Below are 57671 nucleotides of genomic sequence, written 5' to 3'. Positions count from 1 at the left end.
CATTACTCATTCCGTTAGCGATGAAAGGTATTGCATATAAACCGATGAGTTCTAATGCATTGCTTAGCCGAAACTTACTTATTTATGGGCTTGGTGGAGTTATCGTTCCGTTCATTGGAATTAAGGTAATTGATATGATTGTCGGCTTGTTTATATAAGGAAGAGGGGAAAAAGATGGAGAAGAAACAAAGTATACTATCACCAATTATCCGTATTACTTTTACATTTCTAGTATTGTGTGGACTTGTATACCCACTTATTGTTACTGGTATTGCACAAGCAGTGATGAAGGATAATGCGGATGGAAGTCTAATATATAATGATAAAAATGAAGTGATTGGTTCTAAATTAATTGGTCAAAACTTCACGGATCCACGTTATTTTCAAGGGCGTGTTTCTAGTATTGAATATAAGGCTGAAGCATCTGGTTCAAATAACTATGCACCATCTAATCCAGATTTAGCAAAGCGAGTAGAGAAAAGTATTGCGGACTGGAAGGAAAAAAATCCAGCTGTTCCAGTTACAGAAGTACCGATAGATTTAGTGACAAATTCAGGTTCAGGGCTTGATCCTGATATTAGTCCAAAGGCGGCCTCGGTGCAGGTGAATCGCATCTCAAAATTAACGAATATTCCGAAAGAAAAACTTAATCAATTGATTAAAGATCAAACAGAAGGTGCTGCGCTTGGTTTATTTGGAGAGACCCGCGTAAACGTCTTAAAGCTAAATTTGGCATTACAGAAATTAATGAAATAGTAACAGTGCTACCTCAATCTAATGGATTGAGGTAGCGTTGTTTCGAATGAAAGGTAGTGTTTATTTTGTATGCAGATGATTATGAACCGAAGTTTCAAAGGCGAACGCCAGAGGAATATTTAGAATATATTCGTCAGCAAAATCGCGGAAAGTTAAAGCTATATGTCGGAGCAGCTCCAGGCGTAGGAAAAAGTTATAAAATGCTCTTTGATGCAAGAGAAATGAAAAAAGATGGAATTGATATTGTAATTGGTTTAATTGAAACGCATGGAAGAAAAGAGACGGAAGAAGCAATTGCTGATTTAGAAAAAGTTCCTTTAAAAGAAATACAGTATAAAGGAAAGGTATTTTATGAGCTTGATGTGGAAGGAATAAAAAAACGCGCGCCGCAAGTAGTCGTAGTGGATGAACTTGCTCATAGTAATGTTCCTGGTTCTAAATATAAGAAACGTTATATGGATGTGCAGGAATTGTTAGAGGCTGGTATATCGGTATTATCAGCTTTTAATATTCAACATTTAGAAAGTGTTCATGATATTGTAGCTCAAATTACGAATGTAAAAGTAAGAGAACGAATTCCAGATTTTATTTTACAAAAAGCAAATGAAATTCAGCTCGTTGATGCAACGCCTGAGGTATTAAGGAAGAGACTAATAGACGGAAAGATATATAAAGAAGAAAAAATTCAGCAAAGCTTACAAAACTTCTTTACACTTAATAATTTAGGAGCACTTAGGGAATTATCACTTCGAGAAGTTGCTGATGATATGGACGAGAAAATTAGCCAAACAGTAATAGAACCAATTGGCGTAAAAGAAAAAATTCTCGTTTGTGTACAATACAGTTCAACAGCGGAGAAATTAATAAGACGGGGATGGCGCATGGCTGATCGGTTAAATGCTGAATTGTACGTATTAAACGTTGAGAGGGAAAATATAGATTCTATTTCAGCTGGAAAAAAGCAGACGATTGAAGAGTGGAAATCGTTAACCAATCAATTTGATGCGAGTTTTGTATTAGAAGAGGCGAAAGGGAGAAAACCAGCGGATGTTATTATTGAAGTCGCAAGAAGATTACAAGTGACGCAAATTTTACTTGGACAATCTGCAAGAACAAGGTGGGAAGAAATACGAAAAGGCTCTATTGTAAATGAAATTATGAGACAAACAAAGTATATTGATATTCATATTGTTGCGGATCAAAGAGGGTAAAATAGAGCCGACATTTTGGGGGCTCTATTTTAATTTTTGTACAGCATGAAAACTTAGCATTTTCATTGCATATAAGATTACAAGTAAAAACATAATTGCGCCTAGGAAGAAAATCCAAAAGTAATTTTGGTTAAATAAAAGAAATCCACCTATAAGTGGCCCTGTACCCATACCAAGATAGCGGATGAAGTTGTATATACCGATAGCTGTTGCACGTTCTTGTACGAATTCTTCTGTTAATAAAGTAGTGTGAGTTGGCATAGAAAGTCCCATACTAAAACCGTACAAAGATGTAACGATAATGATGAAGGGGATATTGATGCTATATGTGAAAGAGAATAAAACGACACATATAATATTGAAGAAACTCGTAATAAATAAAGCTTGCTTTGTTGTGAGGCGTTTTTGCAAAAACTTGTAGCAAAAACTTCCTAGCATGATAGAAAGAGACATTGGTACAAACATAAGACCAATTTTATTTACAGTTAAATGAAATGAATTTGTTAAAATACTCGGTAAAAAAACGAGAAAGCAAAAGTAAATACAAAATTGAATGAAGCCAATAAGAGTAATAGAAAATCCAGTTTTATTTTTTAAGATAAGAGAGTAATTCTTTTGTGCTTTAGACTGCTTAATTACATTTGGCTTTGTTTCTGGAAGTAGTGAAATGTTTATCATTAATAAGATAATGCCAAGTGTAGATAAAAAGAGAAATACAGATAAGTGACCATTTATACTGCCAAGATAACCACCTATGAGAGGAGCCATTGCAGGTGCGAGGGCAAGTAACATTTGGTATAGGCTCATCGCTTCTCCGCGTTCTTTTCCTTCAAATAAATCGCCGATAATCGTTGCTGAAACTACAGGTATAGCCGCTATTCCTATAGCTTGAACAGCTCTAAAAAAGAGAAATAAATAAATGTTTGCCGAAAAAGCACATCCGATTGAAGCAATCGTACTAATAATTAAACTAGGAATAAGGACAGATTTTCTCCCTTTTGTATCAATTAAAGGGCCATATATGAGCTGCATAATCGCAAGAACGAATGTAAAAAGTGAAACTGTTACATTTACAAGATAAAGAGAAGTATGAAAAGAATTTTGAATCATCGGTAAGATAGGTGTGTAAATATTTTGAGCGAAGGAACCGAATAAGGCACTAATACAGATAACATATAAAATGAAATTTAGTTTAGATTTTTTCATCTTGTTAACCCCCTTGTAATTTAGTTTCCTAGGAAACTAAATTTATTTTAACATGATTTTCTCACTTGTAAAGATGAAAAAATAATTTTAAAATGGTATATAGTTAAATTGTTTCTTCGGAAACTTAGGAGGCGAACGGATTGAAGCATGCAACGAAGCAAATGGAAATACTGTCGGACATTCGTACACTTTTGCATAAAAAAGAAGAACATTTAAAACGACAAAACGAGAAGTTTCTTCGTGAGACAGGTGTAAGTAGTATGTCTTTATCTGAGTTACATGTAATCGAATGTATCGGAAAAAATGGTTTGATGAATGTAACGGCAATTACGACAGAAATGGGCATGACGAAGGGAGCAATCTCTAAAATTTGTACAAAGTTGTTTCAAAAGCAATTCGTTGAGAAGATGCAAATGTTAGATAATCAAAAAGAAATCTTCTTCCGCTTAACGGAAAGTGGGAATGAAATATATAAAGCTCATGAAAAATTGCATAAGCAAGCTGAAGAAAAGTGGTTGTTACTTTTAGATGGATATACGAAAGAAGAGCAAGACTTTATTCAAAGGTTTATAAAGGATGTCTCCAATCATTTGGAAATATAATTGGAAGAAAAAACTCCTTCTTCTCAAGTCTTTTAAATATAATTTCTGAAAGAACTCATATATAATAGAAAAAGATACTTAACATGGTGAATAATTAAAGAGTCAATATATATAGAGGAGAGAGTAACATGCTTGAAAATACGGGGTTAGTATTAGAAGGCGGCGGTATGCGTGGTGTGTACACGGGCGGGATATTAGAATACTTTATGGAACAAGATTTATATTTTCCATATGTAATCGGTGTATCAGCTGGTGCTTGTCATGCAGCGTCGTATCTTTCCAGACAAAGAAATAGAAATAAAACGGTCAATATTGATTATGCATCACATCCGAAATATTTATCGTATAAAAACTTATGGAGAAAACGTCAGCTATTTGATATGGATTTCATTTTTCATGAAATTCCAGAAAAGTATGTGCCGTTTGATTTTGAAACATACTTTAATAGCCCGGAACGTTTCCTTGTAGGAACGACGGATTGTGAAACAGGGCAATCTGTTTATTTTGAAAAAGAAGGAACGAATGATGATGCGCTAAATTTATTACAAGCGTCTAGTTCATTGCCTTTCATTGCACCGGTAGTAAATTACCGCGGTAAACAACTGTTAGATGGCGGGATTTCTGATCCAATTCCAGTTCGTAAAGCGCAAGAGGATGGATTTAAAAAATCAGTCGTTATTTTAACGAGAAATCATGGCTACGCGAAGAAAAAATCAAGGTTTGGATGGGTTGCAGCGAAAGCTTATAAAAAATATCCGAACCTTGTTAACACGATGCTGAATCGTTATGAAGTGTATAATGAAACACTTCACTATATTGAAAAAGAAGAACAAGCTGGCAATTTATTTGTTATTCGCCCAGAAGTGCCGCTTCAAGTAGATCGTATGGAAAAAGATACAGCAAAACTACAAAATTTATACGAGCAAGGCTATGAAGATGCAAAGAGACAGTTTGCAGATTTAAAGGCGTTCTTGCAAAAATAAGTATTAGGCTGCGGAGAAGAGTTTCTCCGCAGCTTTTTTATATTGCTACTTATACGTTACTTTTTAAAAATGTATGAATGTTTAAGTGTTTAAAGAGTTTGTAAAACACCGGGGTTTCTTGTTGAGGAGAATTTATTTGAAGGATATTATGATGATGTAGCGCTACTAAACTATTAAATTTATGAGGTGATTGTTAATGAAAGGAAAAGTTTTTTCAATTACGACTTTAGTATTATTAGCAACATCAACCTCAACAAGTGCATTCTATCCAACTCTAAGCGGTAACCTACTATATTAGATGATTATACAGTTGTTGACAATGTAATGCTTCCGCTTATATATAGAAGAATTTCTCATAAGAAACGTATGCAAATATCAAAAAAAATGCTGAAAATGGTAGGGCTTGAGAGGCATATTAACAAATATCCTTACGAGTTATCAGGAGGAGAACAGCAAAGAACAGCAATAGCAAGGGCTTTAGCACAAGATACAAAAATTATACTTGCTGATGAACCGACTGGTGCTCTTGATCAAGAAAATGGGGAGAAAATTATGAGTATTTTACAAGAGATTAATAAAGAAGGAAAAACAGTGCTAGTTGTTACACATGATCAAAAGGTAGCTGCATATTGTCAGAGGACGATACGGTTACTTGATGGTTGTATGGTATAATATGGATAATGTTATGTGAAGAGGTGATACATATGGAAAATGTCTATAAAGGACTTAGGCATATTGGGTTTATTATGATGTTTATTTTTGGTAGCGTATTTTTACTTCGCTGGTTTATTCATGATGAAATGTTAATAGATCAACTTATTGGTTTTAGTGTGGGCATAGTAATGGTTATTTCATCAGTTTTCATTCAAAAGTATAGTAAAGAATTAAAGGTAGAAGAGAAGTATTAAAAGGTTATAACCTTCTTCATATTTTGAATGATTGTTGTAAAAGAAAAGTAGAGCATCGGATTTCGATGCTCTACTTTTTTAATGTGGTAAGAATATCAATTGATAAGCAAACAAAATTCCAAATACATATACAAGTGGGTGAACAGCACGGAATTTACCTTTTGCCACTTTCATAAGTGGATATGAAATAAATCCAAGTGCGATACCTGTTGCGATACTTGATGTAAGAGGCATGCTTAAGATTACTAAAAATGCTGGGAATGCTTCATCAAATGCGTCCCAATCGATGTGGCGAACTGAACCCATCATAAGACTACCAACGATAATTAATGATGGAGCAGTAATAGCTGATACACCAGAGACAGCACTTACTAATGGTCCGAAGAATGCTGCTAGTGCGAATAGAACAGCTACTGTAACAGTTGTTAAACCAGTACGACCACCAGCTGCAACACCAGCAGATGATTCAATGTAAGCTGTTGATGGTGTCGTTCCGAACATAGAACCAATAGTTGCTGAGAATGAGTCAGATAGAAGAGCTCGTCCAGCTTTTGGGAGTTTTCCGTCTTTCATAAATCCACCTTGTTGAGCTACCCCAAGTAATGTACCTGTTGTATCAAATAATGTAACAAGGAAGAATGAAAATACAACGCCGTATAATCCATAGTTAATTACGTCAGATACAGCAGTAATTGGATTTGAAACGATAATTCCTTCTGGTAATCCAGGCATTGATGTAACACCGTTTGAGAATGTTAATTGTCCTGTGAGGAAAGCGATAATACCAGTTAATAGCATACCGATAAATAGTGCGCCATTTACATTTAAAGACATAAGGATAATAGTAATTCCAAGTCCAGCTAATGCTAGTAGAACTGGAGCAGAGTGAAGATCACCAAGTCCAACTAAGTTTGCATCATTTTTTGTAACGATACCAGTTAATCGTAAACCGATAAAGGCGATAAATAACCCGATACCAGCAGTAATTGCATGTTTTAAGTTTTCAGGAATTGCTTCCATTAATTTTGTACGGAAAGATGTAAATGATAGCAAAATTAAAATCATACCTGCTACGAATACAGCAGAGAATGCAATTGCGAAAGTCATGCCTTCATGCGCTTTTACAACAGAGTAAGAGAAGTAAGCATTTAATCCCATACCTGGCGCGATTGCGATTGGTAAGTTTGTAAAGATTGCCATAAATAATGTTCCGACAACAGCAGCAATAATTGTTGCTGTAAATGCTTGTTCAAATGGAACACCTGCATCTCCAAGGATAACAGGGTTTACGACAATGATATATGCCATTGTTAAGAAGGTAATAATACCTGCCATAATTTCAGTTTTAATAGAAGTTTTATGTTTTGAAAGGTTAAACATATAAACATCCTTTCTGTTTACGAATAATTTTCACAACAGTTATATATAATATTCGTTTTTTATCTATTTTGCAATAGTTTTGCATAAAAAGTTTATAACAATTCATATTTTGTGTCTTAAATTCGAATATTAATCGTAAACCGATGTGTGAATTTCAGCTTTTTATTGTGCACATGCTAAGGAAAAGGAGTTGAAAGCAGCTATGCCACAGCAAAAAAACTTTATAACAATGCCTGCGCAACATCAAAATAAGCAGCCTGGTATTGAATCATTAATGAATCCTCTACCACAGTTTGAAGATCCCAATTATAAAGGTAGCGAAAAGTTAAAAGGAAAGAATGTATTAATTACAGGGGGAGATAGCGGAATTGGACGAGCAGTTTCCATCGCTTTTGCAAAAGAAGGAGCAAATGTTGCGATTGCTTATTTAGATGAGGAAGAAGATGCTAATGAGACGAAGCAATATGTTGAGAAAGAAGGTGTAAAGTGTGTATTGTTGCCGGGTGATTTAAGTGATGAACAGCATTGTAAAGATGTTGTTCAAGAGACCGTCCAGCAGCTAGGTAGTTTACAGGTTTTAGTAAATAATGTCGCGCAGCAATATCCGCAGCAAGGACTAGAGTATATTACAGCAGAACAGCTAGAAAAGACTTTTCGTATTAATATTTTTTCTTATTTTCACGTTGCGAAAGCAGCCCTTTCTCATTTGAAGAAAGGGGATGTCATTATAAATACGGCATCTATCGTTGCATATGAAGGAAATGAAACGTTAATTGATTATTCCGCGACGAAAGGAGCAATCGTAGCTTTTACAAGATCACTTTCTCAATCGTTAGTGCAAAAAGGGATTCGGGTAAATGGTGTTGCACCAGGACCGATTTGGACACCGCTTATTCCATCGAGCTTTGATGAGAAGAAAGTCTCTCAGTTTGGGAGCAATGTCCCAATGCAAAGGCCTGGTCAACCATATGAGTTAGCGCCGGCATACGTATATTTAGCGTCTGGTGATTCTTCTTATGTTACTGGACAAATGATACATGTAAATGGGGGCGTTATTGTAAATGGATAGTTTTCATTTATAAGAGCAAAGTAATGTTAATTCCACTTATTATAGTGAGCGCTAGGGGGGATATAGCTGAAAAAGTTATGTTTCGTCATACTATTATTTTTCATCCTACCGGTTAGTGCTTTTGCTAATACAGATCATTTAATATTAGTGAATCTTACGACAAATCAGTTGTCTTTTTTTGAGAATGGAAATTATACAAAAACATTTCCAGTAACGACTGGAAGAGATCGTACACCTACGCCTGAAGGTAACTTTTGTATTATAACTAAATTTAAAAATAAAGAATACCATCGAAAAAAAATACCTGGGGGTGCACCGAATAATCCTCTCGGTACGAGGTGGCTTGGACTAGATAAGAATGAATATGCGATTCACGGGACAAATCGGGAATGGACGATTGGAAGTAGGGAATCAAATGGTTGTATTCGCATGCATGACAGGGATATACAATGGTTATATGACAGAGTACAATTACAAACAAAAGTAATCATTTCTCGTTTTCATACGAGCCCCGAATATGAAGCGAATAAGCTTGGTTATCGCGTTGTGAGCTGGAATAGTCGGAAAATAGAAGAAGAACAAATTGGAGTACTTACGCTAGTAGACCGCGCGGATATATATTGGCAAGAACCAAATGGACAGTTAACAAAAGTGAAAACGGTATTGCCAAATGAAAGATATCCAGTGTACTCAAAACGAAAAGATGGAATATATTATATAGGAAACAATTTGTATATTATAGATGAAACAGGAGAGAAAATTCGTTACGAGCAAATTCCTTCTTCGATTTTAAGTAATATATATAAACGAGAATACAATGTTCCGTAATGGCTACCGTTTTATAGACGGTAGCTTATTTATACTTGGAGTTTAACTGCAACTATTATATTTTGCTGAATATAATACAGTACAGATAGGGGGCGGTTATATTATGAAAAGTGAATTTGCGTTTAAAGTTTTTTTAGTAACGACCTGTTTATTTATCGTGTATTTATATGCGTTTCTCGTCTTTTCTTTTTATGTTCCATATGTTGATTTAATATTGTTCTTCGGATTTATTTGGGCGTTTGTGAAAGCGAGGGAAGGAGAGAAGAGTATATATCGGCGCATTACCTTATGCGGGACGGCCGTTCTCGTTATTTTGTACTTTTTTATTATGCATGATTTTTGGAGGGGAATGTAAAAAAGCATACGATTAATCGTATGCTTTTATATCTGTTAATGATGGAAGAGAGGCAATTGCACCGTAATTTGTACATGTGATAGCACCTACTTTATTTGCAAAGGAGATAAACGCTGTTAAGTCTTTGAAATGATATGAAAGTGTATGTTCACTTTGGGCAATCTGATATAACATTGCTCCAACGAAAGCATCACCAGCACCAGTTGTATCGACTTGTTGAATGGAAATAGAAGAGACAATGGTTTGACCTTCATTTGTCGCAAGAAGTGTACCGTCTTTTCCAAGTGTAATAGCTACTACTTTTGCGCCATAATTTAATAATTTGAGTGCAGCTTGTTGTAAATCACTCTCTTTAGAGAGCATAGTAGCTTCCTCTTGACTTACTTTTACGAAGTGTGCATGTTTTATAAAGGTTAGACAATCTTGAGAGAATTGTTCTGTATTTGTAATGAGTGCACTTCGATAATTTGGATCAAAAGAAATAAAATGGCCGTTATCTTTCGCATATTGTAACAACTGAAAATACGTTTCTTTTAATGGGCTTGATAGTAAAGCTGTCGCTGAACCGAAATGTATTAAATCATTCGTTTGTATTTTTGATAAATCAATGCTATTGAATTGATATTCACCATCTGCACCACGCATAAAAGTAAAATCACGTTCCCCATCTTGATTGATGGATACGAATGCAAGTGTTGTTTGTTTATCTTTTATGAGCATGGATGTATCGACTTGCGCACGCTGTAAAGTTTGTTCAAGAAACTCACCAAATGGGTCATTTCCTACTTGCCCCATAAATGTAGCGTGTCCACCTAATTTTGTAATCGCAGCAGCAACGTTAGCGGGTGCTCCACCAGCTTTTTTTTCGAAATCTGAACCGTTTACTAAAGAAACGTTAGTATTTCGGCACACAAAATCAATTAATAGTTCACCTATACAAAAGACATTTCTCATACAATCCCTCTTTTCAGCTTATATTGTGTGATGATAAAGTTTAGTTTTGCATCTGAAAAGATTGCGATATGATGTTTCATGTCTTTTCGAGGAAAAACTCGGGACGTAAAGACTGTTGAACCATCGTATAAGAAAATTTCCACGATGCTTTTATCTACAAATATTTGTAGTTCTATCGTATCTTGAATATCGATTTTTTTACAGCGTTCAAATCCATATTCTCCGCCAAATTGATGGTAGAAGTTGCCCCTGTCTATAGAAATAGTACCTTGTGCCCGATTAAATGTAATGGGGAAACATTCCTCCTCATTGTGGAAGAGAGAAAGCCCAAAACGCTTTGCATCTTCTGTTTTAAGTGTAACAATTAATTCATAGGAGCCTTTATCATCAAGCGTTGATAATACATTTAATCCAGCTGTTATATCTCCTGAAATTTCTTTTTTTGTTGTTCGTAGTTTTGTTAATTCTGAAACTGGTTTTTGTTTTAAGATGTTATCTTCTAATGTTAATTCACGTGGAAGTGTTAGGCAATGAGCCCACATATAATCATCAGAAGGATATGTGATTTCACTTGATCCTGCCCAAGCAAACAATAGGCGACGACTAGTAGAGTCTTCTAAAGTTTGAGGGGCATAAAAATCGAATCCTTTATCAGCTTCGTAATAGGAATCAACATGGAAATATAAATTTTTAATATCGAAATGGCCTATGGCATAAACGACATTGTATATATTGTGAAAGTTTTCGCCGTCTTTTTCAATTCCTTGCGGTGAAAAGAGAAGTACATCTTTCCCTGATAATTGGAAGTAATCGGGGCATTCCCACATAAATCCGAATTCTTTTAAATTAGTTGTAATTTCACCTTGGAAATGCCAATTGTATAGGTCTTGTGATTTGTATAGTAATAGAGTTCCTGTTTTATTTTCACGTTGGGCACCGAGTAACATATAGTACATATCATTATGTTTCCAGACTTTTGGATCACGTACATGTTTTGTATATCCGTCAGGAATTATATCAATAACAGGATTATTACTATATTTCGTCACCGTATATTGTGAATCCATTGTTGCCATACATTGTTTTGCATCACGGGAATCATTAGGCTTTTTTATATTCCCTGTATAAAGTAAATGAAGAAGGCCATCTTTTACGATAGCACTACCAGAATATGCACCGTGTGATTCATAGCTTTCAGTAGGGATGATGGCTACAGGCATACGCTCCCAGTTAATAAGGTCTTTTGACTTCACATGCCCCCAATGCTTTATTCCATGAATGGGACCAAATGGATACCACTGATAAAAAACGTGATATTCATCATTGTAGTAGGATACACCGTTAGGATCATTCATTAATCCAAATGGTGGGTGGATATGATAAATTGGTTTCCATGAATCTTGGTTTGCAATTTCATATAAAGAATGTAATTCGTCTTTATTAGATTGCAGTATTGTTTTATATTTTGACATAGGTTTTCACCCCGTTATTATTTACTTTCTTTATATAAAATGAATGTGGCAACAAAAGCAGTGATAACTGCAATAGCGAAACCAATTATATAGTGAATCATGTTCATCATGCCAAGAGGTGCAACAATTGTAAGCATCGGAATACCTGTTAAACCGTATGCATTAGCCGCCACTTGCATCCAAACAACGTAAGCGCCTCCAATTGCGCCGCCAATAGCTGCTGCAATAAATGGTTTACCAAGTTTTAAATTGACACCAAAAATAGCTGGTTCTGTAATTCCTAAAAATGCTGAAGCTGCGGCCGGAATCGCAATTTCTTTCGTTTTTTTGTTTTTTGTTTTGAAATAGACAGCTAAAGTAGCACCGCCCTGTGCAACGTTCGCCATTGACCAAATAGGGAGTAAGAAATTGACACCGATATCTTTATTTGCGAGTAAGCCTGCTTCAATAGCGTGGAAGCTATGGTGTAAGCCAGTAAGAACGATTGTTGAATACAATCCGCCGAATATAAGTCCAGCTACTGGTCCTGCAAATTGATAGATTGTATTTAAAAGGTACGTAATGCCGTCACCGATTTTATATCCAATTGGTCCGATAATAATAAGTGATAAAAAGCCAGTTATAATAATTGTTAAGAATGGTGTAACTAATAAATCTAAAGAGTTCGGAACACGTTTTCGAAGTTCTTTTTCAATTGTACTCATAACATATACGCATAATAAAATAGGTAAAACAGTACCTTGATAGCCAATCATATCAATATCCATACCAAAGAAATGTAAAACAGTTGGTTTTGCATTTGAAAGAGTCCAAGGATTTGTTAAGCTTGGGTGAGTTAATATACCACCAACAACTGCACCTAAGAAAATGTTACCACCAAATTCTTTAGCGGCACTAACTCCAATTAAAATAGGTAAAATAATGAAAGCTGCACTTGAGAACATATCAAGTAATTGGATAAGTGAGTGATCTCCAGGAACTAATTTAAACGCTTTCAACATTCCGAGTAGACCCATAAGTAAACCGCTTGCGACGATAGCTGGAATAATTGGAACAAAAATATTAGATAGTGTCTTTGCTAGGCGGGCGATAGGGTTCATTTTTTTCTTAGGTATATCGTTTGATGTTGTAGAATCTAGTTCGGCTATTCCAATTAGTTTTGAGAATTCATCATATACTTTGTTTACTATGCCAGTTCCAAAAATAATTTGATATTGCTCGGTCGTTGCGAAAGCACCTTTTACTCCATCGATGCTTTCGATTTCTGCAGAGTTTATTTTCGTATCATCCTTTAATATAAGACGAAGGCGAGTCGCGCAATGTGTGGCACGAACAATGTTTTCCTTTCCACCAATGTTCTGTATTACTTGAGTTGCAATTTGCTTCATATCCATAAAAATTCCCCCTTACTATAAATTCTCTTTTATGGAACCGGTTCCGTAATGAGTTAAAATAAAAAACAGGGAAATGATGTTGAAAATCCTGTTTTTAAAATGTGGAACCGGTTTTAATTTTATTATAGAGCGCCTTTATATTTTGTCAACGCTTTCTTGGATTTTTAATGTATAACGAGAGTGTAATATTTTTGGTATAGTTTTGTTTTCAACAAGCTGTGAAAGAGAAGTGGCAGCAAGCTTTCCAGCATACTCATAGTCAAACGCAATTGTCGTTAAACTAGGGTGTACCATTTCTGAAATATCATATCCACCGAATCCTGTTACAGAAATATCACCTGGTACAGAAAGGGAGTGGGAGTGAATGACTTTCATTGCGCCAAGAGCGATGTTATCTGTAGCACATACGATAAGAGTTGGGCGATTATTATCTAAAATATGTTGTACTTGTTTCATGGCATCTTCTATGCGGAAAGTTGTTTCGTAATATGAAACGTTGCAAGTCGGTTCTAAATTTTCAATTGCTTTTTGAAAACCATTTTTTCGATGTATTCCAACAGAAATATCATCTTTTTCTATCCCTAAATAGGCAATATGTCGATGGCCTTGGGATAAAACGTATGCCCCTAACTCATAAGCTGCATCATAATCATCGTGAACGAGGCAATATTGATCTTTATATTCTTGCCCGACGAATAAAATAGGGATGTTTGAATTAGCCATAATTTTTTGATGTTCATTCGTTAATGTTTTTGTTAATAAAATAATGCCAGCTACCTTTTGTTTTATAAAGTTTTCAATTGCTTGTATTTCAGTTTCGGTTGTTTGATTTGCATTTGCTACAAGCATTTGATAGTTATTTTCCTGTAATGTTTTATCGATCCCGATAAGTGTTTTCATTGTAGCGAAGGAGTCTAATCGGGGGATGATGACACCAATTAAATTTGTTGTTTTTGCTTTTAAACTTTGAGCAAATGTATTGGGAGAGAAATTTGTTTCCTGAATAATACCTTCGATTTTAAGTTTTGTTTTATCACTTACATATCCGCCGTTTAAGTAACGAGAGACTGTGCTTTTTGCAACGCCAGCCAATTTGGCGATATCTGCAATTGTTTTAGCCATAGTATTTCACCTTCGTATTCATAAAAATGTTAACTTTATTATAGGGAGAATTAGAGATGACGTAAACAAGAAGAGAGAAAGAAAAAACCACCTCACGTATATGAGGTGGAATAATTGTTAATATTTAGGCTTAAATGTATGACAACAAGTCTCTACACTCGTTGCTACAGAACTTTCTAGCGTCTCGTTTGTTAAAACAGCAGCTGTATATGAATCATTTTCAGTTTGACCAGTTTCATCTGCATCAGGCTGAACGATGATCGCACTTGCTTGACAAAAGTTACCTTGTCCCCAAAAAGAACAGTTGGAAACAGAACATCTTACTTCTGGCATAAAACCCCCTCCTTATACATTAGTGTGGGATTTTACACCCATTTCATGTGTAGAAGGAGTTTCCTTTTCTAGTTACTTTTTCGTTTGCTCAAGCCATTCTTTTAATTTATCTTTCGGCTGTTCACCGCTAATACGGCTCACTTCTTTGCCATCTTTAAAATGAATGATTGTTGGTGTTCCTTGAATTTTATATTCATCCCAAGGAGCATCTAATTTTTCAATATCCATAACTTTCATATCAACGTTTAAGTCTTTAGCCATTGGCACTAGGACAGGAGATAATTTTTGGCAATGAACGCAAGATGTTTGATAAAAGTATACTGTTTCTTCTTTTTTCTCTTTTAAGTTCTTTTGAAGATCTGAAAGAGAGATTTTATTTGTGTAGTAGTCAGGACCGTTTGTCTTACTTTCAGTAGGATTATCAATCTTTTGGCTAGTAGCATTTTTTTCTTCCATTTGTGTGACAGCGAAAATTGCTACGAACAAGGCGATAATAATACCACCAAATATAAGCATTTTTTTCATTCTTTCATCTCCTTATTTGTTTTTGATGACAATAAAGCTACAAACAGCGATTGTAATAAAGCCGATAAGTGCTAAAAACGGGATTGTAATAAAACCAAACCAGTTTATAAATTCTCCGGTGCAGGGTACACGACCGCAAGCTGCTCCAGCAGCTGAAAACGCTGGGACTTTTTGAATTGCATAGTGATATAAAGAAATACAAGCACCAATACTTGCAATTGGTAAAGAATAACTTGCGATGCGATAATCTTTTTTTGCTACAGCGATACCGAGCCATAAAACGAATGGATACATAAAAATACGTTGATACCAACAAAGTACACAAGGCTCAAATTTCATGATTTCGGAAAAATAAAGACTTCCCAGTGTAGCGATAAAAGAAGCTCCCCATGCGGTAAGTAAAGCATATTCTTGCTTTTTTTCTCGTCCCATATTTTATACCTCTCTTATAATAGTTACATACTAAATTATAGTATGAAGTGGTATGGAAAAGAAAGAAAAAATATGTTTATCAATAAAAGTTTTATGAGGAGAAACTTTTATTGATATAAAAATTTAAAAAAAGCGCCATTCTCCGGAAGAGAATAGCGCTATAGTTTACATTTGAATTTGTTCTACTTCTTCTACATGCGACTTTTGGGATGCGTGGTCAATATATTGAAATAGGAGCTGCAATTGTTTATCAACTTCTGGCAGTTCCTTGCTGTATTGATAAGCGTGTAAAAAATGCTCAATACGCTTAGAAAATAATTGATCGTTCGTTTGAACCATGAGAACGAGTAATTTATCCCAATTACAGCAATACGTGTAATAGAGAGCTTTATCATAGTCGTTATATGTTTGCACTGTGTACCCTCCTTACCGAGAGTTATATATAGTGTGTGATAAGTAAGGAGAAATACACTTGAAAGAATTTGTTAAGAAAAAATGAGAATGAAAAGAAAAAACGAGGAATTCCCTCGTTTTTTAAGCTTTTGGCATTGGCGTAGGTGTTGGTTTGCCATAGCCTTCTTTGTATTTATTATCGATATAGTTACGAATTTCAAGCGTTGATTTTCCTTTTTGTTTCATGGAAGCAGATTCAACTGCAATTTCTAGGCAATTGACGCAAGTCGTTGCATGGGAGTCCCAAACAACTTCACCATTCTTTTTAATTTCACGAATAAAGCAGTTTTTATTATTTTTATGTCCTACACTTTCACCGCAACCACAATAGCATGGAATCCAATCTAATAGCTCTGCATTTTGTCCAGCGACGGTGTAGATATCTTTCATTTGTGGATCAAGCTTATCTAGGAAGGTTGGAAGTGTGTCGACTCCTTTTGTTTTCTCTTGAATGTCAGCTTGCTGAGTGTGCGATGCGTGGTCATGTTCTTCTTGTTTTGATTCAGAAGATTTTTGGTCATTTGTACCAGTACTTCCGCATCCAGCAAGAATTAAGCTTAGTACTGCAAGTAAAGAAAATACATACTTTTTCATTCGCTTGTCCCCTTTACAAATGTATTAATCAAATTGTATCAGAGATTACGGTGTATCGGTTGAAGATTTTTTTGACTGATTTTTGAAGCGACATCTTAGCGAATGGAATAGAAATAAAATTGGGATATAAGCGTATACAATATATAAACCCGCTTGAGATAGTACGGTATTTAATGTGTTGATACTTTCACGGTTTGTGAAAAGTAGAGAAGCTGAAAATATGATGAAAATAAAAAACGGTAATGTAAATTTAAATGAAATATGAAAGGAACGCTTCATCGTTTGACATGATGACCAAATGGTTAAGCAAAGGTTTGGTAAAATAATTAAAAACCAAACGAAAATAATAATATATTCAAAGCGCTGAATAAAAGGAACTTTAATTATTTTTAACATCGTTAAAGTAGGCCAAATAGTACGGTTTAATTGTCCCTCGCTGTAATACATAAAAGATACGATAGCTAAAACTACATAAATTAAGGTGCTAAAAGCAATTCCAGCATGGGCCCATCTTTTTAAAGATTTTCCTTTTTCAATAAAGGGATAAAAGATAAGAATTGTTTCAAACCCTAGAAATTCCAATGCAGAGTGTTTTGCAGATATAAGCATGTCAAAAGGTGAATGTGTAAAAATGGGTAAAATATTACGAAAATGTGCATACTTCATCGGATAGACTAAAAAGAATACAACGAACATAGGAAGAACAATACCCCAAAAACATATCCCTGTCACAGAACGGAAGCCACCTTTTATAATGTAGTAAGTGACTAATAAAAACATAAGCGTAAGTTTCCATAACTTAATGGTAGGGAAAATCCAAACTTGTATCACTTCTATATATGTACGAAGAACAGTAAGGCAAAATAATAAGCAATAAAGAGTGAAAATTACAGAAAATATAGAGCCAACCCATTTTCCAAAGGTTGTTGTATGAATACTAATTAAATCTCCGTCTTTTTCAAGCATTTTTAACATACAAAACAGTACAATATGAGTTGCAATACCTGCAATAATAAGAGAAATCCAAGCATCATAACCTGCATTTTTCAAAATTACACGTTGATATCCGAGAATTCCTATACCAACCTGGAGAGAATGCAATAAAATAAATGCAAAATATGGAGATACGGTCTTTGTTTTATTCATTGTATTCATTGCTTATTTCACCTCACTATTCTCCGATTCCAGATTGTACAATATTAAGATCTAAATTTATATCTACCGCTATATTTTTATACATATTTCGAAGTTGTTTTATATTCCATTTTCTCGTATGGCTTCTAATTTCATCTCGTATTCCTAAAGGATCAATTTCTTTTTCTTGAAATTGTTTTATTAAATCTTCACAGTCTTTTTCGACATTTCGTTCAATTTGTTTTTTTATATAGTTGATATTTGTTTTTTTTCTTAGATCAATCCAATTAGGAGAGTTTTTAATTAATCCATTTAGTTTTAAATGGATTTTTACTTTTGGTATGTCGCCAGTTTGATCTATATCATACTTATTTTCCCCAGCTAAGTTTTGTATAACAACCATACCTTTATGTTTATCCTTTTTTATTGCTGCTTCGTAACGTCCATTTTTCGTAGGATTAATAAGTAATTTTGCTAAAACAGAATGTCTTTTATCCGTATACATGACGACTTTATCGCCTTTTAAAAAGGCAAGTCCTTTGACAGCGACAGAATGATTATCGTCCATTTTAATATAAGGAACATAGGCATCACATACAGAAGAGTAATAATTATATAAAAAAATGTTTAATTCAGTTTGTGGAATGTTCTCATTTCTTATATTTTGCTCGAGTAAATCAGCAATATATAAAGACCCATTTTTTTTTCCGTAATTTAAAAGCTCTTCAGCCGATCCATCTACAATTGCTAGTTGTACATCACGCCCGATATTTGGGTCACGTTGTAAGTTAGTAATAATCTCTCCCATTCCGCGTTCCCCTAGAGCCTTTCCAAATAGGACGACACGCATTTGACCTACAACAACATTGTGAGGAGATTTCGCATTTAATCGTGAAGCAATTGTTTCAAGTGAACGGGCAGATGTTGTTTGCGTCTCTGGTTTAGACTTTACACCATGTGTGTACTCTGGGAATAGAATAGTTCCTTGGAATTTTTTGTTTTTTGTGATGTCAAATCCAGCAATATGAATAATACGCTGTGCATCCACTATATACGTTTGTGTACAGCCAGTTTGTAAAACGAAGAAGATAATGATAAGGTGCAATAAAATTTTTTTCATTCATTCTCACCATCACGTTTTTGCTTCGATTTGTTTGGATTGTAGCGCCATTTTGATTTTGGTCTAAGAAAAGAAGGTCTTTGTGCCGTTTGACTAAATGGTAATCGAAGAAAACCTTCTGCTGTACCTAAACCACGAAATGGATATAAAGGTAACAAATAAGGTGATCCAAGCGATTTTAATTTAATTAAATGAGCTAAAATAAATACAAATCCGACAGCGAGGCCTAATCCTCCGAATGCACCGGCTAAGAGAATAAGCGGAAAGCGTAACAACCGGATAGTAGAAGACATCTTTACGGTTGGTGTTGTGAAAGATGCAAGAGCGGATAAAGCAACTGCAATTAATAAAATTGTACTTGTCAAAGCTGCCTCCACGGATGCTTGGCCAATTACAATCCCCCCAACAATCCCAATCGTTTGTCCGACTTTCGTTGGTAAACGTGCTCCTGCTTCACGAAGCAATTCAATTGTAATTTCTAAAAAGAGTGCTTCTAGAATAGGAGGGAAAGGTACGTTAGCTCTCGAGAAAATAATAGGACCTAGTAAATCAGCAGGAATCATTTGATAATGATATGTTAAAGCCGCTGTATAAATAGCGGAGGAAAAAAGAGAAAATATAGCTCCGAAAAAACGAATAATACGAAAGAACGATCCAATCATCCACGGTAAATAATAATCTTCTGGTGAAATGAAAAAATCCAGTAACGTTGTTGGTCCTGATAAAGCATATGGAGAGCCATCTGTTAAAATTAAAACTTCCCCGTTAATTAATGCAAATACAGCTCGATCTAATCGTTCTGTAGGTAATAGAACAGGAAAAGGTGAATTGCTATTATCGCTAATAAATTGCTCAATCATAGTTGCATCAAATGGGACATCAAAGTCAATGTCTTCTAACCGTTGAATTGCGGTGTTGACAAATTGTTCATTTGTAATTCCTTCTATATAAGCAACTGCTACTTTCGTTTTTGATATAGATCCGACGGTAACTTCTTTAAAAATGAGTTGCTCCGTTACGATATTTCGGCGTAATAAGTGGATATTTGTATCAAGGTTTTCAACGAAACCGATTTTAGGCCCGATTACGCTATACTCATTTTCTGTATCGTTATATAATCGTTTTCCTAAAACAGTACTTTCGGCACGAATTAAAGCATATTGATCAGGATTCGAATTGTTTTTTAAGCGTATTAAAATATATCCACCTAATAATTTTTCACGAATATCATCAATAGAAGGGGAGGTAATAATGTCTTCAATAGAGATAATATTACATAAATCAGAGATGTTTTGGATTTGTTCCGATTCCTTTTTTATAGGAGTTAAAATGAATTGTTTAATAATAAGTGCTTCCACGACAGATTTATAATAAAACAAGCACAACGTTTCATCTTTAAGTATATTATAAGAGACAAAATCGCTTGATTCTTTCATGGTTTGTATAAATTCTGGAATAGAACAAAGTGTTTTTGTATTAGTCTTTTTTGATTTCTTAGATGATAAACCGAACATTTTCTCACCCCTAACTTACATCATTTACTTGTGTTAGTTTTTGGGAAAGACGGGAATTTATACTTAAAAATTGAAAGTTCATAAAGAAAAGGAAGAGTGGTGAAAGCCTCTTCCTTTTTAGCAGTTTAATTTGTTTTTTGTTCTTTAATAGACTTCACTAATTTCATCATTTCCGCTCGTATATCTTCTCTTTTTACATTTAATTTTTCGGCAATTTGTTTAATGTCCATTCCATCTTTTTTCATCTTTAATACATCATCAAGAGGGGTATTGCTTTTTTGAGAGATGATTGTTAACACAGTAAGATGACGCAATTTGATGTTATATTCTTTCATTTTTTGCTTTAGCTGATCAGGTGTGGATTTTTGCATAGTTGCTAACTGTTGTAGCAGTGCTTGCTTTGTTTCTTTATTCATATGATGCTTTTTCAGCTTACTTGGATCTACACCGAAATGCTCGGCTGTTTTCTCCCAAGATTTATTTTGCTTATAGTAAGCTAAAACATCTTTTATTTCTTTATTACTAATTCTTGCAATATGAGCAGCTTTCCAAATTTCATGTTTGTTATAGCCGAGTTTTTCTAGCGATTGCACTTCTTCTTCTGGAATTGGTTTATGGTGATGCATTGTTACTTCTTTTGGTGTGGCAGCGGATGTAGGGAAGGTGGATATCCCGCATAATAATGCTGCCATAGTCATACAAACAGCGATTTTTTTGTACATGTAAACTCCTCCTAGATGGATAATGTAGAAAACTGTACACATATCATTTCCATAAAATGTGAAATACTTGTGAACAAATCAAGTTTTTTTATTCACAGTATGAAATGACGTTTTTAGAAGTTTTCCAACATAAAACATTGATTAATAGTAAAAAACTAAGGTATAATCGAAATTGAAAATCAATATCAATGATGACGATAAACTTATACATATAGATAAAAATAAGGGAGAGATAAATATGACTACATATACTTCCATCGCTAATGTGATTAAAGAAAGACGCTCTGTTCGTACATTTACAGACAAAGCAGTAGAAAAAGATTTATTAATTGAACTATTAAACGATGCAACATGGGCACCAAATCATAAGCACCGTGAACCATGGAATTGTAAACTATACATCGGAGAAGGCCGCAAGAAATTAGTAGATGCAGTATTAAACTCTTTCACGGAAGAAGAAAGAGCGAAACGTGGTAAAATTTTATCAGATCGTTTTTTAAGCACGCCTGCACAAATCGTTGTATATATAAATGAAGATCCGCGTCAAATTCAACGTGATGAAGATTATGCTGCAACATGTGCATTCATGCAAAACTTCCAACTTCTTGCTTGGGAACGCGGATTAGGTTGCGTTTGGAAATCAGGCGGATTAAACTACAATCCATTATTTATAGAAGGAATCGGTTTAACAAGAGGCCAACGTATCGTTGGAATTCTTCATATCGGCTATTTCGATAAAGCGCCAGAAGGAAAAGCACGTACTCCGATTACGGAGAAGATGGAGATTATTGAAGGTTAATAGATGAGACATTCTCGTTTTTGCGGGGGTGTCTTTTTATTATGCAATCAATCCTCATGAAAGCTTGTTCTTCATCATACACTTTCTTAAGGGAAAGTGTAAGGAGGGAAAATAATGAGAGCAAGTGACGATAAAGCACTGCAATATGCGATTGCGGAAATTACGGAAATTGCGACTGGATTTGGGCTTGATTTTTATCCGATGCGTTATGAAATATGTCCAGCGGAAATTATTTATACATTTGGTGCATATGGGATGCCGACAAGGTTTTCACATTGGAGTTTTGGAAAACAATTTTTCAGAATGAAATTACAATACGATTTAGGACTTAGTAAAATATACGAACTCGTTATTAACTCTGATCCATGTTACGCCTTTTTATTAGATACGAACTCTTTAATTCAAAACAAATTAATTGTCGCGCACGTTTTAGCACACTGTGACTTCTTCAAAAATAATATTCGTTTTTCAAATACGAAGCGAGATATGGTAGAGAGTATGGCCGCAACAGCGGACCGTGTGAAAGCTTATGAGCATAAGTATGGAAAAGCAGAGGTAGAAACATTTTTAGATGCCGTACTTGCCATTCAAGAGCATATTGATCCGTCGCTTATGCGTCCGAAGCTCGCATGGAGTATTGATGATTTAGAAGAGGAAGAAGTAGAAAAGAAAAAGGTATCGCAATACGATGATTTATGGAATTTAGATAACCGAAATAAAAAACAAGAGCGCTCTAATATACGTAAAAAGAAGAAAATCCCACCGCAACCAGAGAAGGATTTACTTCTCTTTATTGAAGAATATAGCCGTGAGTTAGAAGATTGGCAGCGTGATATATTAACGATGATGCGCGAAGAAATGTTATATTTTTGGCCGCAGCTTGAAACGAAAATCATGAACGAAGGCTGGGCATCCTACTGGCATCAACGCATACTTCGTGAAATGGACTTAACCTCTGATGAAGCAATTGAATTTGCGAAACTAAATGCAGGTGTCGTTCAGCCATCAAAAACAAGTATTAATCCATACTACCTCGGTATTAAAATCTTTGAAGATATTGAAGAACGGTACAACAATCCGACTGAAGAAATGAAGCGACGGGGCGTAAAACCAGGATCGGGCCGTGACAAAATGTTTGAAGTACGAGAAATTGAATGGGACGTATCGTTCTTAAGAAACTACTTAAATAAAGATCTTGTTATGCGAGAAGATATGTACTTATTCCAGCGCCAAGGAAAAGAATATAAGGTAATAGATAAAGAATGGGAAAATGTACGTGATCAACTCGTAAATATGCGTACAAATGGTGGGTTCCCGTACTTAGTAGTAGAAGATGGAGACTACTTAAAGAACGGAGAATTATACATTAAACATAGTTACGAAGGAATCGAGCTCGATTTAAAATACTTAGAAAAAGTATTACCATATCTTCATCAACTATGGGGAAGAACGGTGCATATGGAGTCCATTGTGGAGAGTAAGGGCGTTGTGTTTTCTTATGATGGTAAGATGGTGCATCGGAAGTATGTGTGAGGGGAAGAACGGACATAGGATACTGTGTCCGTTCTTTTTATTTGGAACCAAGTTAAATATGCTATTCTTGAAAAAAGGGAGTTATATAGAGAAATGGAGTGATTTAAATGAGCAAAATAGGGGTATGTAAGGTTGATATTACGCCGCCTGTAGGTATTGATTTTGTCGGATATCATAGAGAGACAGGAATAAATAATATTGAAGAGCGTATTTATGGGACAGTTTTTGTATTTGAAAAAGATGAAATGAAAACTGTGTTTATAAGTATCGATAATATTGGGATGTTAGTAGAAGATACGAATATGATTCGTGAGCGAGTAGCAAGTAGGCTTCATGTGCCATTTGAGCGAATAACGGTTGTTTATACTCATACGCATTCCGGTCCAGAGACAGTCGGTGATGATCCGCTAGTGCAGTCGTATAAAATGATTTTAGTAAATAATGTAGTACATGGTGCTGTTACTGCAAATAACAATTTAAAGCGATGCGAAGTTGGATGGGGTGTTACGACAGGTGATATCGGTGTAAACCGACGAGAGAGAACATCTGATGGAAGAGCAAAGATGGGAACAAATATTGAGGGTGTTGTAGATAAACGAATTGGCATGTTGGCAATCAGAAATGCTGAAACGAAGGAGCTATCTGGGATTATAGTATTTTGTACTGCGCATCCGAATGTTTTAAAAGGTGATAGCGATGAATTATCAGCAGATTATCCTGGAATAACGAGAGAGATTCTAGAGCAGATAGTGAACTGCCCTGTTATTATTGTTCAAGGTGCCGCTGGAAATGTGAATGCGAAATATCGCGGTTCAAGGGAAGCGTTAAAACAAATGGCTTACATACTTAGTGGACATGTATTAACGATGTTACCAACAGTTACATATAGTCCAATTGTAAAATTAAGGACAGTTTCAAGTATGATGCAAATGAAGTTGAAGGATATTCCTGAAATTGATGAGATACGAAGCATGGCTCGATTAGCCGAGAAGCAGTGGGGCGTGAATACGGATGAATGGCTTGCTATCGTATTAGAGAAATATAGGCAAGGTATTCGGAAGTTACGTATAGATTTAGAAGTTCAACTGTTTCAAGTTAATGATGGTATGTTTTCAGGTATACCGATGGAACCTTTTTCAGAAACTGCCTTAGCAATGAAAGAGAGCCTTCAAAATGAATTGGCTTTCTTTGGTGGATATATGAACGGATATCTTGGTTATTTACCGACAAAAGACGAATATGCATATGGCGGATATGAAGTAGAATTAAGTCCTATTGTGTATGGAACAGTTACAAATTTGTTAATGCCACCGGGAGAGAATACTGCGGAGTTGATTGTGAAAAAGGTTATGGATTTATGTAATATGGTGAAACTTTAATGAGACAGGTTTTTGAACGCAGAGTAAAGAATATGACTTATTGTTTGATTTTGTTAAGTCAATGTAATTAATGATGATAATCATTATTAATTACATTGACTTCTAAAAAAAGAAAAACTAGAATTTATAAAGGGATCTTCAATTGTTCGCTATCATTTGTATAGGAGGTAAGTTATGTTGGATAGCTTTATTTCTATAAGATGTAGGTTGGCTCTTTATAGTTTTGGTGTTCTTTTTATCTTTTTTTGTACAGTATTTTTGGTGAATCAGAAGGTGTATGCAGAAGATGTACCGTGGACATCAGTTTCAAATGAGGGAGAACGTGTACTTTTTCAAGAACAATCTTTGTATAGTAATGATCGAAGGGGAGAAGATCTTGTTTCACCTTCATTTGAAGGGCGTAAACATGGTGGGGAAGATTGGGGAGTCTTCTTAGAAAATACGAAGTTAAATTATTCACCTAACATTCTTACCTATTCTGTTATAGGAATAGATGATCGAATACGGGTTAATGATACAACTTCATATCCGTATAGTGCTGTAGTCCATATAGCAACTCAGTATAATAGTGGAGAAATTTATGGATGTACAGGAGCACTAATTAGTAAAGATACAGTGCTGACAGCTGGACATTGTATTTACAATAAAGAAATTGGTGGATGGGCGACAAATGTTATTGTAACTCCAGGACGTAATGGAGGACAAGCACCGTATTTACCTTATAAAGGAACAAAACTTTACTCGGTAAGTGGATGGACTGATAACGAAAATTCAAATTATGATTATGGAACGATTAAATTAAATGGGTCTCCAGGAGATTATACGGGTTGGTTTGGATATAGAACTACCTATGTAGAATCACCAAAAGGTTTACTTGCGGTGATTCCTGGATATCCAGCTGATAAAATAGGAAATGAACGTTACACAATGTGGAGAGATTATGGTCCAATTGAAGGTGTTAATCCTAGCAGACTAACATACAAGATTGATACTTATGAAGGGCAAAGTGGATCACCTGTATATCATTATTTTGATACAGGTATCAAAATAATAGCCATTCATACAAGAGGAAATAAAAATATGAATTTTGGAAATCGGATAACAGACAATGTGTTTAATAATATTAAAAGATGGTCTGAATAAATATAGTAAATCCATTTGGAGTCATTTTCTTAGATTGTGGTATTTAAGAATTTTAAGCGAAATATATTCAACTTCAAGTGAAACTATTGAGTTTGGAAATTTAAATGTAGGTGTAGTTCAGTTATCTAAAACAAGTATTCCCTCATACTACACCATCTTTAGGTATTGATGTAATAGTAAAGAAAGTTATAGAACAGAACTATATGAAAAAGAACTTGGAAATATCTAAGTTCTTTTTTGTTTCAAATTTGTGAAAGAAAGACATATTGATTGAAATTAAATTTTTCATACTCTATTATATACCCATACAGGTATAGGTTTTTGTGTGATACATGAAAAAATTAAATAATAAATAACATGGAGGTTTGAAATATGTCCAGAAAGATAGTTGTAGTAGGCGGAGTTGCTGGCGGGGCATCAGTAGCTGCAAGGCTTCGTCGTTTAAGTGAAGAAGATGAAATTATTATGGTGGAGCGCGGTGAATATATTTCATTTGCAAATTGTGGCTTACCATACTATATTGGCGGTGTTATTACAGAAAGACAAAAGTTATTAGTACAAACTGTTGAAAGAATGTCAAAGCGCTTTAATCTAGATATACGTGTATTGAGTGAAGTTGTAAAGATTAATAAAGAAGAGAAAACAATTACGATAAAGAATGTAACTACAGATGAAACATATAACGAGGAATATGATGTTTTGATTCTTTCACCAGGGGCGAAACCAATTGTTCCACCTATTCCGGGCATTGAAGAAGCGAAGGCGTTGTTTACGTTACGAAATGTACCTGATACAGATCGTATAAAAGCGTATATTGATGAGAAGAAACCACGTCATGCGACGGTTATTGGTGGAGGATTTATTGGAGTGGAAATGGTTGAGAATTTAAGAGAACGAGGAATTGATGTTACTCTTGTAGAGATGGCGAATCAAGTAATGCCACCAATCGATTATGAAATGGCAGCATACGTACATGAACATATGAGAAATCACAATGTTGAGCTTGTTTTAGAAGACGGTGTAGATGCGTTAGAAGAGCACGGGGCTATTGTACGTTTAAAAAGTGGCTCAGTTATAAAAACAGATATGATTATTTTAGCAATTGGTGTACAACCAGAGAGTAGTTTAGCGAAAGAGGCAGGATTAGCATTGGGAGTTAGAGGAACGATAAAGGTAAATGAGAAATTTCAAACATCTGACCCATATGTATATGCAATTGGTGATGCGATTGAAGTGAAAGATTTTGTTACAGAAATAGAAACGATGATTCCTTTAGCGTGGCCAGCTAATCGTCAAGGTCGCATGTTAGCAGATATTATTCATGGTCATACGGATTCTTTATATAAAGGTACGATGGGAACTTCTGTGGCTAAAGTTTTTGATTTAACAGTTGCTTCGACTGGAGTGAATGAGAAAATATTAAAACGACTAAATATACCCTATGAGGTAGTACATGTACAGGCAAATTCTCATGCGGGATATTATCCGAATGCTACGCCTGTGCTAATAAAATTAATCTTTAATAAAGAAAGCGGAAAAATTTATGGAGCGCAGGCGTTAGGGCGTGATGGTGTAGATAAGCGTATTGATGTTATTGCAACGGCAATGAAGGCAAACTTAACTGTAATCGATTTGCCGGATTTAGAATTATCATATGCCCCGCCCTATTCTGCTGCAAAAGACCCAGTAAACATGGTGGGGTATGCGGCAAGTAATATAGTAGATGGTTTTGTGGACACAGTGCAATGGCATGAAATAGATCACATTGTTAAAAATGGTGGATATCTTATTGATGTTCGAGAGCCTAATGAACTAAAACAGGGAATGATTAAAGACTCTATTAATATTCCGTTAGATGAATTACGTGATCGATTGGATGAAGTGCCAATGGACAAAGAAATATATATCACTTGCCAACTTGGTATGAGAGGGTATGTTGCAGCGCGCATGTTAATGGAAAAAGGATATAAGGTAAAGAACTTAGATGGTGGCCTTAAATTATACGGAACAGTAGTACCAGAATGTGTTGTATATTAATATTTTTTCATCTTCCACTTCAAAATTTGGTGGAAAATGAAAGCCTATATAGTAAGGTTTCACTTCTTGTTTTGTGAACATATAAGATAAATATTAAAAATAGGGGTTTACAAAATACCCTATAGGGTATAATATATTGTCATAGGTTATAAATAGTGACATAATGGTAATGAGGTGATTATAGGATGGAATATAATCAAGATATGAAAAATAGATTGAAACGTATTGAAGGTCAAGTTCGTGGTGTGCTTCGTATGATGGAAGAAGGAAAAGATTGCCGAGAGGTTATTACACAGTTAACGGCATCTCGTTCTGCCCTTGATCGTACAATTGGGCTCGTTGTTGGGACTAATTTAGAGCAATGTTTGCGTGAGCAGTTTGAAAGTGGTAATGGTTCAAATGAAGAGTTAATTAAAGAAGCTGTTCAATTACTTGTAAAAAGCCGATAATCTGTCAAATATAATTGTTGACAGATTTTCAAAAACATTTTAATATACCCCTACAGGTATATGTATATAAGTTGTGGAGGAATCAATTATGAGTATAAAAGTGGATATGAGTTTAGATTGTAAAGGGTTGGCTTGTCCGATGCCGATTGTGAAAACGAAGAAGGCGATAGAAGGATTAGCACCAGGGCAAGTGATTGAAGTTCAGGCAACAGATAAAGGATCTACGGTAGATATAAAAAGTTGGGCGGGTAAAGTAGGACATCAATATATCGGGACGAAACACGAGGATGATGTATTGGTGCATTATGTTAGGAAAGCAAACGAGCATGAAGTGAATGAAATTGTGAAATATCCACATACAATTACGAATGCAGAATTACAGTCTATATTGTCTCATGGAGAAGAGAGCATTGTATTAGATGTTCGCGAAGCAGCGGAATTTGCTTTTGGTCATATTCCATCCGCCATTTCGGTACCATTAGGTGAATTAGACAGCGCAGTATTAGATAAGACGAAGCAAATTTATGTTATTTGCCGAACTGGTAATCGCAGTGATATAGCTTGCCAAATGTTGAAAGAGAAAGGTTATTCAAATGTGAAAAATGTCATTCCAGGTATGTTAGAGTGGCAAGGGAATATAGAGAAATAAATTTTTTTGAATAAAAATATACCTATGGGGGTAATAGAGTGAGTGTTAAACCGTTACAAGCAAAAGATGTGGCAGAGAAAGTGTTATTCGGAGAGTTATTCATTTTAGATGTTCGTAATGAGGCGGATTATGAAGATTGGAAAATTGAAGGGAAACAAGTTTCTTCTATTAATAAACCTTATTTTGACTTGTTAGATGGTGTAGATCATATTGTCAGTGAACTACCTAAAGATAAAGATGTTTTAGTAGTATGTGCAAAAGAAGGGTCTTCTATATTTGTGGCAGAGCAATTAACAGAGGCTGGATTAGAAAATATTTATTATTTATCTGGTGGTATGAAGGCTTGGAGTGAATATGTAAAGCCTATAAAAGTGGGAGATTTAAAAGATGGCGGAAGTATGTATCAGTTTAACCGTCTTGGAAAAGGTTGTTTATCATATATGGTTATTTCAAACGGTGAAGCAGCAGTTATTGATGCAGTAAGAACAGTTGAAGCGTACGAAGAGTTTGCGAAAAATCATGGCGTTACGATTACGAATGTAATGGATACACATTTACATGCAGACCATATTTCCGGAGGACGTAAGTTAGCGGAAAAGGTAGGTGGTACGTATTGGTTACCACCAAAAGATGCAGAGGAAGTTGTTTTCTCATACGAACCGCTTGTTGAAGGATCTGTTATTACGGTGGGGGGGACTAAAATTGTAATTGACGCATTATACTCACCAGGGCATACGATTGGAAGTACGTCATTCATTGTAGATGATTCTTATTTATTATCAGGCGATATTTTATTTGTAGATTCAATTGGGCGTCCTGATCTTGCTGGTAAGGCTGAAGATTGGGTGAGTGATTTACGTAATACTTTGTATAGCCGATATAAAGAGCTATCTCAAAATTTAGTTGTGTTACCGGCTCATTATTCAAAAATAAGTGAAATGAACGAAAGTGGTATCGTTAGTGCAAAATTAAAAGATTTATTTGAGCATAATGCAGGATTAAATATTGAGGATGAGGGAGAGTTCCGTAAAGTTGTAACAGAAAACTTACCACCTCAGCCAAATGCATATGAAGAAATTCGTCAAACCAATATGGGTAAAATTCACCCAAGTGTGGATAAAGAGCGTGAAATGGAGATTGGTCCAAATCGTTGTGCAGTGCACGAATAATGAAATAAATAAAAAATGGAGGAATTGATGATGAATATAAAACAAGTGTTAGATGCGAAAGGTTTAGCATGTCCAATGCCGATTGTAAGAACAAAGAGATCAATGGATGCTCTACAAACTGGAGAAGTGTTAGAAATACATGTAACGGATAAAGGGTCAGTTAAGGATATTCCAGCGTGGGCAAATAAATGTGGCCATGACATCGTAAAGCTTGAAGAAGAAGGCGATGTGCTGAAGTTTTGGATTAGGAAGGCGTAGTGAAGCAATAGTTTTGTAAATATAGAGAGGTTGGTTATATGAACACAATATTAAGTACGCTTTTCATTGTACTTGCTGCATGGTTTGTTATTTCACGATTTTTACCAGTGAAAGGTGTTCAAAATATAAATGGCAAAGAATTGAAAAGTATAGTGGGGAAAAAGGGGAAGTATTTTATTGATGTCCGTACAGTAGGTGAATATAGAGGGAATCATATGAAAGGCTTTCAAAATATCCCCCTAAATGATCTAGCAAGTAAGGCGAATCAATTAGATAAGAATAAGGAAGTAATCGTTATTTGCCAAAGTGGAATGAGAAGTAAGCAAGCAGCAAAGGTATTAAAGAAATTAGGATTTCAGCATGTTATCAATGTTTCAGGCGGTATGAATGGTTTGTGAGGAGGGAGTTTAAAATGAAAGAAATGACAGTAAAAGAATTGGAAGAAAAATTGTTACGTAAAGAAGCAGTAAATATCATGGACGTACGTGAAGTAGAAGAAGTAGCCGAAGGGAAAATTCCAGAAGCGTGTAATATTCCACTAGGACTATTAGAGTTTCGTATGCATGAGTTGGATAAAAAGAAAGAGTATATTATCGTTTGTCGTTCTGGCGGAAGAAGTGCACGAGCAGTTCAGTTTTTAGAGAGCTACGGTTTTCAAGCAATTAATATGGTAGGTGGTATGTTAGCATGGGAAGGTAAAGTCGTATAGTACAGGGATACATGATTTGAGCCTTTTTATAAATGATAAAATACCCCTATAGGTAATCGGAGGGAGAACAACATGGAACAACAGAAGAAAACAACAATCGTTTTATTTAGCGGAGATTATGATAAAGCAATGGCTGCTTATATTATTGCAAATGGTGCAGCGGCGTATGATCAAGAGGTAACTATTTTTCATACTTTTTGGGGATTAAATGCTTTAAGGAAAGATGAGCATGTGAAGGTAAAGAAAACTTTTATAGAAAAAGTGTTTGGAAAAATGATGCCACGCGGTGCGGATAAGATGGGATTATCAAAAATGAATTTTGCAGGTATGGGACCAAAGATGATTAAAGGTATTATGAAAAAACATAATGCGATGCCTTTACCAGATTTAATCGATTTGGCGAAAGAACAGGGGATTAAACTTGTCGCTTGTCAAATGACAGTAGATTTATTAGGGTTAAAAGAGGAAGAGATTATGGAAGGGGTAGAGTTTGCAGGAGTAGGAGCTTATTTAGCAGATGCTTCGGATGGGAATGTAAACTTATTCATTTAATTCATCTTCTTTCTAGAAGGGAGGGGATGTAAGATGAGCTTAGTCGTATTACTTTTTATAATTGGATTTATAGGATCGTTTATATCAGGAATGGTTGGAATTGGCGGTGCGATTATTAATTATCCGATGATCTTATACATTCCGGTATTGCTAGGATTTTCTGGCTATACATCACATGAAGTGAGCGGTATTACAGCGGTACAAGTATTCTTTGCAACTTTTGCAGGGGCATGGGCCTATCGGAAAAGTAATGATATGGATAAAACGTTAGTTGTATATATGGGAGCTAGTATATTAATAGGAAGTTTCATAGGGAGTTTTGGTGCTAACGTATTAGCGGAACATACGGTCAATGTTGTTTATGCAGCTTTAGCCACAATTGCTGCTATTATGATGTTTGTACCGAAACAAAATAATAGTGGAGATGTGAAGTATAATAAATGGTTAGCAAGCTTGTTAGCGTTCGTTGTAGGGGGAGCTTCAGGCATTATAGGAGCTGGAGGTTCGTTCCTTTTAGTTCCCATTATGCTAGTTATTTTAAAATTACCACTGCGCATGACGATCGCAACATCTATCGCTATTACGTTTATTTCCTCAATAGGGATTACTACAGGAAAAATGGTTACTGGGCAAGTAGTTATCATTCCAGCTCTAATTATTGCGGTTGCAAGTATATTTGCTGCGCCACTTGGAGCACGAGTCGGGAAGAGGCTAAATCAAAAAGTACTGCAATATGTATTGTCCACTTTAATTGTAGGCACTGCTGTTAAAATGTGGATCGATATGATATCAAAATAAAAGGATGGTGCTGCTTACAGCCCATCCTTTTATTTATTGCCCGTAAACCTAACGGATTATAGTTTTACTTTATGCCCAAATAACTTTCATTAAGTTTTTATATTCGTCATTTGCTAATTTATATAGCATTCTCGTATGTTCAAAGACAAGTGCTGGATTAAAGTTTGGTTCTGAGAATGCAAGAGATGTTGAAATATCAATTGCATTTTGCTTATTTAATGTGAATTTTGCAAAGCGATAAGATGTATTTAATTCATTGATGACATGTAAAATATCATTTGTTGATGTTGCATCAGGCACGTGAGCAACATTGAAGCAGTATATATCCACCGTAGGATGTTCGTTTTGGAAAGCAGCGATAAGTTGAATCTTTGCGCCAGCTTCAGTCTCTAATCCTACTGAAAAATGAACAGAGCCATCATTTTCATCTATATTTTCTTCCATGTATATATCGTTAGATTTTAAGTAGTCTTTAAAATCTGAGATGTTATGTTTTACTGCAGCTTTCATATGTATGAGCCCCCTGATAATTGGAATAGATTGCTACTATTTATTATAATTTAAAAATATTAAAAAAGATAGTTAGAAAGTTCTGATTTTTATATTTGGAAGAATATAAAGAAGCGGTTCTCTACCTCCATAGAGAACCGCTTCTATATTATTCATTGTCATTAGACGATGTTTCTGTATCTTCACTGCTATTTTTGTTCTTATTTTTCACTTCATTGTTATTTGATTCGCGTTCACTTGAATTTTCAGACTTAGATTCTTTTGTCTTTTTCGAATCAGAGTTTGAGTCAGACTTTGTATATGCAGGTAGCCCAAGATGAGTACGAAGTTCATTTGTAACATTAGCTAATTCTTTTTTATCTGGATTGTAGTAGTAAGTTCGACCACCACCAGCAGATTTGCTACAAGTATCGTCACCTTTTGCCATGTAGCAATCATCACCTTGGATTTGTAATTTCTCAATTTCCGAATCCGATCCATATTTATAGAATGAAAGCATATCATCAAATGTTAAGTTTGTAACGAATTGTCCGTTAATATCATCAATGATGTTGCCAACTTTTGTTACAGAACCAACACTTGTTAGTTTCTTTAAAATAGCCTCGATAACGAGTTGTTGACGTTGTCCACGCATTGCATCACTATCGATGTGCCTTGTTCTAGCAAGAGCAAGAGCTTCTTCGCCATTTAGCTTTTGAACACCTTTTTCTAGATGAATAGCCTCAGCATTATCATTGCTATCTTGCTCAGTAAATTCAACTGGTACATCAACTTCAACACCGCCCAAGTCATCGACGATTTTTATAAATGATTTAAAGTTGAATTTTACAAAATAATCGACAGGAACATTCATTAATTTTTCAACTGCATCAATGCTTGCTTGTGGTCCACCATTTTTTCCGTTTTTAGCAGAACCGAATGCATGAGCGTGTGTAATTTTATCTTTTTTCTTTTCTATTGGAATATAAGTATATGTGTCACGTGGGATACTTAATAGTTTAACAGTTTTGCTATCTTTATTAAATGTTGCAAGTAAAAGCGCGTCTGTTCTTATAGCTTCACCATATTCTTTTCCACGGACATCGCTTTCATCGACACCCATTATTAAAACAGAGACATTGTTTGTAATAGGTTTTACAGCCTTATCACGTAAATCAGATTTATCACCGCGTGCTAAATCGTGTGCGGCATTTCGAACAGCAGAAGATGCTTTATTTACTAAAAACCAAGTATAACCGCCGCCTATTAATAAAACGAATAGTATAGCGCTTATAATAATTTTTATTTTTTTCTTATTTTTTTTCGGTTTATTGCGTGTATTTTCTTGCAAAGATGGGTTTTGCTCCATTTCCTGTACTCCTTCATTTGGATTGAAATACGACACTCATATCCACTTATTATAATGAAATTTAGCGAAAAAAAACATTACAAAACATTTACATTTCGTAAAAATTCAATATATTTATAAAAAGTCAGATTTTCTATATATTATTTGTCAGATGTAGAATAAGTATAAGGGCTTTTAGTAGAAATGAAAATATATATTATGAGAAAGTGATAGGGAAGTAAGATTTGTTGAAATATAGCCAAGAAGAAATGAGTAAGCTTACTTATTTCTTCTATATAATAAAGAAGAATTTGACGGATAAAGGAGAGAGCATAATGAATCATACATCATTCCGAGCAATCGTTGTGAACGAAAAGGAAAATCATCAGTTTGTAAGAAAAGTTGTTGAGAGAGAAGTAAGTAGTTTACCTGAGGGAGACGTATTCATACAAGTTCATTATTCTTCATTAAATTATAAAGATGCTCTTTCAGCTACTGGTAATAAAGGTGTTACGAGAACATATCCTCATACGCCAGGAATTGATGCTGCAGGAGTAGTTGTGAGTAGTGAAGATGCTACCATTAAAGCAGGAGATCAAGTTATTGTAACGGGATATGACTTAGGTATGAATACCTCTGGTGGTTTCGGAGAATATATTCGCGTGCCATCATCTTGGGTCGTGCCTTTACCAGAAGGAATGTCATTAAAGGAAAGTATGATGTATGGGACAGCAGGTTTTACTGCGGCGTTGTCGGTATATAAGCTTATTGGGGCAGGAATCAAGCCTAATATGGGAGATGTTTTAGTAACGGGTGCTACAGGCGGCGTAGGCAGTGTAGCTGTTAGTATATTAAGTAAGTTAGGGTTTAACGTAGTAGGAGCGACAGGAAAAATGGAAGAGAAAGATATGCTACTACGTCTAGGAGCGAAAAAAGTGATTCATCGCGCGGAATTGAATGATGAATCAGGAAGACCGATGTTAAAAGGGATATACGCCGGAGTTATTGATACTGTAGGTGGACGTATGTTAGAAACAGCTTTAAAAACAGTAAAGTATGGTGGTTGTGTAACGACATGCGGTAATGTGGCAGGCCAGGAATTACAAACAACGGTATATCCGTTTATTTTACGAGGCATAAGCCTTTTAGGGATAGATTCTGTGCAATGTCCAGCAGATGTGAGAAGTGATGTGTGGACGCTCTTAGCAAATGAATGGAGTAATAAAGAGTTAAGATCTTATACAGGAGAATGTACATTAGAAGAATTAGAGGAGAAGTTTACACTTATATTGCAAGGAAAGTTAAAAGGAAGAACAGTTGTTAAAATATAATAAGAAAGAGACGCTTACATTAGCGTCTCTTTCTTATTATAATGATTGTTTTAAATTGATTTTTCCTTGTTCACCTAAAACACCGTCAGCGATATTTACAGCGTGATCGCCAATGCGCTCTAAGTTACTTACCATATCGACGAAGATGATACTTGCATCACCTGAACAGCTGCGTTCGTTTAGACGTAATACGTGACGTTTACGAAGAACACGTTCCATTTGGTCGATTTTGCGTTCTTTTGCAATAACAGTTTGAGCTAGTTCAGTATCGAAGTTTGTTAAAGCTTCAACTGAGTCTTGCAGTGTTGAAATTGTTAACTCAAGCATTTCGTTTAATTCAGCTAATGCTTCATCTGATAGTGAAACACGGTTTGAAATTTGGAAATCTACAAGTTCTACAAGGTTTTCTACATGATCACCGACACGTTCAATATCTCCAACAACACCTGCTAAAACAGAATGTTTTTCAGAATCCGTAGGTGAAAGTGGCTTTTCTGATAGTAAAACTAAATACTCGGTAATTTTTTTATCTAAATTGTTAATAGCTCCTTCTAATTGAGTAGCCATGTTTGCGTGTTTTTTGTCTTGTGTATTTAAAAATTGATTTGCTTCTTTTAATCCATGTAATGAGAACTCAGCCATACGGATAATCTCTTTTTGAGCTTCAGTTAAAGCGATGGCTGGAGATTGTTCAATAAAGATTGGATTTAAATGTTGTGGTTTGAAGTCAATCGCTGCATCTTCACCACGAATAATTTTTGTTACGATCCATGCTAACACTGCAATGAACGGGAATTGAATGATTGTATTTGTTACGTTAAATGTTCCGTGTGCAAATGCAATAGTCATTTCTGGGTTCAAGTTTAATGATGTTTGGAAATATTGAATTAAACTTGTAAATGGTACTAATAAAATTGTAAAGATAATTGTACCGATAATATTAAAGATAACGTGAACTAATGCTGCACGTCTTGCGGCAATAGAAGTACCGATTGCTGCTAATACAGCTGTAATTGTTGTACCGATGTTATCACCGAATAATACAGGAAGAGCTGCTTGTAAATCGATTGCACCTTGACCAAATAGTTCTTGTAAAATACCGATAGTTGCACTTGAGCTTTGTACAATTAAAGTAAAGACTGTACCGACAACAATTCCTAAAATTGGATTATCACTCATGCTAACTGTTAATTCTTGGAATGATTCTAAAGAACGAAGAGGTTTCATACCTGCACTCATTAATTCTAAACCGAAGAATAACATACCAAAACCGAATACAACTTGACCTACAGAATGTACTTTTTTATTTTTAAAGAAGAATAGTAAGATTGCTCCAATTGCCATAACTGGGAGAGCATATTCTCCGATTTTAATTCCGATAATAAATGCAGTAACTGTCGTACCGATGTTTGCACCCATAATAACACCGATTGCTTGTCTTAATGTCATAAATCCGGCACTTACAAGTCCGACTGTTAAAGCAGTTGTTCCTGAACTGGATTGGATTAATACCGTAACTAACATACCTGCTAGTACACCCATAAGTGGGTTTGTTGTAAAACGATCTAGAATATCGCGAAGACGATCTCCAGCTGCTTGTTGCAGTCCATCGCCCATGTATTTAATCCCGAATAAGAAAATACCTAATCCACCAATGAACTGGAAGATCATATCTTGAACATTATATTCCACGCATTCCACTCCTTAAATTTCATGTACGATGTAATTATTAACTGAACCTTGAGGCACTGTAAACGGTTTGCTAGTAAAATTTACACTAAATTTACAAAGAGAAGAAAAGTTTACAATCCCTTAAAGAAACAGCTGTGTTCTATTGGTTTTCATCTTGTATAAATCTTAATTTTGTAAAGAAATCACACTTTTTAGAATAATGTTGTTCAGTCGAATATTAAGGAAAGCGTCTGCGAGTTCATCGTATATTTTTTGATGAAAGTTAAAAAAATATGTAGGAAAATGCATGTAGTTTTATAACAGCAAAACGAGGGGAAATAATTCTTTTAACACGATAAAAAAGCCACTGAATTATCCAGCAGCTTTTTCCGTGTTTTTATCGCCATGCTTTTGTTTTCTTATGCTTGTAATGTAAATGAAGAGAAAAGCAATAAGTAATAGAGAGGAGTAACGATATACAGTTGCATAGTTTGTAAAATGAGCAATAAATCCAAATATAATCGCTCCAGCGCCGATTCCAAGGTCAAATGCGGAGAAGAATGTAGCTGTTGCTACGCCGCGTCGATGCGGTGCTACGCGGTCAATCATCCATGCTTGTAGTGCAGGTTGGATCGCTCCAAAACCACTTCCGTAACATGCTGCAGCAATAATTAAGCTCGGAATTGTCGTCGTATACGACAATAAAATAATGCCTGTAAAAGTTATAATAACTCCCGGAATGATGACGAATGTATGGCCTTTCGCATCATATAGCTTTCCAGAGAATGGACGAGTTACAGCGATTGCTAGTGCGTTACATAAAAAGAAGAGACTAATATCAGCTATGCCGACTTCTGTAGCAAATAGAGTGATAAAACTTCCGATTCCTCCGTACATTAATGTAATACATAATATTAATAATGAAGGAAGTAAAGCTTTACGCTCAATAAATCCATCGAGAAAAGTACTAGATGATTGTTGTGGAGGCTGTTTCGATTTTTGGATTTGAAGTAGTTTCGTTAATATTAATGAAACTACTGTGCACGATAATGCACATAAAAAAAGAATTGTGAAGTTATATGTTTGCATAAGCCATAGTCCGATAAGTGGACCGAGGGCCATTGCAATTGTTCCAGAAAGGCCAAAATATCCCATGCCTTCTCCGCGGCGAGCTGAGGGAATTAAATCAGAAACGACAGTTCCATATGTAGTCGTTGTAATACCGAAACCAGCTCCGTGTAAAATACGAACAGCAAGCAAGAGAAAGATAGTTGAGGCGAAAAGGTAACTGCCCATAGCGAGTAAACAGATAGCAGTGCCGATCATTAAAATGATTTTTTTATTGAATTTTTGCAAGGCGTTCCCAGTTAGCGGTCTAACAAAAAGTGCCGCAACGGTAAACATGCCGACAACAAATCCGATATTGGAACTTGTGCCACCAATTTCTTTCACATAAACAGGTAAGGTTGGAATTAACATTTGAAACCCTAAAAACATACATAAGTTTGCAAAAATTAAAGCAACAAACTCTTTTGTCCATAACGGTTCTCGTTTTACGAGTATTGCTTCTCCCATATATTCATCCCCTATATAAAATTTTCTCTTTTCTTTCGAGTATATGTATTGGTCAATGCAACAGTCAAGGAAGGCGTCTTGAAAACGGATAACAATTTTTAAGATGAAAAACTGACAAATTTGTGTAAAAGCTACACAACTATGAAAAAAAGATGTAAAGTATAGATGTATAGACTTGTAGGTGTTAAGAATGATAGAAATTGTTTTTTCTTTAAAGAAAGCGGATTCAAAAGAGTAGTGAACAAGAAGGGGATATATACTTTTTCACTACATATATTTGAAAAGGTTTACAATATGATGAAGAAAGAGGCGTGTACATATGAGACGATTAGGTATTTCTATTTATCCAGAACATTCAACAGTAGAGAAAGATAAGGAGTATTTAACATTAGCAAGTAAATATGGATTTACACGTGTGTTCACATGTTTATTATCTGTGGATGGAGAAAAAGAGAAAATTATAGAAGAATTTAAAGAAACGATCTCTCATGCGAATGCATTAGGGTTCCAAGTATTAGTTGATATTAGTCCATCTGTTTTTGAACAATTAGGTATTTCGTATAATGATTTATCATTCTTCCATGAATTAGGTGCGTACGGTATTCGTTTAGATGTTGGTTTCTCAGGATTAGAAGAATCAATTATGACTTATAATCCGTATGGTTTGAAAATTGAGATTAATATGAGTAATGGTACGAAGTATGTAGATAACATTATGAGTCATAGACCAAATCGTGAAAATTTAATTGGTTGTCATAATTTTTATCCGCATCGTTATTCAGGGTTATCATACGATCATTTCATTAAATGCTCGAAACAATTTAAAGATTACGGTATGAGAACGGCAGCTTTTATTTCATCATTTGATGCAACATACGGACCTTGGCCAGTAACAGAAGGGTTATGTACATTAGAGCAGCATCGTGAATTACCGATGACAACACAGGCGAAGCATTTATTTGCGACTGAATTAATTGATGATGTTATTATTGCAAACGCATATGCGTCAGAAGAAGAATTACAAGCACTAGGTGCATTAAATAAAGAGAAACAAACATTTGATATAGAAATATATGATACAACGACAGAACTAGAAAGAATTATCGTATTAGACGAACCACATTTTTATCGCGGAGATGTATCTGAATATATGATTCGTTCTACACAAAGTCGTGTGAAATATAAAAAAGAAGAGTTTAAACCTCTTAATACACGTGAAATTAAGCGTGGAGATTTATTAATTGATAATGAACAATATGGCCAGTATAAAGGCGAATTACAAATTGCATTAAAAGATATGGTGAATACAGGAAAAACAAATGTAGTTGGTCGAATTGTAGAAGAAGAGATTTTCTTACTAGACTATTTACAAGCATGGGATAAATTCGGATTCACATTAAAGAAATAGAGAGAATATAAAGGGGAAAAACTACTGATTTCAGCAGCTTTTCCCCCTTTATATATAAAGAGCGAGAGGAAGAGCTATGACAAAGGTGCATCAGCGATTAATTTCTATTTTAGAGGAATTTTTAGAAGAGAAATCGATGTTAAATCGAGCTTTTTTAGCGGGCCGTTTACATGTATCAACGAAGACGATTCAAAAGGATATAAAATTATTAAATGATATATTGGAAGAAAATGGAGCGAAAATCGAATCGCAAAGAGGGACTGGGTACGAATTAGAAATTATACAAAAGAAGAGATTTGAAGACTTTTGTGTGAGTCTATTTCAAAAACAGATGGAAAAGATCCCAACTTCTTATGAAGAAAGAATAGCGTACATTCTGCAGCGTGTTTTAATGATAGAGGGATATGTGAAGCTTTCAGAATTAGCGGAAGAGATGTATGTGAGCAAATCAACGGTCAATTTAATTATGAAAGATGTTACAGATATATGTGGTTGCTATGAATTACAAATTGAGAAGAGACCATATTATGGTATACGTATTGTTGGAGAGGAATTTAATATTCGTTCTTGTTTATCACAATATGGTTTACCGCGTTATGACCATACTCCGTTCCATGAGCAATTTGAGCAGACGGAGACATATTTATCGCTACCTCATATATCACTTATTCGTTCAATTATATTAAAGTATATTGAAGGCGGAACAATATATTTATCTGATATAGAAATTGATAATTTAGTCATTCATATTGCAATCGCATTAAAGCGTTGTCAAAGTCAACATTATATGAAAGGACTGCATGCGGAGCAATCAGAACTTATACTAAAGAAAGAATATACAATTGCGAAGCAGATTTTAGGAGATTTAGAGAAAGAGTTGAAATTTTCATTTCCAGAAGAAGAAGTATTATATGTGACGATGCATTTATTAAGTACTGCTGTTACAACGAGAGATTGCTATGAAAATGTAGAAGAGCTATTAGGGAAAGATATATATGCATTTATGCAACATATTCTTTTTAAAGTAGCGGAAGAACGGAATCTTATTTTTTATTATGATGAAGAATTATTATTTGGATTTGGTATTCATTTAAAAACGTTATTAAATCGTTTGAAGTATAAGTTAAATACGAGAAATCCTCTTTTGGCAGAAGTGAAAAAGAATTATCCGTATGCTTTTGAAATTGCGGTTCTTGTTGGAGATATCATTGGTGAATATACGGGTGAATCGATCCCTGAAAGTGAAATTGGTTATATTGCAATTCACTTCGGCGGAGCGATGAGCCGTTTGCAGGAGCAAAATCAAAAGAAAAGATGCTTATTAGTTTGTGCGACTGGTCAAGGAAGTGCACAACTATTAAAATATAAAATTTTATCACAGTTCCGAGATAAATTAGAGATTGTAGGTATTACAGGCTATTATCAATTGAAAGTAGAAGATCTTTATAAAGAAAAAATAGATTGTATTATTAGTACGATTCATATACCGAGTGGCTTGCCTGTTCCAGTTATAAAAGTGAATTCAATATTTGATGATAAAGAGATTAAATCGATTGGTCAGCGGTTGTTTACGCATGTGAATACTAGTGTGCAGCCTTATATTAAGGAAGATTTAATCTTTTTAAATCATAATGCTTCTACGAAAGAGGATGTTATTCAGTTTTTATGTGAGAAAGCTGCTGAGAAACGCTATGTACCAGAAAACTTTTATGCTTCTGTTATAGAAAGAGAAAATACGTCTCCGACAGCGGTTGGGAATTCGGTTGCAATCCCGCATCCGATGCAGTTATTAAGTGAGGAAACTTTTCTGATGTTTTGCACACTTGAAAAGGCTGTTGATTGGGGAGATAAAAAAGTACAAGTAATTATTTTATTTAGTGTAAAGCGCAATAATAATGAAGATTTGCAAAGGCTTTATGATTTTTTATATGATATTATGTCTAGTCAAACTACGATAGAGAAACTTACTCAGACCGAGGTAATTGAAGATTTTCAAGAGATTTTATTATCATTTTGAAAAAGTATATAAAAACTTCCGTTACATAACGGAAGTTTTTTATGTTTAATTGTATGCGTTTTCATAATAAGATAAAAATATAGAAAACATATAGCTTGGGGGAATTTAAAATGGCTGATATGCAAACTCCATTTGCGTTAATTTTACATGGTGGCAATGCGAGAAGCGCGGCGCTTGAAGCAATTGCTTTTGCAAGACAAGGAGATTTCGGGAATGCCGGTGAAAAGATGAAACTTGCTAGTGAGGAAATTTCAGCAGCGCACCGTATTCAAACGGATTTAATTCAAGAAGAGGCAAGAGGAAATCATGCAGAAATTAGTTTACTGTTAGTGCACGCACAAGATCATTTAATGAATGCAATTACAGTGAAAGAACTGGCTGAAGAATTTATTGCTCTTCATAAACGAGTAGAAGAGAAAGTGACCGTATAAGATGTACATTTTATTATGTTGTGCAGCAGGTATGTCAACGAGTATGGTCGTAAGAAAAATGCAAGAAGAGGCAAAGAAACAGGGGAAGAATTATAAAATTAAGGCGGTTGATTCAGAACTAGTGAAGCTTGAAATTAAGGAAGCCGATGTCGTTTTAATTGGCCCACAGGTGAAATATTTATTTCCAGCTGTAGAGTTTCTTGCAAATTCATACAATATACCAGTTGCGATTATAGACCAACGAGATTATGGTATGTGTGATGGTTTGAAGGTGCTTAAGCAAGCAGAACAATTAGTTTTAGCATAATTATATCTTTTTAAATATAAACATTATAATGTTATAAAGTTTATTTCATTCTTTTATAGTAGAGAGAAAGAGGAGGGCTATTGATGAATGGGTTTATGAGTTTTATGGAACAAAAGATTATGCCAACAACGCAAAAGATTGCAGGACAACGACATTTATTAGCAATTCGAAACGGGGTTATTTCTACATTACCGTTAACGATCGTCGGATCATTTTTCGTTATCTTTTTAAATTTACCAATTGATGCATATATGGAATGGATTGCACCGTTTCGCCATATTTTAGATATTCCATTTCGATTTACAGTAGGACTAATGGCATTATACGCAGCGTTTGGTGTAGGGGCTTCGCTCGCGAACTTTTATCAGCTCAATCAGTTAAGTGCAGGGTTATTATCTGTACTCGCCTTTTTACTAGCATCAGTTGAACCAATTCAAATTACGAAAGCTGTACCAGGTGTTATTGATGCAGGTAGATATATTTCAGTAGGAACATTAAGTGCAACGTCTTTATTTGGCGCAATTGTTACAGCATTAATTGCAGTAGAAATTTATCATTTTATGATTAAGCATAATATCTCGATTAAATTACCAGATAGTGTACCACCAGCAGTTTCAAATTCGTTTGCAGCATTAATTCCAACATTAGCAGTTATTCTTTTATTCTGGGGCATTCGCTACGGTTTGAAATTCGATGTAAATACAACAATTACATATTTAATCGCACCATTAAAATCAGTATTAGTAGGAAATAATTTATTCGGTGGTTTATTAACAGTATTCTTAATCGTGTTTTTCTGGTCATTCGGTATACATGGACCAGCGATTTTAGGACCAATTATTCGTCCGATGTGGGATTCAGCAATTCTTGAAAATATGGAAGTATTCACGGCTACAGGAAATGCACATCAGTTACCAAACTTATTTACAGAGCAGTTCATTCAATGGTTCGTATGGATTGGCGGATCAGGTTCAACGTTAGCTTTAGTTATTATGTTTATGTTCTCTAAATCTAAGTTCTTAAAAGAGTTAGGTAGATTATCATTCGTGCCAGGCTTATTCAATATTAACGAACCAATTATTTTCGGTGCACCAATTGTAATGAACCCAATCTTAATTATTCCGTTCGTTATTACACCGTTAGTGACAACGACAGTATCATATTTCGCAGTTGTTTCAGGTATGATTCCACTTATGATGGCGAAACTGCCATTTACGATGTTAGCACCAATTGCAGCGGTGATTAGTACGGACTGGACAATTATGGCTGGTGTACTTGTACTTGTTAACTTTGTTATCTCGTTCGTTATTTACTATCCATTCTTCAAAATGTATGAGAAACAACAATTAGCAGGAGAGGAGAAAACAGAATGCTCGGAGCAATTATCATCTTAATTACATTCGTGGTCGGACAGTGTATTGCCCATTATTCGAAATGGGTACAAAGTAAATCTTTATTAATGTTACTATTAGTATCAGTTTTATTTATCGGTTGTTCAATGGGTGCATATGTAATGTTAGGATTGCAATCACCGTACGTAATTATTGTACCGACAATTTTATGTGCAACGTGTTTATCTGCAAAATATAGATTTACGAGCATGGCATTAATACAACGTGTGAAGGAGATGCAAAAGCATGGAGCGTAAATTAGGAATTTCACTTTACCCAGAACATTCAACGAAAGAAAAAGATATGGCTTATATTTCCGCAGCGGCACGACACGGTTTTTCAAGAATATTTACTTGTTTGTTATCTGTGAATCGTCCGAAAGAAGAAATTGTAGCTGAATTTAAAGAGATTATCAATTACGCAAAAGATAACAATATGGAAGTTATTTTAGATGTAGCTCCGGCTGTGTTTGATCAGCTTGGTATTAGTTATAGCGATTTATCATTCTTCGCGGAGTTAGGCGCAGACGGTATTCGTTTAGATGTAGGCTTCGACGGGTTAACTGAAGCGAAAATGACGAATAATCCGTACGGTTTAAAAATTGAGTTAAATGTAAGTAACGATATTGCGTACTTAGAAAATATTCTTTCGCATCAAGCGAATAAATCAGCTTTAATTGGTTGCCATAATTTTTATCCGCAAAAATTCACTGGTCTTCCGTACGATTATTTCATTCGCTGTAGTGAACGCTTTAAAAAGCATGGTATTCGCAGTGCAGCTTTTATTACATCACATGCCGCAAACATCGGTCCATGGGATATTAACGACGGATTATGTACGTTAGAAGAGCATCGTAATTTACCAATTGAAGTACAAGCGAAGCATTTATGGGCAACAGGGCTAATCGATGATGTCATTATCGGAAATGCTTATGCGAGTGAGGAAGAGTTAGAGAAACTAGGAAACTTAAATCGCTACATGTTACAGCTAAAGGTACACTTTGTAGACGAAGCGACTGAAGTAGAAAAGAGAGCCACGCTGCAAGAATTACATGTAAGGCGCGGTGACATAACAGAATATATGGTACGTTCTACAGAAGTGCGTAAAAAGTACAAAGACTATGACTTCCCAGTGCGCGAAAGTGTGCTGCAGGAAAGAGGGCAAGTTGTAATTGGAAACAATTCATTTGGTAAGTATAAAGGTGAACTGCAAATCATTCTGAAAGAAATGCCGATAGATGAACGGAAAAATATCGTCGGTACAATTGCGGAAGAGGAGTTATTCTTACTAGATTATGTAGGAGCTTGGACGCAGTTTACTTGTGTGGAATAGGGAAGAGAAGGAGAGGATGCTGTGGCATTCTCTTTTTTCTGTTGATATAGTAGTCTATCGTATATAGAATGCAAAGAGATAGATTTGATTTTGACGGGAGCGAAGGAGATGGAAGAGTATATAGATGGTTTATTAAGGCGGATGGCTGATGAAGATACAGAGGTTAGGCATCGTGCTTATGATGAAGCAAAAGAGCTAGATGACCTATTAACGTTTCCTTATTTACAGCAGAAGGTAACCAAAGCAAAAAAAATAGCAATGAAGAAAGATATGTATTATGTAATGACGAAACTTGCTATTAATACGAAAGAGATCAGTATTGCTGATTATCTTATAGATTGTTTGGAATGTGAACAAAACCCGACTTTGTTAAGTGAACTGCTTAGTAATATTTATACACTGCCAGAAGTAAGTGATACAAATAAAATTATTCCGTATATTTACCATAAAAACGATAGTGTTCGTTTTTGGGCAGTTTCTTCCTTAAAGTTATGTAAATCATTAGAAGCGGAGAGTGCTTTACTAAAGTTGCTGGATACTCAAGAAAATAAAGATGAGATTACAAATATTTGTTATACCTTGCTTGAGATTGGAACAAATCAATCGATTCTGCCGTTAACAAAGCTTTTATATAGTAATAGTGCCTATGTTCGTTCAACTGTTATTGAGGTGTTAGCAAAAATAGGGGGATCGGACTTACAAATAGTTTATATTGAAGCTTTACAGGATAGAAATGTGATGGTGAAATATGAAGCTGTTCGAGCTATTTATACGTATGGCGACGAAATGGCAATGAGACCAATTTGCGAACGTGTGAATAAAATTGTTGCTAGAAGACGGAAAAATGAAGCAGAGCCTACGGATGAAGCAGAGATTATCATTGCTCTTCGTTTCTTACATAAGTTTGCTAATCATGAAGAAGTTTTAAAGATATTTGATAAAGTGTATAAAAAACGTGGAAACTTGTTTGTGTCGGAGAGGAAGTGGCTTCGAGACAATATTACTTACTTTCAAGAGAAAGAAAGAATGTAAGAATCATAAAAAAAGAGCCAGCCTCAACGATGAGACTGACTCTTTTTTACTAACTAGTTTAATACTTTAACTGTAACTGTTTTACGTCCCCAGCTACTTGATGTACCTTTATCTGGCATTAAAACGTCGATTTTATTACCTTTAATAGCTCCACCAGTATCACCAGCGATTGCTACTCCGTAACCTTCAACCCATACTTTTGAACCTAATGGAATTACACTTGGATCAACTGCAATAAGTTTCATGTTTGGATTAGCTGTTAAGTTATGACCTAAAGCTGATTTTACTTGGTCGCCTGCTTTATAACCATTTTCAAGTGGATCTGCTGTGTAAGCTGTTGCTACAACACGTAACTCACGAGAAGATGATGGTGCACTTGTTTCAGTTTCTTTTGCAACAGGTTGTTGTGTAGCTGGTTTTTGAGCTTTAGCCGCTTCACGAGCTTTAGCTGCTTCTTGAGCTTTAGCCGCTTCACGAGCTTCAGCTGCTTCTTGAGCCTTAGCTTCTTGAGCTTTAGCCGCTTCACGAGCTTTGGCTGCTTCTTGAGCCTTAGCCGCTGCTTGAGCTTCAGCATCTGCTTGAGCTTTAGCTGCTTCACGAGCTTTAGCCGCCTCTTGAGCTTTAACTTCTGCTTGAGCCTCAGCATCTGCCTGAGCTTTAGCTGCTTCTTGAGCCTTAGCCGCTTCACGAGCTTTAGCTGCTTCTTGAGCTTTAACTTCTGCTTGAGCTTCAGCTGCTTCGCGAGCTTTAGTTGCTTCTTGAGCTTTAGCTTTTGCTTGAGTTTCAGCTACTTCCTGAGCTTTAGCAGCTTCACGAACTTTAGCTGTATCTTGAACTGTAGTCGTTTTTTCAACTTTAGCTACTGGTTGAACTTTAACTGGTGCTTTACCTGTTAAGTAAGGAACATGAACATAAGCTGTTTTTCCGTTATATTCAAATTGAATCCAATCATTTTGTACTTGGTGTGTTGTTTCAATTATATCATCTTTTTTCAACTTACCAAGAATCTCTGAGTCTGTGTTTGCTCCAGCACGTACGTTTAATACGTTTGCTGTTACGTAGTAAGTGTCTTTTGTATAGTCAGCGCTTATGAAAGCTTCTTTACCGCTATTCAATTGAACTTTTGACCAACCATTTTCTGTATGTAAAACATTTACTTTATATCCATCTAATAATTTTCCTACAACTTTTGATTCAGTAGTTGGGTTTTCTCGTACGTTTAGTACGTCAGTCGTTACGATTGTTTCTGCTTTAGCAGATGTTGTGAAAATCCCAAGACCAAAAACCGCTGCTGTTGCTATACCCATAAATTTTTTCATAATAGCCTCCATTGCATTTGTTTTCGTTGACCTCATTATAGCAACCATTATTTTCTTATTTGCGAAAAACATAAAATTACAAAGCTTTCGTAACGGGGCATTAATATTCTGTAACAATTCCATAAATATCCTGATAGCGCTTCCTTGTTGTTTTTTGGCGTATCAGGGCATATGAAACACAAAATGAGTAGCATTTCAATTACTGTAACGTTAATAATATTACAGTAATATTTCTAGGTGATATCTATAGCGTTACGGAAGTAGCATATTTTACTGTTTGAATGGAAAATTAGTTATAAAACGATAATCTTTTTAGGCGTGAAAATATATAAATGAGGTGAAATTTAATAAAATATCGGTATAATTGTTACAAAATCAGTCGAAGTATGGAAAAAATTACGCCTTGATTTTCGTCTGTTACATAGTATTTTTGCAATAATAGAATTAGATAATAGCCTTAGTACCTATAAATAATGAAGAGTATTAGAATGATAGTTGTAACGTGGAACATATATAATAGAAGAAACTCAATTTAGTAGATAAATAAAAAACGTAGGAGTGTAAACTCCTACGTTTTTGTTTATTCATATCGTAAACATTCAATTGGATCCAGTTTGGCAGCTTTGTTAGCTGGTAGTAAACCGAATATAATACCGATTAACATGGAGATACCTACTGCAAGAAGTCCAAGTTCTTTTGAGACAACGAGTGGCCATCCAGCAAAGATTGAGACGATCCAAGCGAAGAAAATACCGAGCATGAATCCGATGAAACCACCAAGTCCTGTTAAAATACAAGATTCGATTAAGAATTGTGTTAATACTTTACCACGTGTTGCACCAAGTGCTTTACGAATACCAATCTCACGTGTACGTTCTGTTACAGATACGAGCATAATGTTCATTACACCGATACCACCAACAAGTAAGGAGATAGCAGCAATACCACCAAATACCATTTTCATCATACCGATTGATTCGTCTAGTTGTTTCGTAAATTCACCTAAGTCTTGTGCTTCGAATTTGTGCTCAAATTTAGGAGCTTTCATTTCGTTTAAGACAGAAACGGCTTGTTTTTCTACACTTTTACGTTCTGTCGGAGAGGTCATTGTTAATCTTACAGAGTCATACTCATTTACTCCTGAAATGACAGGCGCATTTTCAAGTGATGTATAACCTTCAGGCATAGGCATTCCAAAGTCGTTTTTCGTTTCGTATACACCAACTATTTTATACGGCTTTCCTTTTATATCTGTGTATTGATTTGATTCCCAACCACTACTAAATAATTTGTTGAAAGCTTCTTCATTTAATATAACAGCAGGGATTGCTTGGTTTAGTTCACTGTCATTTAATTCACGACCGTGAACTAATTTTATTTTCGAATCTGTCATAAAGGCGCCTGTTCCACCTTTTAAATCAAGATTTACATCTTTTGAACCAGCAGATGCTTTTACTTTCATACTTACGTCTGGATACACATCTTTAACGCCTGGTACAGTTTGCAGACGGTTTAGCATATCAGGTGTGATTTTGGCACTATCTGTTCCGTAATCAGGATTGTTGTAGTAAATCGTTACTTCGTTATCTTTTCCTTGGCCTAATTCTTTTTTAAACTTTGCGTTTGTACCATCACCCATTGAAATGATAGTAATAATGGCACTAATACCGATAATAATACCTAACATCGTTAAAATAGAACGCATTTTATGAGCAAAGATAGAGGAAAGGGCCATGCGTATATTTTCACTCGTATTCAAAATTAACCTCTCCAATCTTGGACGATATTTCCGTCACGAATTACAATTTGACGTGCTGCAGCTTCCCCGATTTCACGGTCATGGGTAATCATAATGATTGTTGAGCCTTGTTTATTTAATTCGTAAAAGAGGTCCATAATTTGTGTGCTTGTTTTTGTATCAAGTGCTCCCGTCGGTTCATCGGCTAAAATGAATTTTGGGTTATTTACGATTGCACGTGCAACAGCGACACGCTGCTTTTGTCCACCTGATAATTCGTTCGGTAAGTGAGTAGCGCGATCAGCTAAACCGACTTTTGTTAAAGCAGCTAATGAGCGCTCGCGTCTTTCTTTTTTATCGACTCCAGCGTAAATAAGAGGTAGTTCTACATTTTGAAGCGCTGTAAGTCTCGGTAATAACATGAAGTTTTGGAATACGAATCCGATCTCTTTATTACGTACGTGTGCAAGTTCTGTTTCAGTCATGTTTGAAATATTTTGACCGGCTAGTTCGTACGTACCTGTCGTCGGTTTATCTAAGCAACCGATAATGTTCATTAATGTTGATTTACCAGAACCAGAAGGTCCCATAATAGAAGTGAATTCTCCTTGGTTCAGTGTTACGTCAATTCCGTGTAATATTTGAACGGATTCTGCACCATTTTGGAAGGATTTCGTGATGCCTTTTAAGTTAATCACTGGGCGACAACCTCCATACCATCTTTTAAGTCTTTTTCAGGTTTAGAGATAATTTCCTCTCCTTTTTTCACTCCAGAAACTTTTGCTTCGCTATCAGTCTCGAATTCAACAGTAACTGCTTGTTCTTTCGCCTTACCGTCTTTTACAACGAAGACAACATTTTTGTCACCTTTTTTCACGATACTGCTTTTCGGAACAATTGTACCAGTTGCTTCGCCAGATTTACTTGTTACGTAAACGTGGAAGCCGTTTTGTAATTCGTCACTATTATCTAATGTGACAGTGAATTGATAGTTAGAAACAGTTTTATTTTCATCCATGCTCTTTAATGGTGTAGAACCGATTTCTGTTACTTTTCCTGTCCAAGTCTTACCAGCGACAGTTTTTGATGAAATAGTTACTTCTTGCCCAACTTTCATACTAGCAAGCTCATATTCAGAAAGTTGACCTTTTACTTTAAATTGACCAGCGTGACGAAGAGTAATTCCGCTCATACCTGTTTTTTCGTCAGCAGTTTTTACGATATCATCAATTACGCCATCAGCAGGACTTGTTACAGAAAGAGTGTTTACTTTCTCTTTTGCTGCTTTAATCATTTCATCAGCTTTTTCAACTTCAAACTTTTTCATTTCAAGTTGTGATTCTAATTGCCCAACTTCAACTTCTGATGCTTTTAATGCTTCAGCAGGAAGGCCTGCATTTTTATCTTTTTGTAATTTTTGTTTCGCCGCATCAATTTGTTTTTGGAACAACGTTACTTCTTTTTGTGCGATTTTCTTTTGCATTTCTGCTTCTGTTATACCTTGTTTCGCAGTCGGATCATTGTATTTAAATAGAAGCTGACCTTTTTTCACTTCATCGCCTTTTTTTACAGCTAATTCATATGTTCCTTTTGTTGGATCGAATGAAATAGTTTCAATTCCATTTGGAATAACTTCGCCACCAAATTTTTGCGCGTTTTGGATTTGTTTTTCAGTTACTTTATATCCGCTATATGCCATTGCTACTTCTGAACCGCCCCCAGCAAATGCAAAGTATGATCCAGCTGCAATTCCGATTGCTACTACACTAGTAATTAACACCTTATTTTTCTTTTTCATCTATTTATCACCTTTTCGTTCGTTTTAGTATCTACATTAAGTATAGAAGAGGTGAAGAATCTGACAAATCGTTTTAGCTTACAATAACCTTACAGTTTTGTAAGGTATGAATATGTAAATGTAAGGTAGAGGTTGTCCTATTGTAAGCAAATGAATTGACTCGTTGTTTCTTTCTTACAATAATATTGTATGAAGGAGAGGAGGAAGGAAGATGGAAGCTTATTTTAGTGCGCATCCATTAAAACCGTTTATTCCATACTCAAGGCAACATGCCATTATATTATTTATTATGTTGGTGGGGATATTTTTTCTGTATCAATACCAAGATTTATTACGTCAAAATGAGTGGAATATAACGGTTCGATATGCGATTGCATTTTTATTTATAGGTAGTGAAATTGGGCTTCATATGTGGGAGTGGAAAGCGGGGATTTTTGAGCTAGCTACTTCATTACCGTTTGAGTTATGTACAATTAGTTTATTGTTAGCGTCGATTATGATTGTAACGAAAAGTTATCGAATATATGAGATTGTATTTTTTACGGGAATTATTGGTGCATCACAAGCCATTTTAACACCAAATTTGCAATATGCTTTTCCGCATTTTCGTTTTATTGAATATTTTATCGCGCATGTATTGCTTATTTGGGCACCACTCTTTATGACTTGGGTGGAAGGCTATAGACCGACCTTGCAATCTATTAAGCGTACGATGATATTTTTAAACATATTGATTCCGCTTGTTTCGTTTGTGAATTACAAAACAGGTGGTAATTATATGTTTTTAGCTCATAAGCCAGAAACAGCTTCATTACTCGATATGTTAGGGCCGCATCCTTACTATATTATTTCATTAGAAATAGCTGCGCTTATTGGATGTTTCATTTTGTATATGCCGTTTGCGAAAAGAGAAAGGCATGCGCATAAAGAATCACTAGGATCATAGCCTAGTGATTTTTTGCCTTTAAAATATTTACAATTCAGAAAATTAAGAATAAAATTAAGAGGTAAATTATAGAGAGAGAAGGGCGAAAATGGTCAAAAAGGTATTTTTGAATGGGATGGAAGTGACGATTCAATTTCTTATTTCGATTTTGGGGATTATTTGTTTAGGAGCACTGCCGAAATTATTTTATGGATTTGAGCTGCATGCATCAGAGTACATACAGAGTTTAAAAGAAGTGTTTGTGAACTTAATGGATATTTCCAATTTGCAATATGTGAAAGGTAAATTTTTATTTCCGCAGCTGTTCGTCCATTATAAAGAAACGATTATTATTTTTTTGGCTGCTTTTTTTATTTCATTATTTGTAGCATTTTGTATCGTTTATGTAATTATGAGTAGTTCACCGCGTATACAACATCGAATTAAATCATTTCTTATCTTCCTAGAATCCATTCCAGATATTCTTCTTATTTTAGTATCACAAATTTTAGTTGTATGGTTTTTTAAACAAACAGGTTTTTTACCTTTTCAAATTGCTTCAATTGGAGGCGAGTCGATTAGGGGGTTGCCAATATTGTGTTTGAGCATCCCGACTACGATTATGTTTGTAAAAATGGTCGTGCTTCGTTTTGAAAATGAACTAGAAAAAGATTATGTACTATTTGCTAAGGCGAAAGGGCTGGGGCGCTTTCATATTTTAAATCGTCATATTTTACGAAATGTGTTGCTTAGTACATTATTTTTTGCAAAAACGAATATCTTTTTTATGTTATCTAATTTATATATTATAGAATGGATTTTTAATACGGGTGGTATTTTTATGTTTTTGAAATCGTATTTTGGTATTAGAGTTGAGGTTTTCATCGTTAGTGTGCTTCTTATATATATTCCGATTTTTATTTTATTTAAATTGTTTCATTATCTCATTCCGGCTGCGATGAAGGAGAGATTATAATATGTGGACGTATATAAAACGTGATAAAAGATTTTGGATAAGCATTGGGTTTCTTCTCCTATTAGTTCTTTTGAGCATCGGAAATACGTTATGGAATGATGGACATATTAGACAAGTTACATTGCAATATGATGCGGATGAAAATCCACAAGTGCCACCGTTTCCACCTTCATTCCAATTTTTACTCGGGACAGACCGGAAAGGGTATGACCTGTTACATTTAGTCATTGAGGGCGCGAAGTGGACGATTGGTATATCTATTTTAATTGCGGCACTTAGAATGGTAATAGGTGTGTTTTTCGGTGTCGTACTCGGAACGTATATAAAAAGAGGATTTTCAAAAATTGAGGCTTTCTTTGATAGTTTTACAGTTATTCCGACAGTTATGATTGCGTATTTTTTTCTTCAATCTGCAAATGCATTTGGAAGCGGAGAGGAGACAACAACCTTTTTTGAAAGGGCTTCGTTTCAAGTGGTATTACTTGTACTGCTTGTAATGCCAGTTATTGCACTGTATGTTGCGAAGGAAGTTCGTAAATTGCGAACGGAAGAATTTGTTGATGCCGCGCGCATATTAGGCGGATCGAGAAGACGTATTGTTATAAAACATCTTTTTCCGCATCTCTATATGACTTTTATACTCGTATTTCTTCAACAGTTTACGCAGAGCCTTACTATTTTACTGCACTTAGGATTACTTGAAGTGTTCTTTGGTGGGACTGTTACGTTTGGTGGACCTATAAAAGAGGTGGAATCTTATACGCATGAATGGTCAGGTTTAATTGGAGTATACTTTAGATCATTAACAGTGCATCCATGGATTCCTCTCGTCCCAATTACATTTTTTGGGCTTACTATTTTTTCAGGAAATATGATTGTGAAAAGTATAGAAGAGGCGATGATGAAAGTAAGGTTAGGAGGAGAGCTAAAGAAGGATGTTGTAGAAGAGGAACAATCTGTTGTGCAGTCGAAAGAAGAGTTATTTACTTTTAAACATACGATGTGAAGAGAAAGAAGAAGCAAGCATGGATTTCATGCTTGCTTCTTTTCTTTATTTTGTAGAAACTTCACCTGCAGCTTCTGTTTGCGGAATAAAGTATCCAATTATACCACCGATTATTGCTGGAATGATCCAGCCAATTCCTAAGTTATAAAAAGGAATGGTGTGTACGATATTAGCGATAAAATCTGGTATCATTTCCACATTATCAAGTGCATGAATACAGCTAATAATAAACGCTGCGATCATCGCTCCAATGTAGACAGAAGGTTTACGTTTCGTATATTTATCGATAAATGATACGAAAACTAAAATGATCGTAATTGGGTACAAAATAATTAATACAGGTAAAGTAATTTTAATTAATAAGCTTAATCCTAAGTTTGAAATAACGAAACTAAAGATACAAACGTATAGTACAAGCTTTTTGTATGAAACATTTGTTAGCACTGTTGTGAAGTAATTTGCAAATGCACTTACAACACCAATTGCCGTTGTTAAACAAGCGAAGATAATGGCGATACTTAATAAAATATTACCGCTTGTCCCAAAAAATTGATACATAACAGTAGCTAATAGCTGCCCACCATTTTCGAATTGTCCCAAGTTTCCGTTTGAAGCTCCGATATAACCGAGTAAGAAGTAAACAATTGTTAAGAATAGAGCAGCGATACTTCCGCAAATGATTGTATATTTCGCGATAGATTTCTTCTCTTGTATACCGTTTTGACGAATTGCATTTACAACAATTGTTGATAGTACGAGAGCGCCAATTGCATCTAACGTTAAAAATCCTTCAAGAAATCCTTTGAAAAACGGGATGTCTTTATAGTCACCGATAGGCTCTGCAAACGTTCCTGGTGAAAGAATCGCTTTTGTTGCCATAATTGCAATAATTACAAGTAAAATTGGCGTTAATATTTTACCGATATGATCTACTAGCTTGGATGGATTTAATGATAAGAAGTAAACGACTGTAAAGAAAATCGCACTAAAAACTAACATAGAATACCATTGATCTGGGAAAAGTGGTGCAATCCCGATTTCATAAGATACAGATCCAGTTCGTGGAATAACAAATAGTGGGCCGATTGAAAGATAAATAATGATAGCGAATACTGCTGCGAATTTTGGATGAACACGGCTCGCTAAAGTGTTAAAACTACCACCAGCAAGGGCAACAGCAACGATAGCAAGTAAAGATAAACCGACGTCTGTAATAATAAACCCTGTAATGGAAACCCACATATTTTCTCCGGAAGAAAGACCGAGAAGGGGCGGGAAAATCATATTACCAGCACCGAAGAAAACTGCGAATAGTAATAAACTAATCGAAAGTATTTGCGCTGGTTTTAAAGTTGTATGCATATAAAGAAAATCCTCCTAATGAGTGTTTTTGTCGAAAATTCAAATAATTTGTCGAGTAACTGTTATTATTTTAAAGGTCTGATGACTAGAAAGCAATAGGGAATTTTGAAAATATTAAAAAATAATGCATTAAATCGAATAAATATACTATTTATATGTTTAATAGGAAGGATTTAACTTTTAACATAAAAAAACACATATCGCTAGGATACGTGTTTTAAAAAAATATTTTTTTATCGCGTTCTTCTTTTAAAATTTCAACTGCTTCTCGGAAACGTTGTGAATGGACAATTTCTCGTTCACGTAAGAAGCGTAGGCTGTCATTTATATCTGGATCATCTGATAAGTTAATGAGCCATTGATATGTTGCGCGTGCTTTTTCTTCAGCTGCAATATCCTCGTATAGATCGGCAATTGGATCACCTTTAGCCTGTATATAGGTTGCAGTAAATGGAACACCAGCAGCGTTATGGTAATGAAGAGCACTGTCATGATCAGCGTAATGAGGGTCAAGACCAGCAGCTTTCATTTGTTCAGGGGTCGCATCTTTCGTCAGCTTATAAACCATTGTAGCAATCATTTCAAGGTGAGCAAATTCTTCTGTACCAATATCAGTAAGTAGGCCAATGACTTTATCAGGAATTGTATAACGTTGATTTAAGTAACGTAGTGCAGCAGCTAATTCTCCATCTGCACCACCGTATTGCTCGATTAATAATTTTGCAAGTGCGGGATTGCAAGTTCCCACTTTAACTGGGTATTGTAATTTCTTTTCATAAATCCACATAGTTTCTCTCCTTTATATTTGCCATGGCCAAGGACCTTTGCTCCATTCCCAAGGGGCATTAGAATAGCTATTTCCAAACTGTTGGAGTGGTCCGTATTTTTCTTCCATCTTTTGTTTTAATACTCTCCGTTTATAGGAAAAATCATTAAATTGATTAATCGCAGCGGTGTCATCTGGATGTGTATCTAAATAAAGAGTGAGTTCAACTAGTACAAAGTCTAATTCTTGAAGCTCCAGTAAAAGCTGATAGTATTCTTCTGGTAGCGATTGATTCACGTCAGTAGTCACCGCCCTTTTTTATAAGGATTTTCATAATAGTCATAAAAAACAGGCCATAAAGTCCCTTTTTGTAGTGCTTCTTTTGGTGTGAATTGCGGCAAGTTTGGCGGTTGAAAGCCTAAAAATAAATTAGGAGGAGTAGAATAATATTTTTTTCCGATAGGAGGACAAGGATCGAGAGGGCTATGATAGGGCACGAATGATCTCATATATTTATTCACGAATAAACCTCCTTACATGTTCATTACTACGTATTGTATTCAGACATAATGAGCATTTATGACACATATAAAAAAGTAATAGGTACGGGGGGAATGAATGTGGAGACTGTGAAACAATTCATTGTATTGGAAGTAAAGAACTTAAAGGAAACTCTGTATTTTTATGAAGGGATTTTAGGGATAACACCTAGTTCAGAAAGGCCGCAATTAGATATTACAGGGATTTGGTATGATACTGATTCAACGAGAATTAGTTTTGTGATGAATCGCAGTTTGGGCGGGCGTGAGAAGAGTGTTACGGACTCAGTTGATGTTCTAACCTTTTCAATTTCTAACATAGGGAATGTAAAGAAGAGGTTAGTATTTTATAAAATCGCATATACAGA

At 35.3% G+C, this 57671-nt stretch carries 62 protein-coding genes and 1 pseudogene (2 of these 63 only partly in view); 36 read left to right on the top strand and 27 right to left on the bottom strand.

The features are described 5' to 3' along the window. The 3 genes in view from kdpB to kdpDN are tightly spaced (at most 56 nt apart) and all read left to right on the top strand, a layout consistent with a single transcriptional unit that may run on beyond the window. On the top strand, nucleotides 1–158 hold the 3' end of the coding sequence (gene kdpB, locus AU379_RS23425; RefSeq protein ID WP_044584148.1) for a potassium-transporting ATPase subunit KdpB. 1933 nt of this gene lie to the left of the window's left edge; 158 of the gene's 2091 nt are visible here — the last part of the coding sequence; the start codon falls outside the window, past its left edge; it ends in the stop codon at nucleotides 156–158. A gap of 16 nt (nucleotides 159–174) precedes the next feature. Further along, nucleotides 175–756, top strand: a complete 582-nt coding sequence (gene kdpC, locus AU379_RS23420) for a K(+)-transporting ATPase subunit C (RefSeq protein ID WP_000412596.1) — start codon at nucleotides 175–177, stop codon at nucleotides 754–756. A 56-nt stretch (nucleotides 757–812) separates the two neighbouring features. After that, the gene (gene kdpDN / locus AU379_RS23415) at nucleotides 813–1967 is read left to right on the top strand and encodes a KdpD-like non-kinase potassium sensor (RefSeq protein WP_001999108.1); all 1155 of its coding nucleotides are present in this window, start codon (nucleotides 813–815) and stop codon (nucleotides 1965–1967) included. A gap of 24 nt (nucleotides 1968–1991) precedes the next feature. Here the strand turns inward: kdpDN and AU379_RS23410 are convergent, their stop codons facing one another. Continuing rightward, entirely contained in the window at nucleotides 1992–3173 is a 1182-nt protein-coding gene (locus AU379_RS23410) for an MFS transporter (protein WP_000748710.1), read from the bottom strand. Between the two features lie 140 nt (nucleotides 3174–3313). Between AU379_RS23410 and AU379_RS23405 the strand changes: the two genes are divergently transcribed. The 4 genes and pseudogenes from AU379_RS23405 (at nucleotide 3314) to AU379_RS23390 (ending at nucleotide 5666) form a co-directional block, all read left to right on the top strand. Next, on the top strand, nucleotides 3314–3775 hold the full coding sequence (locus AU379_RS23405; RefSeq protein ID WP_000679679.1) for a MarR family transcriptional regulator: 462 nt from the start codon (nucleotides 3314–3316) through the stop codon (nucleotides 3773–3775). A 128-nt stretch (nucleotides 3776–3903) separates the two neighbouring features. After that, nucleotides 3904–4758, top strand: a complete 855-nt coding sequence (locus AU379_RS23400) for a patatin-like phospholipase family protein (protein ID WP_000892691.1) — start codon at nucleotides 3904–3906, stop codon at nucleotides 4756–4758. Between the two features lie 288 nt (nucleotides 4759–5046). Then, a pseudogene (locus AU379_RS23395) lies at nucleotides 5047–5430 on the top strand (ATP-binding cassette domain-containing protein); the annotation flags it as partial. A gap of 32 nt (nucleotides 5431–5462) precedes the next feature. Further along, a complete protein-coding gene (locus AU379_RS23390) occupies nucleotides 5463–5666 on the top strand; it encodes a hypothetical protein (RefSeq protein ID WP_000432804.1) in 204 nt (67 codons plus the stop codon). Between the two features lie 78 nt (nucleotides 5667–5744). Here the strand turns inward: AU379_RS23390 and AU379_RS23385 are convergent, their stop codons facing one another. Next, nucleotides 5745–7046, bottom strand: a complete 1302-nt coding sequence (locus AU379_RS23385) for an NCS2 family permease (protein ID WP_000482712.1) — start codon at nucleotides 7044–7046, stop codon at nucleotides 5745–5747. A 202-nt stretch (nucleotides 7047–7248) separates the two neighbouring features. Here AU379_RS23385 and AU379_RS23380 point away from each other — a divergent pair, with 202 nt between their 5' ends. The 3 genes from AU379_RS23380 to AU379_RS23370 all read left to right on the top strand — a co-directional run bounded on the left by AU379_RS23380 (nucleotide 7249) and on the right by AU379_RS23370 (nucleotide 9298). Next, the gene (locus AU379_RS23380; RefSeq protein WP_001136259.1) at nucleotides 7249–8115 is read left to right on the top strand and encodes an SDR family oxidoreductase; all 867 of its coding nucleotides are present in this window, start codon (nucleotides 7249–7251) and stop codon (nucleotides 8113–8115) included. Between the two features lie 66 nt (nucleotides 8116–8181). Next, entirely contained in the window at nucleotides 8182–8943 is a 762-nt protein-coding gene (locus AU379_RS23375) for a L,D-transpeptidase (RefSeq protein WP_044584150.1), read from the top strand. A 103-nt stretch (nucleotides 8944–9046) separates the two neighbouring features. Continuing rightward, complete coding sequence (locus tag AU379_RS23370) at nucleotides 9047–9298, top strand: hypothetical protein (protein ID WP_000834195.1); 252 nt, start codon at nucleotides 9047–9049, stop codon at nucleotides 9296–9298. A gap of 12 nt (nucleotides 9299–9310) precedes the next feature. Here AU379_RS23370 and AU379_RS23365 read toward each other — a convergent pair whose 3' ends face one another. The 13 genes from AU379_RS23365 to AU379_RS23305 all read right to left on the bottom strand — a co-directional run bounded on the left by AU379_RS23365 (nucleotide 9311) and on the right by AU379_RS23305 (nucleotide 21067). Then, a complete protein-coding gene (locus AU379_RS23365) occupies nucleotides 9311–10252 on the bottom strand; it encodes a carbohydrate kinase (protein ID WP_001246644.1) in 942 nt (313 codons plus the stop codon). After that, nucleotides 10249–11724, bottom strand: coding sequence for a beta-fructofuranosidase (scrB, locus tag AU379_RS23360; RefSeq protein ID WP_000049734.1), 1476 nt, complete (start codon nucleotides 11722–11724; stop codon nucleotides 10249–10251). The genes AU379_RS23365 and scrB overlap by 4 nt, the downstream gene beginning before the upstream one ends. 17 nt (nucleotides 11725–11741) lie before the next feature. Continuing rightward, nucleotides 11742–13118 carry a sucrose-specific PTS transporter subunit IIBC gene (locus tag AU379_RS23355; protein ID WP_000367323.1) on the bottom strand — a complete coding sequence of 459 codons (1377 nt, stop codon included), beginning with the start codon at nucleotides 13116–13118 and terminating at the stop codon, nucleotides 11742–11744. Nucleotides 13119–13253: 135 nt separating this feature from the next. Continuing rightward, nucleotides 13254–14240, bottom strand: a complete 987-nt coding sequence (locus tag AU379_RS23350; RefSeq protein WP_001140396.1) for a LacI family DNA-binding transcriptional regulator — start codon at nucleotides 14238–14240, stop codon at nucleotides 13254–13256. Nucleotides 14241–14357: 117 nt separating this feature from the next. After that, nucleotides 14358–14573: a DUF1540 domain-containing protein gene (locus AU379_RS23345; RefSeq protein ID WP_001115481.1), complete on the bottom strand. Its 216-nt coding sequence runs from the start codon at nucleotides 14571–14573 to the stop codon at nucleotides 14358–14360. A 72-nt stretch (nucleotides 14574–14645) separates the two neighbouring features. Next, the gene (locus tag AU379_RS23340) at nucleotides 14646–15098 is read right to left on the bottom strand and encodes a thioredoxin family protein (RefSeq protein WP_000738450.1); all 453 of its coding nucleotides are present in this window, start codon (nucleotides 15096–15098) and stop codon (nucleotides 14646–14648) included. A 12-nt stretch (nucleotides 15099–15110) separates the two neighbouring features. After that, nucleotides 15111–15530, bottom strand: a complete 420-nt coding sequence (locus AU379_RS23335) for a disulfide oxidoreductase (RefSeq protein WP_000532264.1) — start codon at nucleotides 15528–15530, stop codon at nucleotides 15111–15113. A gap of 165 nt (nucleotides 15531–15695) precedes the next feature. Then, a complete protein-coding gene (locus AU379_RS23330) occupies nucleotides 15696–15944 on the bottom strand; it encodes a YhdB family protein (RefSeq protein ID WP_001195459.1) in 249 nt (82 codons plus the stop codon). Nucleotides 15945–16064: 120 nt separating this feature from the next. Continuing rightward, the gene (locus tag AU379_RS23325) at nucleotides 16065–16577 is read right to left on the bottom strand and encodes a PCYCGC domain-containing protein (RefSeq protein ID WP_000761029.1); all 513 of its coding nucleotides are present in this window, start codon (nucleotides 16575–16577) and stop codon (nucleotides 16065–16067) included. Nucleotides 16578–16622: 45 nt separating this feature from the next. Further along, complete coding sequence (locus AU379_RS23320) at nucleotides 16623–17732, bottom strand: GerAB/ArcD/ProY family transporter (protein WP_001095044.1); 1110 nt, start codon at nucleotides 17730–17732, stop codon at nucleotides 16623–16625. Nucleotides 17733–17748: 16 nt separating this feature from the next. After that, the gene (locus tag AU379_RS23315; protein ID WP_000722246.1) at nucleotides 17749–18831 is read right to left on the bottom strand and encodes a Ger(x)C family spore germination protein; all 1083 of its coding nucleotides are present in this window, start codon (nucleotides 18829–18831) and stop codon (nucleotides 17749–17751) included. Further along, complete coding sequence (locus AU379_RS23310; protein WP_000467488.1) at nucleotides 18828–20345, bottom strand: spore germination protein; 1518 nt, start codon at nucleotides 20343–20345, stop codon at nucleotides 18828–18830. Before AU379_RS23310 ends, AU379_RS23315 begins: the two co-directional genes overlap by 4 nt. A gap of 125 nt (nucleotides 20346–20470) precedes the next feature. Continuing rightward, complete coding sequence (locus tag AU379_RS23305; protein WP_000276968.1) at nucleotides 20471–21067, bottom strand: hypothetical protein; 597 nt, start codon at nucleotides 21065–21067, stop codon at nucleotides 20471–20473. 238 nt (nucleotides 21068–21305) lie between these two features. On the opposite strand from AU379_RS23305, the gene AU379_RS23300 reads away from it, so the two are divergent. From AU379_RS23300 to AU379_RS23240, 13 genes are all read left to right on the top strand, one after another. Further along, a complete protein-coding gene (locus AU379_RS23300; protein ID WP_000214819.1) occupies nucleotides 21306–21866 on the top strand; it encodes a nitroreductase in 561 nt (186 codons plus the stop codon). A gap of 114 nt (nucleotides 21867–21980) precedes the next feature. Beyond that, the gene (gene spoVR, locus AU379_RS23295; RefSeq protein ID WP_001202701.1) at nucleotides 21981–23399 is read left to right on the top strand and encodes a stage V sporulation protein SpoVR; all 1419 of its coding nucleotides are present in this window, start codon (nucleotides 21981–21983) and stop codon (nucleotides 23397–23399) included. A 107-nt stretch (nucleotides 23400–23506) separates the two neighbouring features. After that, a complete protein-coding gene (locus AU379_RS23290) occupies nucleotides 23507–24778 on the top strand; it encodes a neutral/alkaline non-lysosomal ceramidase N-terminal domain-containing protein (RefSeq protein WP_000034547.1) in 1272 nt (423 codons plus the stop codon). A 174-nt stretch (nucleotides 24779–24952) separates the two neighbouring features. Next, on the top strand, nucleotides 24953–25921 hold the full coding sequence (locus AU379_RS23285) for a serine protease (RefSeq protein WP_061139773.1): 969 nt from the start codon (nucleotides 24953–24955) through the stop codon (nucleotides 25919–25921). A 372-nt stretch (nucleotides 25922–26293) separates the two neighbouring features. Continuing rightward, a complete protein-coding gene (gene cdr / locus AU379_RS23280) occupies nucleotides 26294–27958 on the top strand; it encodes a CoA-disulfide reductase (RefSeq protein ID WP_061139772.1) in 1665 nt (554 codons plus the stop codon). Between the two features lie 185 nt (nucleotides 27959–28143). Next, entirely contained in the window at nucleotides 28144–28407 is a 264-nt protein-coding gene (locus AU379_RS23275; RefSeq protein ID WP_000456206.1) for a metal-sensitive transcriptional regulator, read from the top strand. Between the two features lie 88 nt (nucleotides 28408–28495). After that, a complete protein-coding gene (locus tag AU379_RS23270; protein ID WP_000023957.1) occupies nucleotides 28496–29056 on the top strand; it encodes a sulfurtransferase TusA family protein in 561 nt (186 codons plus the stop codon). 38 nt (nucleotides 29057–29094) lie between these two features. Continuing rightward, a complete protein-coding gene (locus tag AU379_RS23265; protein ID WP_061139771.1) occupies nucleotides 29095–30225 on the top strand; it encodes a rhodanese-like domain-containing protein in 1131 nt (376 codons plus the stop codon). A gap of 27 nt (nucleotides 30226–30252) precedes the next feature. Then, nucleotides 30253–30483, top strand: a complete 231-nt coding sequence (locus AU379_RS23260; protein WP_002098804.1) for a sulfurtransferase TusA family protein — start codon at nucleotides 30253–30255, stop codon at nucleotides 30481–30483. Nucleotides 30484–30521: 38 nt separating this feature from the next. Next, nucleotides 30522–30881, top strand: a complete 360-nt coding sequence (locus AU379_RS23255) for a rhodanese-like domain-containing protein (protein WP_001092317.1) — start codon at nucleotides 30522–30524, stop codon at nucleotides 30879–30881. A 14-nt stretch (nucleotides 30882–30895) separates the two neighbouring features. Continuing rightward, a complete protein-coding gene (locus AU379_RS23250) occupies nucleotides 30896–31192 on the top strand; it encodes a rhodanese-like domain-containing protein (protein WP_000661814.1) in 297 nt (98 codons plus the stop codon). Between the two features lie 72 nt (nucleotides 31193–31264). Next, complete coding sequence (locus AU379_RS23245; protein ID WP_000437728.1) at nucleotides 31265–31744, top strand: DsrE/DsrF/DrsH-like family protein; 480 nt, start codon at nucleotides 31265–31267, stop codon at nucleotides 31742–31744. A 33-nt stretch (nucleotides 31745–31777) separates the two neighbouring features. Then, entirely contained in the window at nucleotides 31778–32542 is a 765-nt protein-coding gene (locus AU379_RS23240) for a sulfite exporter TauE/SafE family protein (protein ID WP_000060714.1), read from the top strand. Between the two features lie 69 nt (nucleotides 32543–32611). Here the strand turns inward: AU379_RS23240 and AU379_RS23235 are convergent, their stop codons facing one another. Together AU379_RS23235 and AU379_RS23230 are read right to left on the bottom strand one after the other, a co-directional pair. Then, nucleotides 32612–33052: a hypothetical protein gene (locus AU379_RS23235; RefSeq protein ID WP_000642362.1), complete on the bottom strand. Its 441-nt coding sequence runs from the start codon at nucleotides 33050–33052 to the stop codon at nucleotides 32612–32614. A gap of 148 nt (nucleotides 33053–33200) precedes the next feature. Further along, nucleotides 33201–34400: an LCP family protein gene (locus AU379_RS23230; RefSeq protein ID WP_000437392.1), complete on the bottom strand. Its 1200-nt coding sequence runs from the start codon at nucleotides 34398–34400 to the stop codon at nucleotides 33201–33203. 314 nt (nucleotides 34401–34714) lie between these two features. On the opposite strand from AU379_RS23230, the gene AU379_RS23225 reads away from it, so the two are divergent. After that, the gene (locus tag AU379_RS23225; protein WP_001016957.1) at nucleotides 34715–35710 is read left to right on the top strand and encodes a YhdH/YhfP family quinone oxidoreductase; all 996 of its coding nucleotides are present in this window, start codon (nucleotides 34715–34717) and stop codon (nucleotides 35708–35710) included. Nucleotides 35711–35746: 36 nt separating this feature from the next. On the opposite strand, the gene AU379_RS23220 is transcribed toward AU379_RS23225, so the two are convergent. Together AU379_RS23220 and AU379_RS23215 are read right to left on the bottom strand one after the other, a co-directional pair. Further along, nucleotides 35747–37402 carry a Na/Pi cotransporter family protein gene (locus AU379_RS23220; protein WP_000456270.1) on the bottom strand — a complete coding sequence of 552 codons (1656 nt, stop codon included), beginning with the start codon at nucleotides 37400–37402 and terminating at the stop codon, nucleotides 35747–35749. A gap of 351 nt (nucleotides 37403–37753) precedes the next feature. After that, a complete protein-coding gene (locus AU379_RS23215; protein WP_000503243.1) occupies nucleotides 37754–38956 on the bottom strand; it encodes an MFS transporter in 1203 nt (400 codons plus the stop codon). A gap of 319 nt (nucleotides 38957–39275) precedes the next feature. On the opposite strand from AU379_RS23215, the gene AU379_RS23210 reads away from it, so the two are divergent. From AU379_RS23210 to AU379_RS23175, 8 genes are all read left to right on the top strand, one after another. Continuing rightward, nucleotides 39276–40364: a DUF871 domain-containing protein gene (locus AU379_RS23210; RefSeq protein WP_061139770.1), complete on the top strand. Its 1089-nt coding sequence runs from the start codon at nucleotides 39276–39278 to the stop codon at nucleotides 40362–40364. 76 nt (nucleotides 40365–40440) lie between these two features. Then, nucleotides 40441–42381: a BglG family transcription antiterminator gene (locus AU379_RS23205; protein ID WP_061139769.1), complete on the top strand. Its 1941-nt coding sequence runs from the start codon at nucleotides 40441–40443 to the stop codon at nucleotides 42379–42381. A gap of 110 nt (nucleotides 42382–42491) precedes the next feature. Further along, the gene (locus AU379_RS23200) at nucleotides 42492–42812 is read left to right on the top strand and encodes a PTS lactose/cellobiose transporter subunit IIA (protein WP_000774631.1); all 321 of its coding nucleotides are present in this window, start codon (nucleotides 42492–42494) and stop codon (nucleotides 42810–42812) included. A gap of 1 nt (nucleotide 42813) precedes the next feature. Next, nucleotides 42814–43119 (top strand): PTS sugar transporter subunit IIB, encoded by a 306-nt coding sequence (locus AU379_RS23195; RefSeq protein ID WP_000275642.1) that lies wholly within the window; start codon nucleotides 42814–42816, stop codon nucleotides 43117–43119. A gap of 83 nt (nucleotides 43120–43202) precedes the next feature. Beyond that, nucleotides 43203–44513, top strand: coding sequence for a PTS sugar transporter subunit IIC (locus AU379_RS23190; RefSeq protein ID WP_001013053.1), 1311 nt, complete (start codon nucleotides 43203–43205; stop codon nucleotides 44511–44513). Next, entirely contained in the window at nucleotides 44489–44767 is a 279-nt protein-coding gene (locus tag AU379_RS23185; RefSeq protein WP_061139768.1) for a hypothetical protein, read from the top strand. Before AU379_RS23190 ends, AU379_RS23185 begins: the two co-directional genes overlap by 25 nt. Beyond that, a complete protein-coding gene (locus AU379_RS23180; protein ID WP_061139767.1) occupies nucleotides 44757–45842 on the top strand; it encodes a MupG family TIM beta-alpha barrel fold protein in 1086 nt (361 codons plus the stop codon). Before AU379_RS23185 ends, AU379_RS23180 begins: the two co-directional genes overlap by 11 nt. A gap of 108 nt (nucleotides 45843–45950) precedes the next feature. Continuing rightward, nucleotides 45951–46874 carry a HEAT repeat domain-containing protein gene (locus AU379_RS23175; RefSeq protein WP_000393385.1) on the top strand — a complete coding sequence of 308 codons (924 nt, stop codon included), beginning with the start codon at nucleotides 45951–45953 and terminating at the stop codon, nucleotides 46872–46874. A gap of 53 nt (nucleotides 46875–46927) precedes the next feature. Here the strand turns inward: AU379_RS23175 and entC are convergent, their stop codons facing one another. The 4 genes from entC to AU379_RS23155 form a co-directional block, all read right to left on the bottom strand. Then, the gene (entC, locus tag AU379_RS23170; protein WP_000421960.1) at nucleotides 46928–48316 is read right to left on the bottom strand and encodes a cell wall-binding protein EntC; all 1389 of its coding nucleotides are present in this window, start codon (nucleotides 48314–48316) and stop codon (nucleotides 46928–46930) included. 457 nt (nucleotides 48317–48773) lie between these two features. Beyond that, entirely contained in the window at nucleotides 48774–49952 is a 1179-nt protein-coding gene (locus AU379_RS23165) for an ABC transporter permease (RefSeq protein WP_001097719.1), read from the bottom strand. A 2-nt stretch (nucleotides 49953–49954) separates the two neighbouring features. Beyond that, nucleotides 49955–50629 (bottom strand): ABC transporter ATP-binding protein, encoded by a 675-nt coding sequence (locus AU379_RS23160; protein ID WP_000609104.1) that lies wholly within the window; start codon nucleotides 50627–50629, stop codon nucleotides 49955–49957. After that, on the bottom strand, nucleotides 50626–51729 hold the full coding sequence (locus tag AU379_RS23155) for an efflux RND transporter periplasmic adaptor subunit (RefSeq protein WP_061139766.1): 1104 nt from the start codon (nucleotides 51727–51729) through the stop codon (nucleotides 50626–50628). Before AU379_RS23155 ends, AU379_RS23160 begins: the two co-directional genes overlap by 4 nt. 211 nt (nucleotides 51730–51940) lie before the next feature. Here AU379_RS23155 and AU379_RS23150 point away from each other — a divergent pair, with 211 nt between their 5' ends. The 3 genes from AU379_RS23150 (at nucleotide 51941) to AU379_RS23140 (ending at nucleotide 54636) form a co-directional block, all read left to right on the top strand. Then, a complete protein-coding gene (locus AU379_RS23150) occupies nucleotides 51941–52675 on the top strand; it encodes a TIGR02206 family membrane protein (protein WP_000388678.1) in 735 nt (244 codons plus the stop codon). 88 nt (nucleotides 52676–52763) lie between these two features. Next, nucleotides 52764–53630 (top strand): ABC transporter permease subunit, encoded by an 867-nt coding sequence (locus AU379_RS23145; protein ID WP_000239675.1) that lies wholly within the window; start codon nucleotides 52764–52766, stop codon nucleotides 53628–53630. A gap of 1 nt (nucleotide 53631) precedes the next feature. Next, entirely contained in the window at nucleotides 53632–54636 is a 1005-nt protein-coding gene (locus AU379_RS23140; RefSeq protein ID WP_061139765.1) for an ABC transporter permease subunit, read from the top strand. Between the two features lie 45 nt (nucleotides 54637–54681). Here the strand turns inward: AU379_RS23140 and brnQ are convergent, their stop codons facing one another. From brnQ to AU379_RS23120, 4 genes are all read right to left on the bottom strand, one after another. After that, nucleotides 54682–55998: a branched-chain amino acid transport system II carrier protein gene (gene brnQ / locus AU379_RS23135; RefSeq protein WP_000557553.1), complete on the bottom strand. Its 1317-nt coding sequence runs from the start codon at nucleotides 55996–55998 to the stop codon at nucleotides 54682–54684. Between the two features lie 217 nt (nucleotides 55999–56215). Further along, entirely contained in the window at nucleotides 56216–56785 is a 570-nt protein-coding gene (gene cotJC, locus AU379_RS23130) for a spore coat protein CotJC (protein ID WP_000265273.1), read from the bottom strand. 12 nt (nucleotides 56786–56797) lie between these two features. After that, entirely contained in the window at nucleotides 56798–57061 is a 264-nt protein-coding gene (locus AU379_RS23125; protein WP_001076510.1) for a spore coat protein CotJB, read from the bottom strand. 8 nt (nucleotides 57062–57069) lie between these two features. Further along, nucleotides 57070–57285, bottom strand: coding sequence for a spore coat associated protein CotJA (locus tag AU379_RS23120; protein ID WP_001046257.1), 216 nt, complete (start codon nucleotides 57283–57285; stop codon nucleotides 57070–57072). A 48-nt stretch (nucleotides 57286–57333) separates the two neighbouring features. On the opposite strand from AU379_RS23120, the gene AU379_RS23115 reads away from it, so the two are divergent. Then, nucleotides 57334–57671 carry the 5' portion of a VOC family protein gene (locus AU379_RS23115; protein WP_157462731.1) on the top strand. The gene runs 76 nt beyond the window's last position, so the window shows 338 of its 414 coding nt (coding positions 1–338); it begins with the start codon at nucleotides 57334–57336; its stop codon lies off the right edge, out of view.

It is taken from the genome of Bacillus sp. JH7 (assembly GCF_001563515.1).
Classification (GTDB): domain Bacteria; phylum Bacillota; class Bacilli; order Bacillales; family Bacillaceae_G; genus Bacillus_A; species Bacillus_A cereus.
The sequence above is the reverse complement of the archived record's forward strand: the minus strand, read 5'-3'. Positions and strand labels throughout refer to the sequence as shown.

What these genes read in the sequence shown, in the direction of transcription:
- AU379_RS23310 (WP_000467488.1), bottom strand. Translation starts at nt 20,345, where the DNA reads ATGTTCGGTTTATCATCTAAGAAATCAAAAAAGACTAATACAAAAACA.
- AU379_RS23240 (WP_000060714.1), top strand. Translation starts at nt 31,778, where the DNA reads ATGAGCTTAGTCGTATTACTTTTTATAATTGGATTTATAGGATCGTTT.
- AU379_RS23185 (WP_061139768.1), top strand. Translation starts at nt 44,489, where the DNA reads ATGCTCGGAGCAATTATCATCTTAATTACATTCGTGGTCGGACAGTGT.
- AU379_RS23155 (WP_061139766.1), bottom strand. Translation starts at nt 51,729, where the DNA reads ATGAAAAAGAAAAATAAGGTGTTAATTACTAGTGTAGTAGCAATCGGA.
- AU379_RS23325 (WP_000761029.1), bottom strand. Translation starts at nt 16,577, where the DNA reads ATGAAAAAGTATGTATTTTCTTTACTTGCAGTACTAAGCTTAATTCTT.
- AU379_RS23320 (WP_001095044.1), bottom strand. Translation starts at nt 17,732, where the DNA reads ATGAATACAATGAATAAAACAAAGACCGTATCTCCATATTTTGCATTT.
- AU379_RS23230 (WP_000437392.1), bottom strand. Translation starts at nt 34,400, where the DNA reads ATGGAGCAAAACCCATCTTTGCAAGAAAATACACGCAATAAACCGAAA.
- AU379_RS23255 (WP_001092317.1), top strand. Translation starts at nt 30,522, where the DNA reads ATGAACACAATATTAAGTACGCTTTTCATTGTACTTGCTGCATGGTTT.
- AU379_RS23180 (WP_061139767.1), top strand. Translation starts at nt 44,757, where the DNA reads ATGGAGCGTAAATTAGGAATTTCACTTTACCCAGAACATTCAACGAAA.
- AU379_RS23150 (WP_000388678.1), top strand. Translation starts at nt 51,941, where the DNA reads ATGGAAGCTTATTTTAGTGCGCATCCATTAAAACCGTTTATTCCATAC.
- entC (WP_000421960.1), bottom strand. Translation starts at nt 48,316, where the DNA reads ATGGAATTGTTACAGAATATTAATGCCCCGTTACGAAAGCTTTGTAAT.
- AU379_RS23315 (WP_000722246.1), bottom strand. Translation starts at nt 18,831, where the DNA reads ATGAAAAAAATTTTATTGCACCTTATCATTATCTTCTTCGTTTTACAA.
- AU379_RS23245 (WP_000437728.1), top strand. Translation starts at nt 31,265, where the DNA reads ATGGAACAACAGAAGAAAACAACAATCGTTTTATTTAGCGGAGATTAT.
- brnQ (WP_000557553.1), bottom strand. Translation starts at nt 55,998, where the DNA reads ATGCATACAACTTTAAAACCAGCGCAAATACTTTCGATTAGTTTATTA.
- AU379_RS23235 (WP_000642362.1), bottom strand. Translation starts at nt 33,052, where the DNA reads ATGAAAGCTGCAGTAAAACATAACATCTCAGATTTTAAAGACTACTTA.
- AU379_RS23205 (WP_061139769.1), top strand. Translation starts at nt 40,441, where the DNA reads ATGACAAAGGTGCATCAGCGATTAATTTCTATTTTAGAGGAATTTTTA.
- AU379_RS23285 (WP_061139773.1), top strand. Translation starts at nt 24,953, where the DNA reads ATGTTGGATAGCTTTATTTCTATAAGATGTAGGTTGGCTCTTTATAGT.
- AU379_RS23200 (WP_000774631.1), top strand. Translation starts at nt 42,492, where the DNA reads ATGGCTGATATGCAAACTCCATTTGCGTTAATTTTACATGGTGGCAAT.
- AU379_RS23370 (WP_000834195.1), top strand. Translation starts at nt 9,047, where the DNA reads ATGAAAAGTGAATTTGCGTTTAAAGTTTTTTTAGTAACGACCTGTTTA.
- AU379_RS23305 (WP_000276968.1), bottom strand. Translation starts at nt 21,067, where the DNA reads ATGTACAAAAAAATCGCTGTTTGTATGACTATGGCAGCATTATTATGC.
- kdpC (WP_000412596.1), top strand. Translation starts at nt 175, where the DNA reads ATGGAGAAGAAACAAAGTATACTATCACCAATTATCCGTATTACTTTT.
- AU379_RS23335 (WP_000532264.1), bottom strand. Translation starts at nt 15,530, where the DNA reads ATGGGACGAGAAAAAAAGCAAGAATATGCTTTACTTACCGCATGGGGA.
- AU379_RS23400 (WP_000892691.1), top strand. Translation starts at nt 3,904, where the DNA reads ATGCTTGAAAATACGGGGTTAGTATTAGAAGGCGGCGGTATGCGTGGT.
- AU379_RS23190 (WP_001013053.1), top strand. Translation starts at nt 43,203, where the DNA reads ATGAATGGGTTTATGAGTTTTATGGAACAAAAGATTATGCCAACAACG.
- AU379_RS23355 (WP_000367323.1), bottom strand. Translation starts at nt 13,118, where the DNA reads ATGGATATGAAGCAAATTGCAACTCAAGTAATACAGAACATTGGTGGA.
- AU379_RS23290 (WP_000034547.1), top strand. Translation starts at nt 23,507, where the DNA reads ATGAGCAAAATAGGGGTATGTAAGGTTGATATTACGCCGCCTGTAGGT.
- AU379_RS23140 (WP_061139765.1), top strand. Translation starts at nt 53,632, where the DNA reads ATGTGGACGTATATAAAACGTGATAAAAGATTTTGGATAAGCATTGGG.
- AU379_RS23410 (WP_000748710.1), bottom strand. Translation starts at nt 3,173, where the DNA reads ATGAAAAAATCTAAACTAAATTTCATTTTATATGTTATCTGTATTAGT.
- AU379_RS23385 (WP_000482712.1), bottom strand. Translation starts at nt 7,046, where the DNA reads ATGTTTAACCTTTCAAAACATAAAACTTCTATTAAAACTGAAATTATG.
- spoVR (WP_001202701.1), top strand. Translation starts at nt 21,981, where the DNA reads ATGAGAGCAAGTGACGATAAAGCACTGCAATATGCGATTGCGGAAATT.
- AU379_RS23225 (WP_001016957.1), top strand. Translation starts at nt 34,715, where the DNA reads ATGAATCATACATCATTCCGAGCAATCGTTGTGAACGAAAAGGAAAAT.
- AU379_RS23210 (WP_061139770.1), top strand. Translation starts at nt 39,276, where the DNA reads ATGAGACGATTAGGTATTTCTATTTATCCAGAACATTCAACAGTAGAG.
- AU379_RS23350 (WP_001140396.1), bottom strand. Translation starts at nt 14,240, where the DNA reads ATGGCTAAAACAATTGCAGATATCGCCAAATTGGCTGGCGTTGCAAAA.
- AU379_RS23215 (WP_000503243.1), bottom strand. Translation starts at nt 38,956, where the DNA reads ATGGGAGAAGCAATACTCGTAAAACGAGAACCGTTATGGACAAAAGAG.
- AU379_RS23380 (WP_001136259.1), top strand. Translation starts at nt 7,249, where the DNA reads ATGCCACAGCAAAAAAACTTTATAACAATGCCTGCGCAACATCAAAAT.
- AU379_RS23145 (WP_000239675.1), top strand. Translation starts at nt 52,764, where the DNA reads ATGGTCAAAAAGGTATTTTTGAATGGGATGGAAGTGACGATTCAATTT.
- AU379_RS23250 (WP_000661814.1), top strand. Translation starts at nt 30,896, where the DNA reads ATGAAAGAAATGACAGTAAAAGAATTGGAAGAAAAATTGTTACGTAAA.
- AU379_RS23270 (WP_000023957.1), top strand. Translation starts at nt 28,496, where the DNA reads ATGAGTATAAAAGTGGATATGAGTTTAGATTGTAAAGGGTTGGCTTGT.
- AU379_RS23300 (WP_000214819.1), top strand. Translation starts at nt 21,306, where the DNA reads ATGACTACATATACTTCCATCGCTAATGTGATTAAAGAAAGACGCTCT.
- AU379_RS23390 (WP_000432804.1), top strand. Translation starts at nt 5,463, where the DNA reads ATGGAAAATGTCTATAAAGGACTTAGGCATATTGGGTTTATTATGATG.
- AU379_RS23345 (WP_001115481.1), bottom strand. Translation starts at nt 14,573, where the DNA reads ATGCCAGAAGTAAGATGTTCTGTTTCCAACTGTTCTTTTTGGGGACAA.
- cdr (WP_061139772.1), top strand. Translation starts at nt 26,294, where the DNA reads ATGTCCAGAAAGATAGTTGTAGTAGGCGGAGTTGCTGGCGGGGCATCA.
- AU379_RS23340 (WP_000738450.1), bottom strand. Translation starts at nt 15,098, where the DNA reads ATGAAAAAAATGCTTATATTTGGTGGTATTATTATCGCCTTGTTCGTA.
- AU379_RS23365 (WP_001246644.1), bottom strand. Translation starts at nt 10,252, where the DNA reads ATGAGAAATGTCTTTTGTATAGGTGAACTATTAATTGATTTTGTGTGC.
- AU379_RS23260 (WP_002098804.1), top strand. Translation starts at nt 30,253, where the DNA reads ATGATGAATATAAAACAAGTGTTAGATGCGAAAGGTTTAGCATGTCCA.
- AU379_RS23195 (WP_000275642.1), top strand. Translation starts at nt 42,814, where the DNA reads ATGTACATTTTATTATGTTGTGCAGCAGGTATGTCAACGAGTATGGTC.
- scrB (WP_000049734.1), bottom strand. Translation starts at nt 11,724, where the DNA reads ATGTCAAAATATAAAACAATACTGCAATCTAATAAAGACGAATTACAT.
- AU379_RS23175 (WP_000393385.1), top strand. Translation starts at nt 45,951, where the DNA reads ATGGAAGAGTATATAGATGGTTTATTAAGGCGGATGGCTGATGAAGAT.
- AU379_RS23275 (WP_000456206.1), top strand. Translation starts at nt 28,144, where the DNA reads ATGGAATATAATCAAGATATGAAAAATAGATTGAAACGTATTGAAGGT.
- cotJC (WP_000265273.1), bottom strand. Translation starts at nt 56,785, where the DNA reads ATGTGGATTTATGAAAAGAAATTACAATACCCAGTTAAAGTGGGAACT.